Source organism: Amycolatopsis sp. NPDC089917 (assembly GCF_040684635.1).
Lineage (GTDB): Bacteria > Actinomycetota > Actinomycetes > Mycobacteriales > Pseudonocardiaceae > Amycolatopsis.
In genome coordinates this window covers 1-56,316 of sequence record NZ_JBFBGL010000054.1, presented here as the reverse complement: position 1 = coordinate 56,316, position 56,316 = coordinate 1, and the positions used below count along the sequence as shown (strand labels likewise).

At 70.9% G+C, this 56,316-nt stretch carries 51 protein-coding genes; 17 read left to right on the top strand and 34 right to left on the bottom strand.

All coding sequences use genetic code 11. The annotated features are described in order from the left end of the window. Positions 1-118: 118 nt before the first annotated feature. A complete protein-coding gene (locus AB0N89_RS31075) occupies positions 119-2,029 on the bottom strand; it encodes an Hsp70 family protein (RefSeq protein ID WP_364211767.1) in 1,911 nt (636 codons plus the stop codon). Between the two features lie 160 nt (positions 2,030-2,189). Between AB0N89_RS31075 and AB0N89_RS31070 the strand changes: the two genes are divergently transcribed. Further along, positions 2,190-6,812: an ATP-dependent helicase gene (locus AB0N89_RS31070; RefSeq protein WP_364211764.1), complete on the top strand. Its 4,623-nt coding sequence runs from the start codon at positions 2,190-2,192 to the stop codon at positions 6,810-6,812. A 37-nt stretch (positions 6,813-6,849) separates the two neighbouring features. Further along, positions 6,850-7,350, top strand: a complete 501-nt coding sequence (def, locus tag AB0N89_RS31065; RefSeq protein ID WP_364211761.1) for a peptide deformylase — start codon at positions 6,850-6,852, stop codon at positions 7,348-7,350. Between the two features lie 64 nt (positions 7,351-7,414). Here the strand turns inward: def and AB0N89_RS31060 are convergent, their stop codons facing one another. From AB0N89_RS31060 to AB0N89_RS31045, 4 genes are all read right to left on the bottom strand, one after another. Then, on the bottom strand, positions 7,415-8,500 hold the full coding sequence (locus AB0N89_RS31060; RefSeq protein WP_364211758.1) for a GNAT family N-acetyltransferase: 1,086 nt from the start codon (positions 8,498-8,500) through the stop codon (positions 7,415-7,417). 96 nt (positions 8,501-8,596) lie between these two features. Further along, complete coding sequence (locus AB0N89_RS31055) at positions 8,597-9,280, bottom strand: VOC family protein (protein WP_364211755.1); 684 nt, start codon at positions 9,278-9,280, stop codon at positions 8,597-8,599. Between the two features lie 61 nt (positions 9,281-9,341). Beyond that, a complete protein-coding gene (locus AB0N89_RS31050; protein ID WP_364211752.1) occupies positions 9,342-10,106 on the bottom strand; it encodes a maleylpyruvate isomerase family mycothiol-dependent enzyme in 765 nt (254 codons plus the stop codon). Positions 10,107-10,130: 24 nt separating this feature from the next. Beyond that, positions 10,131-10,613 carry an SAV_6107 family HEPN domain-containing protein gene (locus AB0N89_RS31045; RefSeq protein WP_364211749.1) on the bottom strand — a complete coding sequence of 161 codons (483 nt, stop codon included), beginning with the start codon at positions 10,611-10,613 and terminating at the stop codon, positions 10,131-10,133. A gap of 220 nt (positions 10,614-10,833) precedes the next feature. Between AB0N89_RS31045 and AB0N89_RS31040 the strand changes: the two genes are divergently transcribed. Both AB0N89_RS31040 and AB0N89_RS31035 read left to right on the top strand, forming a co-directional pair. Next, a complete protein-coding gene (locus AB0N89_RS31040) occupies positions 10,834-11,364 on the top strand; it encodes a YbaK/EbsC family protein (protein ID WP_364211746.1) in 531 nt (176 codons plus the stop codon). Next, positions 11,361-11,924 (top strand): GNAT family N-acetyltransferase, encoded by a 564-nt coding sequence (locus AB0N89_RS31035; protein WP_364211743.1) that lies wholly within the window; start codon positions 11,361-11,363, stop codon positions 11,922-11,924. The genes AB0N89_RS31040 and AB0N89_RS31035 overlap by 4 nt, the downstream gene beginning before the upstream one ends. On the opposite strand, the gene AB0N89_RS31030 is transcribed toward AB0N89_RS31035, so the two are convergent. From AB0N89_RS31030 to metF, 3 genes are all read right to left on the bottom strand, one after another. Further along, positions 11,921-12,802 carry an EamA family transporter gene (locus AB0N89_RS31030; protein ID WP_364211772.1) on the bottom strand — a complete coding sequence of 294 codons (882 nt, stop codon included), beginning with the start codon at positions 12,800-12,802 and terminating at the stop codon, positions 11,921-11,923. The genes AB0N89_RS31035 and AB0N89_RS31030 overlap by 4 nt on opposite strands. A gap of 312 nt (positions 12,803-13,114) precedes the next feature. After that, positions 13,115-14,800: a DUF885 domain-containing protein gene (locus tag AB0N89_RS31025; RefSeq protein WP_364211740.1), complete on the bottom strand. Its 1,686-nt coding sequence runs from the start codon at positions 14,798-14,800 to the stop codon at positions 13,115-13,117. Between the two features lie 42 nt (positions 14,801-14,842). Beyond that, positions 14,843-15,727 carry a methylenetetrahydrofolate reductase [NAD(P)H] gene (gene metF, locus AB0N89_RS31020; protein WP_364211737.1) on the bottom strand — a complete coding sequence of 295 codons (885 nt, stop codon included), beginning with the start codon at positions 15,725-15,727 and terminating at the stop codon, positions 14,843-14,845. A gap of 138 nt (positions 15,728-15,865) precedes the next feature. Between metF and merB the strand changes: the two genes are divergently transcribed. Further along, positions 15,866-16,543 carry an organomercurial lyase gene (gene merB / locus AB0N89_RS31015; RefSeq protein WP_364211734.1) on the top strand — a complete coding sequence of 226 codons (678 nt, stop codon included), beginning with the start codon at positions 15,866-15,868 and terminating at the stop codon, positions 16,541-16,543. Here the strand turns inward: merB and AB0N89_RS31010 are convergent. Together AB0N89_RS31010 and AB0N89_RS31005 are read right to left on the bottom strand one after the other, a co-directional pair. Further along, positions 16,540-16,845, bottom strand: a complete 306-nt coding sequence (locus AB0N89_RS31010; protein ID WP_364211731.1) for an AzlD domain-containing protein — start codon at positions 16,843-16,845, stop codon at positions 16,540-16,542. The genes merB and AB0N89_RS31010 overlap by 4 nt on opposite strands. Continuing rightward, positions 16,842-17,510 (bottom strand): AzlC family ABC transporter permease, encoded by a 669-nt coding sequence (locus AB0N89_RS31005; protein ID WP_364211728.1) that lies wholly within the window; start codon positions 17,508-17,510, stop codon positions 16,842-16,844. The genes AB0N89_RS31010 and AB0N89_RS31005 overlap by 4 nt, the downstream gene beginning before the upstream one ends. A gap of 48 nt (positions 17,511-17,558) precedes the next feature. Between AB0N89_RS31005 and AB0N89_RS31000 the strand changes: the two genes are divergently transcribed. The 5 genes from AB0N89_RS31000 to AB0N89_RS30980 all read left to right on the top strand — a co-directional run bounded on the left by AB0N89_RS31000 (position 17,559) and on the right by AB0N89_RS30980 (position 22,446). After that, the gene (locus AB0N89_RS31000; RefSeq protein ID WP_364211725.1) at positions 17,559-18,107 is read left to right on the top strand and encodes a CGNR zinc finger domain-containing protein; all 549 of its coding nucleotides are present in this window, start codon (positions 17,559-17,561) and stop codon (positions 18,105-18,107) included. A gap of 61 nt (positions 18,108-18,168) precedes the next feature. Further along, positions 18,169-19,260, top strand: coding sequence for a polyprenyl synthetase family protein (locus AB0N89_RS30995; protein WP_364211722.1), 1,092 nt, complete (start codon positions 18,169-18,171; stop codon positions 19,258-19,260). Next, positions 19,260-20,735 carry a phytoene desaturase family protein gene (gene crtI, locus AB0N89_RS30990; protein WP_364211719.1) on the top strand — a complete coding sequence of 492 codons (1,476 nt, stop codon included), beginning with the start codon at positions 19,260-19,262 and terminating at the stop codon, positions 20,733-20,735. The genes AB0N89_RS30995 and crtI overlap by 1 nt, the downstream gene beginning before the upstream one ends. Next, on the top strand, positions 20,732-21,661 hold the full coding sequence (locus tag AB0N89_RS30985) for a phytoene/squalene synthase family protein (RefSeq protein ID WP_364211716.1): 930 nt from the start codon (positions 20,732-20,734) through the stop codon (positions 21,659-21,661). The genes crtI and AB0N89_RS30985 overlap by 4 nt, the downstream gene beginning before the upstream one ends. Further along, positions 21,658-22,446: an LLM class F420-dependent oxidoreductase gene (locus tag AB0N89_RS30980; protein WP_364211713.1), complete on the top strand. Its 789-nt coding sequence runs from the start codon at positions 21,658-21,660 to the stop codon at positions 22,444-22,446. Before AB0N89_RS30985 ends, AB0N89_RS30980 begins: the two co-directional genes overlap by 4 nt. Before the next feature lie 334 nt (positions 22,447-22,780). Here AB0N89_RS30980 and AB0N89_RS30975 read toward each other — a convergent pair whose 3' ends face one another. Continuing rightward, the gene (locus AB0N89_RS30975) at positions 22,781-23,329 is read right to left on the bottom strand and encodes a CGNR zinc finger domain-containing protein (RefSeq protein ID WP_364211710.1); all 549 of its coding nucleotides are present in this window, start codon (positions 23,327-23,329) and stop codon (positions 22,781-22,783) included. Positions 23,330-23,351: 22 nt separating this feature from the next. On the opposite strand from AB0N89_RS30975, the gene AB0N89_RS30970 reads away from it, so the two are divergent. Continuing rightward, positions 23,352-24,530: an MFS transporter gene (locus tag AB0N89_RS30970; RefSeq protein ID WP_364211707.1), complete on the top strand. Its 1,179-nt coding sequence runs from the start codon at positions 23,352-23,354 to the stop codon at positions 24,528-24,530. On the opposite strand, the gene AB0N89_RS30965 is transcribed toward AB0N89_RS30970, so the two are convergent. Next, positions 24,499-24,867, bottom strand: coding sequence for an Rv2175c family DNA-binding protein (locus tag AB0N89_RS30965; protein ID WP_364211705.1), 369 nt, complete (start codon positions 24,865-24,867; stop codon positions 24,499-24,501). The genes AB0N89_RS30970 and AB0N89_RS30965 overlap by 32 nt on opposite strands. 184 nt (positions 24,868-25,051) lie before the next feature. On the opposite strand from AB0N89_RS30965, the gene AB0N89_RS30960 reads away from it, so the two are divergent. Next, positions 25,052-27,106 (top strand): PASTA domain-containing protein, encoded by a 2,055-nt coding sequence (locus AB0N89_RS30960; protein ID WP_364211702.1) that lies wholly within the window; start codon positions 25,052-25,054, stop codon positions 27,104-27,106. Positions 27,107-27,236: 130 nt separating this feature from the next. After that, positions 27,237-28,034, top strand: a complete 798-nt coding sequence (locus AB0N89_RS30955; RefSeq protein WP_364211699.1) for a hypothetical protein — start codon at positions 27,237-27,239, stop codon at positions 28,032-28,034. Positions 28,035-28,123: 89 nt separating this feature from the next. Here AB0N89_RS30955 and AB0N89_RS30950 read toward each other — a convergent pair whose 3' ends face one another. Then, complete coding sequence (locus tag AB0N89_RS30950) at positions 28,124-28,957, bottom strand: NAD(P)H-binding protein (RefSeq protein ID WP_364211696.1); 834 nt, start codon at positions 28,955-28,957, stop codon at positions 28,124-28,126. Positions 28,958-29,052: 95 nt separating this feature from the next. Here AB0N89_RS30950 and AB0N89_RS30945 point away from each other — a divergent pair, with 95 nt between their 5' ends. Beyond that, positions 29,053-29,802, top strand: a complete 750-nt coding sequence (locus AB0N89_RS30945) for a TetR/AcrR family transcriptional regulator (RefSeq protein WP_364211693.1) — start codon at positions 29,053-29,055, stop codon at positions 29,800-29,802. 82 nt (positions 29,803-29,884) lie between these two features. Here the strand turns inward: AB0N89_RS30945 and AB0N89_RS30940 are convergent, their stop codons facing one another. The 21 genes from AB0N89_RS30940 to AB0N89_RS30840 all read right to left on the bottom strand — a co-directional run bounded on the left by AB0N89_RS30940 (position 29,885) and on the right by AB0N89_RS30840 (position 50,935). Further along, positions 29,885-30,730, bottom strand: a complete 846-nt coding sequence (locus AB0N89_RS30940; protein WP_364211690.1) for an FtsQ-type POTRA domain-containing protein — start codon at positions 30,728-30,730, stop codon at positions 29,885-29,887. 2 nt (positions 30,731-30,732) lie between these two features. Then, positions 30,733-32,142: a UDP-N-acetylmuramate--L-alanine ligase gene (gene murC, locus AB0N89_RS30935; protein ID WP_364211687.1), complete on the bottom strand. Its 1,410-nt coding sequence runs from the start codon at positions 32,140-32,142 to the stop codon at positions 30,733-30,735. After that, complete coding sequence (murG, locus tag AB0N89_RS30930; RefSeq protein ID WP_364211684.1) at positions 32,135-33,262, bottom strand: undecaprenyldiphospho-muramoylpentapeptide beta-N-acetylglucosaminyltransferase; 1,128 nt, start codon at positions 33,260-33,262, stop codon at positions 32,135-32,137. The genes murC and murG overlap by 8 nt, the downstream gene beginning before the upstream one ends. Beyond that, positions 33,259-34,737, bottom strand: coding sequence for a putative lipid II flippase FtsW (gene ftsW, locus AB0N89_RS30925; protein WP_364211681.1), 1,479 nt, complete (start codon positions 34,735-34,737; stop codon positions 33,259-33,261). The genes murG and ftsW overlap by 4 nt, the downstream gene beginning before the upstream one ends. Then, entirely contained in the window at positions 34,724-36,127 is a 1,404-nt protein-coding gene (gene murD, locus AB0N89_RS30920; protein WP_364211678.1) for a UDP-N-acetylmuramoyl-L-alanine--D-glutamate ligase, read from the bottom strand. Before murD ends, ftsW begins: the two co-directional genes overlap by 14 nt. Before the next feature lie 3 nt (positions 36,128-36,130). Then, on the bottom strand, positions 36,131-37,216 hold the full coding sequence (gene mraY / locus AB0N89_RS30915; RefSeq protein ID WP_364211675.1) for a phospho-N-acetylmuramoyl-pentapeptide-transferase: 1,086 nt from the start codon (positions 37,214-37,216) through the stop codon (positions 36,131-36,133). Then, positions 37,213-38,745, bottom strand: coding sequence for a UDP-N-acetylmuramoyl-tripeptide--D-alanyl-D-alanine ligase (murF, locus tag AB0N89_RS30910; RefSeq protein WP_364211672.1), 1,533 nt, complete (start codon positions 38,743-38,745; stop codon positions 37,213-37,215). The genes mraY and murF overlap by 4 nt, the downstream gene beginning before the upstream one ends. After that, complete coding sequence (locus tag AB0N89_RS30905; RefSeq protein ID WP_364211769.1) at positions 38,742-40,247, bottom strand: UDP-N-acetylmuramoyl-L-alanyl-D-glutamate--2,6-diaminopimelate ligase; 1,506 nt, start codon at positions 40,245-40,247, stop codon at positions 38,742-38,744. Before AB0N89_RS30905 ends, murF begins: the two co-directional genes overlap by 4 nt. Before the next feature lie 526 nt (positions 40,248-40,773). Continuing rightward, on the bottom strand, positions 40,774-42,702 hold the full coding sequence (locus AB0N89_RS30900) for a penicillin-binding protein 2 (protein ID WP_364211669.1): 1,929 nt from the start codon (positions 42,700-42,702) through the stop codon (positions 40,774-40,776). Then, positions 42,702-43,409 carry a hypothetical protein gene (locus AB0N89_RS30895; protein WP_364211666.1) on the bottom strand — a complete coding sequence of 236 codons (708 nt, stop codon included), beginning with the start codon at positions 43,407-43,409 and terminating at the stop codon, positions 42,702-42,704. The genes AB0N89_RS30900 and AB0N89_RS30895 overlap by 1 nt, the downstream gene beginning before the upstream one ends. Beyond that, positions 43,406-44,365, bottom strand: coding sequence for a 16S rRNA (cytosine(1402)-N(4))-methyltransferase RsmH (gene rsmH / locus AB0N89_RS30890; protein ID WP_364211663.1), 960 nt, complete (start codon positions 44,363-44,365; stop codon positions 43,406-43,408). The genes AB0N89_RS30895 and rsmH overlap by 4 nt, the downstream gene beginning before the upstream one ends. 203 nt (positions 44,366-44,568) lie before the next feature. After that, entirely contained in the window at positions 44,569-45,000 is a 432-nt protein-coding gene (gene mraZ, locus AB0N89_RS30885) for a division/cell wall cluster transcriptional repressor MraZ (RefSeq protein WP_005156436.1), read from the bottom strand. 520 nt (positions 45,001-45,520) lie between these two features. Beyond that, entirely contained in the window at positions 45,521-46,003 is a 483-nt protein-coding gene (locus AB0N89_RS30880) for a hypothetical protein (protein WP_364211660.1), read from the bottom strand. 77 nt (positions 46,004-46,080) lie between these two features. Beyond that, positions 46,081-46,608: a hypothetical protein gene (locus AB0N89_RS30875; RefSeq protein ID WP_364211658.1), complete on the bottom strand. Its 528-nt coding sequence runs from the start codon at positions 46,606-46,608 to the stop codon at positions 46,081-46,083. 58 nt (positions 46,609-46,666) lie between these two features. Then, positions 46,667-47,803 carry a PPE domain-containing protein gene (locus tag AB0N89_RS30870; protein ID WP_364211655.1) on the bottom strand — a complete coding sequence of 379 codons (1,137 nt, stop codon included), beginning with the start codon at positions 47,801-47,803 and terminating at the stop codon, positions 46,667-46,669. Then, positions 47,800-48,123 carry a type VII secretion target gene (locus AB0N89_RS30865; protein WP_364211652.1) on the bottom strand — a complete coding sequence of 108 codons (324 nt, stop codon included), beginning with the start codon at positions 48,121-48,123 and terminating at the stop codon, positions 47,800-47,802. Before AB0N89_RS30865 ends, AB0N89_RS30870 begins: the two co-directional genes overlap by 4 nt. Further along, positions 48,120-48,647, bottom strand: a complete 528-nt coding sequence (locus AB0N89_RS30860) for a YbaB/EbfC family nucleoid-associated protein (protein ID WP_364211649.1) — start codon at positions 48,645-48,647, stop codon at positions 48,120-48,122. Before AB0N89_RS30860 ends, AB0N89_RS30865 begins: the two co-directional genes overlap by 4 nt. 44 nt (positions 48,648-48,691) lie before the next feature. Beyond that, entirely contained in the window at positions 48,692-49,444 is a 753-nt protein-coding gene (locus AB0N89_RS30855; protein ID WP_364211646.1) for an ESX secretion-associated protein EspG, read from the bottom strand. After that, positions 49,441-50,019, bottom strand: a complete 579-nt coding sequence (locus tag AB0N89_RS30850) for a PE-PGRS family protein (RefSeq protein WP_364211643.1) — start codon at positions 50,017-50,019, stop codon at positions 49,441-49,443. Before AB0N89_RS30850 ends, AB0N89_RS30855 begins: the two co-directional genes overlap by 4 nt. A gap of 12 nt (positions 50,020-50,031) precedes the next feature. Then, positions 50,032-50,589: a DUF3558 family protein gene (locus AB0N89_RS30845; protein WP_364211640.1), complete on the bottom strand. Its 558-nt coding sequence runs from the start codon at positions 50,587-50,589 to the stop codon at positions 50,032-50,034. Then, complete coding sequence (locus tag AB0N89_RS30840) at positions 50,582-50,935, bottom strand: hypothetical protein (protein WP_364211637.1); 354 nt, start codon at positions 50,933-50,935, stop codon at positions 50,582-50,584. The genes AB0N89_RS30845 and AB0N89_RS30840 overlap by 8 nt, the downstream gene beginning before the upstream one ends. Positions 50,936-51,209: 274 nt before the next feature. Here AB0N89_RS30840 and AB0N89_RS30835 point away from each other — a divergent pair, with 274 nt between their 5' ends. The 3 genes from AB0N89_RS30835 to AB0N89_RS30825 all read left to right on the top strand — a co-directional run bounded on the left by AB0N89_RS30835 (position 51,210) and on the right by AB0N89_RS30825 (position 56,153). Beyond that, entirely contained in the window at positions 51,210-52,298 is a 1,089-nt protein-coding gene (locus AB0N89_RS30835; RefSeq protein ID WP_364211634.1) for a MoxR family ATPase, read from the top strand. Between the two features lie 73 nt (positions 52,299-52,371). Then, entirely contained in the window at positions 52,372-53,646 is a 1,275-nt protein-coding gene (locus AB0N89_RS30830; RefSeq protein WP_364211631.1) for a DUF58 domain-containing protein, read from the top strand. Next, positions 53,643-56,153: a DUF3488 and transglutaminase-like domain-containing protein gene (locus AB0N89_RS30825; RefSeq protein ID WP_364211628.1), complete on the top strand. Its 2,511-nt coding sequence runs from the start codon at positions 53,643-53,645 to the stop codon at positions 56,151-56,153. Before AB0N89_RS30830 ends, AB0N89_RS30825 begins: the two co-directional genes overlap by 4 nt. The last annotated feature ends 163 nt before the right edge of the window (positions 56,154-56,316 follow it).

Below are 56,316 nucleotides of genomic sequence, written 5' to 3'. Positions count from 1 at the left end.
TGATACGCATCGAGCGGAGTCTAGCCCGCTCTCCGCTCAAGTCCGTGAAGGCCTCCTTGAGGGACTCTGGGTCCCTCAAGGAGGCCTTCACGGACTTGAGCAGTCGCGAATACCGGGGTCACTCGCCCGGCTGGACGCTCTTTTCGAAGTAGTCGGCCAGTTCGCCCGGCGTCGGGTTCTGTCCTTCGGCCGGGACCTGGTAGATGAAGCCGACCAGCGGCCGGTCGGTCACCGAGAACACCAGGACGGCCGCGTTCCGACCGGCGGCCGACGAGTACTGGCCTTCCAGGGCGTTGCCCGCCCACTTGGCCTCGGTGCGGTCCCCGCCCGCCGACTTGAGCAGCCCGTCTGTGTAGGCCTTGAGCTTCTCCGCCGAACCGCTCTGCAGGTAGGTCACCTGGGTCCCGGCGCGGCCCGGCGCGGAGCAGGTCGACGTCACGCCGAGGTCCTCCGCCGGTTTCGCCGGCCCGTTGCCCATCCCGGGCTTGCAGTCGCCGGTGTCGGCGATCTTCCCGGCGAGCTGGCGCAGGCAGCCGGTGAGGCCCTTGTCGTCGGCCGCGCTGGGCGTCTTGCAGTCGTCGGCCGTGTAGGTCGTCACCGACGAGGAGGTCAGGAAGTACGTGAGCCCGGCCGCGATCAGCACGACGACGGCCACGATGGCCCCGATGACGATCGGCTTCTTCTTGCTCGCGGGAGCCTTCTCGGCGGTGGTCTGACCGGCGAGGGAGTAGGTCGGGAAGTTCGTCGGCGCGGGCTGCTGCACCTGCTGCGGACCGCTGTTCGGATAACCCGACTGGGGGAAACCGCCGGACTGGCCGGGACCGCCTCCCTGGTAGCCAGGGATCGACGCGACCTGCTGCGGCGGCGCGTACGGACCCGAAGCGCCGGGGCCGACCTGGTGCCCGCCGGTTCCCGCCGCGACCTGCCCTTCGACACCCTGCGTCCGCGTGCTGATGCCGTCGGAGGCGACGTGCTGGGCACCGAGCGCCACCGCGGTCTCGGGCTGGTCGAGGCTGCCGGGGACGACGCCGAGCTTCTCCGCGATCAGGCTGCCGACCAGCGGAAGCCTGCTCGAACCGCCGACGAGGTAGATGCCGGCGAGCCGGTCCGGGGTCATCCCCGCGGAGCGGACCACGCGCGCCATCAGCTCGACACTGCGCAGCATCGACGGCCGCACGAGAGCTTCGAGTTCGCCTCGCGTGACGAGGACGTCCTCGAACGGCTCCGGCATCGGGACCTCGGTCTGCGGGTGCCGCGACAGGGCCTCCTTCGCCGCCTTCACGTCCTCTTGCAGCGCGCGTCGCGTACGACGGTCCGGAGTGGACTCGGGCCGCAGGACCCGCTGCCAGCGCTGAGGATCCTTGTGCGAGACCTCGCGGCCGACGTGCACCAGCAGCGCCTGGTCTACGTCGAGGCCGCCGAGGTCGGGAAGACCGTCTTCGGCGACGACGGTGAAGCCGCCGTTCGGGGTCGCGCCGACGATCGCGACGTCGAAGGTGCCGGCGCCGAGGTCGTACACGGCGAGCGCCTGACCAGGCGCGAGCGTCTTGCCCGGGAACGACGCGAAATGCGCCGCCGCGGCGACCGGCTCGGGCACGAGAACCAGGTTGCCGCCCATCCCGGCGAGCCGGGCAGCGGACAGCAGCACGTTGCGGCGGGTCGGACCCCACTGCGCGGGATGCGTGAGCCGGACCTCGTCGGGCAGGTCGCCGCCGAGCTGGCGGGTGGTCTCGTCGAGGACGCGGCGCAGGATCGCGGCCAGCACCTCGCTGACCGGGATCACGTCGGTGCCCAGCAGGAGCGTCTGCTCGTCGATGCGGCGCTTGGGGTTGGGCTCGAAGCGGGTCGGGTCGAGGCGGGCACGGCGTTCGGCGTCGCGGCCGACCATGATCGTGCCGTCCTCGGTGGCGAAGACCGCGGACGGCATGTTGGCCGAACCGTCGACCTCGACCACCCGCGGCGGCCTCCCGTGCGCCGAAAGGACGGCCACGGTGTTGGACGTCCCGAGGTCCACCGACAGGATCCGCACAGCTCATACCCCTTCAACAGACGAACGGCGGCCGCCCCAGTACCGATCCGGCCGCGCTGGCCGTGATGCTCCCACGAGCGAGGGTTCCGCACGTGCGGAACCCGCCGAACCGGTCCCGTGTCACAGGCCCGGAGCGAAACTGTCGGTGGTCCGGCGCAGTATGGAGGGCGTGGCAGACGTACTCGACCTCTTCTCCCCCGCGACCAGGGACTGGTTCACCGGGGCCTTCGCCGCGCCCACCCGCGCGCAGGAGGGGGCGTGGCGTGCCGCGCACGCGAAGGAACACGCGCTGGTCGTGGCCCCGACGGGCTCCGGCAAGACGCTCTCGGCGTTCCTCTGGGCGCTGGACAGGCTGTCGGTCGAGCCGCCGCCGTCCGAACCCCGGAAACGCTGCCGTGTCCTCTACGTCTCACCGCTGAAGGCGCTGGCGGTCGACGTCCAGCGCAACCTGCGCGCGCCGCTGGCCGGGATCTCGCAGGCGTCGCGGCGGCTGGGGCTCCCAGTACCCGACATCGGCGTCGGCATGCGCACCGGCGACACCACCGCCGCCGAGCGGCGCTCGTTCGGGAAGACACCGCCGGACGTGCTGGTCACCACGCCGGAGTCGCTGTTCCTCATCCTCACCTCGTCCGCGCGGGACTCCCTGCGCGGCGTGGAGACGGTGATCATCGACGAGGTGCACGCGGTCGCGGGCGGCAAACGCGGCGCGCATCTGGCGTTGTCGCTCGAACGGCTCGACGCGTTGCTGGAGAAACCCGCGCAACGCATCGGGCTGTCGGCCACGGTCCGGCCGATCGACGAGGTCGCCTCGTTCCTGGCAGGCGGCAGGCCGGTCACCATCGTCCAGCCGAAGCTCGCGAAGACGATCGAGGTCCGCGTCGAGGTCCCGGTCGAGGACATGTCCACTCTCGACGGTCCACAAGGGCCGAAGCAGAACGAAGACCTCGACGCCGGCCTCGCGCGGCTCCCCGGCTCGCTGGACGAGAGCGACGGCACCCCGCGGCGGCCGTCGATCTGGCCCGCGGTGGAGGAGCGGGTCCTCGAACTGATCCAGGCGCACCGGTCGACGATCGTGTTCGCCAACTCCCGGCGGCTCACCGAACGGATGACGGCCCGGCTCAACGAACTCGCCGCCGAACAGACCGAGCTGGAGCCGGATCAGCGGTATCCCGCCGAGGCGATCGGCCAGTCCGGGCTCACCACCGGCGTGGCACCGGTGATCGCGCGCGCCCACCACGGGTCGATGTCCCGTGAGCAGCGCACGCATGTGGAAGAAGAGCTCAAGTCCGGGCGGCTGGCGTGCGTGGTGGCGACGTCCTCCCTGGAATTGGGCATCGACATGGGCGCCGTCGATCTCGTCGTGCAGATCGAGGCGCCGCCGACGGTCGCTTCGGGTCTCCAGCGGGTCGGCCGGGCCGGGCACCAGGTCGGCGCGGTGTCGAGCGGGGTGATGTTCCCGAAGTTCCGGGGCGACCTCGTCTCCTGCGCGGTGGTCGCGGAACGGATGGCGGCCGGGGCGATCGAGGCCGTGCGCTATCCGAGGAACCCGCTCGACGTGCTCGCACAGCAGGTCGTGGCGATGGTGGCGCTCGAATCGTGGACGGTCGACGAGCTGGCCGCCCTCGCCCGGCGTGCCGCGCCGTTCGCGTCCCTGCCGGACGACGCCCTGCTGGCGGTGCTCGACATGCTCGCCGGCCGGTACCCCAGCGAGGAGTTCGGCGAACTGCGCGCCCGGATCACCTGGGACAGGGTCAGCGGCGAACTGCACGGCCGTCCGGGTTCGCAGCGGCTGGCGGTGACCTCCGGCGGCACGATCCCCGACCGCGGCCTGTTCACCGTGATGACGCCGGGCGCCGACGACAAACCCGGTTCACGCGTCGGCGAGCTCGACGAGGAGATGGTCTACGAGTCCCGCGTCGGGGACACGATCCTGCTCGGCACCTCCTCCTGGCGGGTCACCGACATCACCCACGACCGCGTGATCGTGGTGCCCGCGCCGGGTGAGCCGGCCCGGATGCCGTTCTGGAAGGGCGACGCCCCCGGCCGTCCGCTGGAACTGGGCCGGGCGCTGGGCGCGTTCGTCCGCGAACTGTCCACTTCGGAGCCTTCGGCGGCCAGGGAACGCGCCGCGGTCGCCGGGCTTGACGAGTACGCGTGCGACAACCTGCTGGCGTATCTGGAGGAGCAGAAGTCGGCCACGCGGCACGTGCCCAACGACAAGACCGTGCTGCTGGAAAGGTTCCGCGACGAACTCGGCGACTGGCGGGTCATCCTGCACTCGCCGTTCGGCGCGCAGGTCAACGCGCCGTGGGCGCTCGCGATCGCGGCCCGGCTGCGGGAGAACCGCGGGGTCGACGCCCAGGTGGCGCATTCCGACGACGGCATCGTGCTGCGGCTGCCCGAGGCGCTGGACATGGACGGGGCCGAGGTCACCATCGGCGTCGAGGACGTGCTGCTCGATCCGGAAGAGGTCGAGCAGCTGATCGTCGCCGAGGTCGGCGGTTCGGCGGTGTTCGCCGCGCGGTTCCGGGAATGCGCGGCGCGGGCGCTGCTGCTCCCCCGCCGGGATCCGCGCCGCCGCACGCCGCTGTGGCAGCAACGGCAGCGCGCGTCGCAGCTGCTTTCGGTCGCCGCCAAGTACGAGCGGTTCCCCGTGGTGCTGGAAGCGATGCGGGAAGTCCTGCAGGACGTGTACGACGTCGGCGGGCTGCGCGAGCTGATGGCCGACGTGCGGTCGCGGAAGGTCAAGCTGGTCGAGGTCGAGACGCCGTCGGCGTCGCCGTTCGCGCGCAGCCTGCTCTTCGGCTACGTCGGGATGTTCCTGTACGAGACCGACGCCCCGCTCGCGGAACGGCGCGCGGCGGCGCTGGCGCTGGATTCGACACTGCTGGCCGAACTGCTCGGCACCGAGGCGATCCGGGAGCTGCTGGACGCCGAGGTCGTCGCCGAGGTCGAACGCTCGTTGCAGCGCCTCGATCCGGACAGGCACGCCCGCAACGCCGAGGAGGCCGCGGATCTGTTGCGGTTCCTCGGGGATCTCTCGATCGAGGAAGCCGCCGCCAGGGGCATCCAGCGGGAATGGCTGGAAGAGCTGGAAGCCGCGCGGCGGGTGATCCTGGTGCGCATCGGCGGTGGCGAACGCTTCATCGCCATCGAGGACGCGGGGCGCGTGCGGGACGCGTTGGGCACCGCGCTGCCGGTCGGTGTGCCCGAGGCGTTCACCGAGCCGGTCGAGGATCCCGTGGGAGACCTGCTTTCCCGCTACTCGCGCAGCCGCGGCCCGTTCAGCGCCCGTCAGGCCGCCGAACGCTTCGGGCTCGGGACGGCCGTGGTCACCGGTGTCCTGGACAGGCTGACCGCCCAGGGCAGGCTGGTCCGGGGCGAACTGAGCCCGGTCGGGCATCCGGAGACCCACGGCGTCGGGATGGAGTTCTGCGACGCGTCGGTGCTGCGCAGGCTCCGGAGGGCGTCGCTGGCCCGGCTGCGGGCCGAGGTCGAGCCGGTCGAACCGGCGGCGCTGGGCCGGTTCCTGCCGTCGTGGCACGGCATCGGCGCGCGGGTGCGGTCGGCGCCGACGGCGGACGACGTGCTGTCCGTGGTCGAGCAACTGGCCGGGGCGCCGCTGCCGGCGAGCGCCGTCGAATCCCTGATCCTGCCGAGCAGGCTGCCCGGCTACACGCCGTCGCTGCTGGACGAACTCACCACGGCGGGCGAGGTCACCTGGTGCGGGTGCGGTTCCCTGTCCGGCGGGGACGGCTGGCTGGCGCTCGCGCCTGCCGACGTCGCCGATCTGCTGCTGCCGGACCTCGACGACGATCTGCCCTCCGGCCCGCTCCACCAGGCCATTCTGTCCACTTTGGAGGGTGGGGCGCAGTTCTTCCGCCAGCTCGTGGAGCGCGCGTCACCCTTGGTCGAAACACCGCCCAACGACGGCGAAGTCGTTGCCGCGCTGTGGGATCTCGTGTGGGCCGGGCTGGTCACCGGGGACACGCTGGGCCCGCTGCGGGCGCAGGTCTCCGGTTCCGGCGCGGCACACAAGCCTAGGCGGCAGGCTCCTCGCGGCCGGTACGCGCGGCTCCGGGCCGGACGTCCGGCGATGCCCTCGCGCACCGGGCCGCCGACGGTGGCGGGGCGCTGGGCGCTGACCCCGGACCGCGAACCGGATCCGACCAGGCGTGCGCACGCGCGGACCGAGGCGTTCCTGGAACGGCACGGCGTCCTCACCCGGGGAGCGCTCGACACCGAGCGGGTGACGGGCGGTTTTTCCGGGATCTACAAGGTTTTGCGTGGGATGGAGGATTCGGGCCAGGTCGTCCGGGGTTACGTGGTGGAAGGGCTCGGTGCCGCGCAGTTCGCGGCGAAGGGCGCCGTCGACAGGCTGCGCGCGCAGTCCGGGAACCAGCGCACCACCACCGAGGGCGCGGTCGTGCTCGCCGCCGCCGACCCGGCGCAACCTTACGGCGCGGCGTTGCCGTGGCCTGCCGCGACAGGCGACACGAAGCACCGTCCGGCAAGGAAAGCGGGGGCGCTGGCGGTGCTCGTGGACGGTGTCCCGGCGATGTACGTCGAACGCGGTGGCCGGTCGCTGCTGAGTTTCACGGACGATCAGGAGACGTTGCGGTCGGCCGCGCGAGCGCTGTCCACCGCGGTGCGGGAAGGCTGGCTGGGTCAGCTCGCGGTGCAGAAGGCCGACGGCGAGGTGGCGCTCACCTCGGAGCTTTCGACCGTCCTGCAGGAGGCGGGATTCCGGGCGACTCCCAAGGGCCTGCGGCTGCGGGCCTAGAATTGCCGCTCAGCCCTGCGGAAAAGGACGTTCGACCATGGTGATGCGCGACCTGCGCTACTTCGGGGATCCCGTGCTCAAGACCGTATGCGACCCGGTCACGACCTTCGACAAGAAGATCGAGTCGCTGGTGACCGACCTGATGGACGGGGTGAAACCGGCCGGGCGCGCGGGTCTCGCGGCGCCGCAGATCGGGGTCGGCCTGCGGGTGTTCAGCTACGACGTCGGCGGGCTGAGCGGGTACGTGATCAACCCGGAGATCGTCGAACTGTCCGAGGAGACGCACGAGATCGGCGAGGGCTGCCTGTCGGTGCCGGAGCTGTGGTTCCCGGTCGTCCGCGCGAAGCACGCCGTGGTGCGCGGGGTCGACCTGCGCAACGAACCCGTCGAGGTCGAGGGCATCGACGTGCTCGCCCAATGCCTGCAGCACGAGACCGATCATCTCGACGGCAAGCTGTACCTGGACCGGCTCACCCCCGAACGCAAGAAGCGCGCACTGGGTGAGGCCCGCGGCAAAGACTGGTTCTGGAACCGCTGACCCCCTCCCGCGTTTCGTCCTCTGAATGCGGTGGTCGGGAGCGCGAACCAGCGCGTCCAGAGGACTAAACGCGGGGGTTGGGGAGCGCGAAGCGCAGGGTCCCGGGGTCGCCGGGGATCCGTTCGGGACGGAGCCCGACGCGGGTGGCGGTGCGGTAGAGGGAGTCGTCTCCGGGCAGGCAGACAGCGGTGAGTTCACGCTCTCCCTTGGCCACGGCCAAGACCGCGAGCCGCGTCAGCAAAGCGGTACCGATTCCTTGGCGCTGCCAGGAATCCTCGACCAGGAGCGAGACTTCGGCCGCTCCCTCGTCGGCCGACGAGATCAGCTGACCGAGGCCGATCACCTCGCGGCCGCAGACCGCGAGCAGGCTGATTCCGCGTGGTGGCACGAGGAGCCGGTGCAGCCAGCGACGCGGCACTGTGCGCATCCCGGTGTGGTAGCGGTGGAACAGCGTGGTCATCGAACATCTCTGGTGCAGCGCGGAGACCGCCTCCGCGTCACCGGGGACGCCCTTCCGCAGGACGATCGCGGCGCCGTCGGGCCGGTCGAGCACGACCGGTCCGGTCACGTTGTCGCGGACGGCGGTCATCAGACCGGTCAGCGCGACGGCCCGGCTGAGTTCCAGCTCGACGAACGGCGACCACCGGCGGCGCGCGACGAACGCGGCGCCGTCTCCCGCCGGGAACACCGCCCGGTGCCCGCCTTCGGTCCGGGCCGGGTTCGCCTCGATCGACGGGACCTTTGTGACGACGTCGGCAGCGAGGACCCTGCGGAGCACCTCCGCGAGGCCACCAGGTTCCTCGACGGCTCTTTTGGCCGCGGTGAGCGTCGCGGTGGCCGGATCGACCAGTTCGGCCAGATCCGCGTCGACGACGGCGGAGCATTCGCAGCCTTCGTCGCGGATCGCGTCGACGAGCAGTTGTTTCGGCAGGCCGGTGGCCGGCCGCAGGACGATCTCGTCGAGCACGCCGCCGGGGACCGGGAGCACCGACAGCCCGAGGATGTTGCATTCGAGGTCGGCCAGCCGGATCGCGATCCTGGCCAGGGTGCCGGGCCGGTCGTCCACGCGGATCCGGACCCGCCAGGCCGACGCGGACGCCGTCTCTTCAGCGGAGTGGACCAGGGTGGGCCGGACTCGATAGGTCTCCATGACCTCCACGGTCCCGGCCGGTTGTTGCCTGCCAACGGCACGCGTGTTTCGCGCAGGTCAGCGATCGGGGCCGCCGCGCAACCCGGGCGAAACAACTCAGCGGGGCGTGAGCACGCTGAACTCGTTGCCCTCCGGATCCACCATGGCCACGGAACCGTGCCTCGCCGAGCCCTGCCCAGGGGCGCCCAGCGCCCGCAGGCGCCGGACCTCGGCCGCCCGGCTCCCGCCTCGCCGCGGCGCGATCTCGAACCGCAACCTGTTCCGGCGCAGTTTATCGTCCTGGGACGCCAGGAACTCCACCCACGGACCGCGGCCGTCCGGTGGCCGCAGGCCCACGATCGACTCCTCCCGGACGCCGATCTCCCAGCCCAGTGCGGCCGCCCAGAACCGCGCGAGCCGCTCCGGGTCGAGGGCGTCGACGACGACCGACGCGATCGCACCGGTGCCTTCGTACTGCTCGCGGGGCTCGAGGACACAGAATTCGTTGCCCTCGGGATCCGCGAGTACCACCCACGGCACCCGTTTCTCCTCCGGCGGGCCCTGGCCGACGTCGATGTGCCGTGCGCCGAGGGACAGCGCGCGGTCCACCAGTTCGGCCTGGTGTTCGAGCGAATTGCTCGCCAGATCCAGGTGCAGCCGGTTCTTGCCCTCTTTGGGGCCCGCCTCCGAGCGGAAGGCGAGCTCGAACGGGGCGTCCCAGCCGAACAGCCCTTCCCAGAAACCCGCCAGATCTCTGGGAAGGGCCGAGTCGAAGACCAGATTCACCAGATGTGATGCCACACCGTGAACCTAGCCGGGAACACCGACACTTTCTGACCGGTTTGGCTTCCCCACCGACCGGTCATCGGGTCGCGAGCCGCAAGAGGGCCCAGAGTTGTCCCGCCATGTCCTGGTCTCCGCTGACCGTCACCGCCGTCGGACCCGCCCGGCCCCAGAGCCAGCGGTAGATCTTGTCCGGCTGCCCGGTGATCAGATCGTCCGCCCGCTGGGCCTCCTCGGCCGAGCACCGCCAGACGATCGTCTCCGTGGGACCGGCTCTGGCGATCCAGGTGTGGCCCGCGGTGCGCACGCCGACCGATCCGGTCTTGGTACCGGACAGGCCCAGCAGCGGCAGCCGCTGGCCGAACCAGAGCACCAGCGCCTCGTCGATCCCGTCGAGTGCCACGTCTTCGGGGATCTCCGACACGTCCCGGCCTGCCGCGGTCTCCGCGTCGATCCGGTGGATCGTCGCCTCGTGCGCCATCCTCCGCCGCCAGAACCCGTAGCTGCGGTCCGCCGGCCACCAGGTCGGCGCCAGGTCGTCCGGTTCGTGCGCGGACAGTTCCGCGACGAGCTCGTCCCGGCCCTCGCGGAAGTATTCCTCCAGGGTCTGCTGCGGCCCCGGTTTGCGCTGCCAGTGCTCGGGACGCCGCCCGTCGGTGATCCAGCGGCGGGTGACCCGGTAGACGCTGCCGACGTGCCTGAGGATCTCGCCCAGCGTCCAGCCGGGGCAGGTGGGGACCGGCGCGTCGGCGGACGCGGTGTGCGCCACCTGAGCCATCAGCTCGGTTTCGGCGCCGATCACCTCCAGGAACCTGCCCTGATCGATCATGGCCTGCCCGGCCATCGGGCACCCCCTCTCCGCGGTGACTCAGGCGACATACGCCGAGTCACCCATCGGCAGCCCGTGCACCACCCGCCGGACCAGTTCCAAGAACACCGCGGCGGCCCGCGTCAGCTCGTCCGCCAGTTCGACGGTGACCTTGCCGGTGATCCCCGCCTGCGCGGCGGCCCGCGTCGCCGAGTTGGCCGCGAAGAACGCCGCCCACTCCTTCAGCTCGGGCGCGACGGAATCGAGCAGCACCCAGCCGCTCGCCGGCCGGGCCCGGCCCCGGTGCGGACGGCCGCGGGCCTCCAGGACCGCCGCCGCGCCCCGCAGCGCGGCGAGATAGGCCCCGATGAACCGCTCCGCGGGATCGGTTTCCCGCTCTGCCTCGGCGAGCCCCCGCCTCGCCTGTGCGTACAAGGAGACCGCCGCGGGTGGTGCCGGCGGGCGCAACGACATCGGCAGGGCGGGCTGCGCGGTGCCCCCCGGTCTCTCGGCTTCGTCGGGGGACACGACCGAAACGGACATGACGACCCTCCTCCTGTACGTGAGCGCCGGCCGGTGCCCGGCGCCGAGGCGCTTCCCCCGCCCCCGCGCCGGGCACCTACCGGTGCGCGCTCACCGAATGTCGAACGTCTGTTCGAACAAGTCCAATGTAACCCCGAAGTGCCCTTTCCTCAACCCCGTAGCCGGGTGATCGCCGCATGTGGCGCGGGACACGGGATCCGCCACGTGATCTCATAGGCTCATGAGCACCATCGACCAGTCCGGTCATCCCTCGGTGGCCAAGGTCGCGGCCGCGCTCGCCGAGGCGGGCCAGCACGACGCCGCGCTGCGGATCCGGATCCTCCCCGCCGAAGTCCGCACGGCCGCGCAGGCCGCCGAAGCGCTCGGTGTCGAGGTCGGCGCGATCGCGAACAGCCTCGTGTTCCGCAGCCGCACCGGCGACACCGACACGGCCCTACTCGCGCTGACCTCCGGCGCGCACCGTGCCGACACCGGGCTCCTGGCTTCCCTGACCGGCGCCGACGAGATCGGCAAGGCGGACGCGGATTTCGTGCGCGCGCACACCGGGCAGCCCATCGGCGGCGTCGCCCCGGTCGGTCACCCGAAGGCGTTGACCACTCTCGTCGACACCGCGTTACGCGCTTACGACGTCGTCTGGGCCGCCGCCGGGCATCCGAAATCGGTGTACCCCACGACGTTCGACGGCCTCGTCTCGCTGACCGGGGGCACTCCCGCGGACATCGCGGGCGACGGGCAGGATGGGCGCCCGTGACCGCGATGTCCTCGGAATGCACCCGTTACGTCCAGCTGTCCGCGGACGAGTTCCGCGCCCGGCTCCCCGAGGCGCTGACCATCTACGTCAACGCCATGCGTTACCCCGAAGGCACGGCGGAACAGCGCGCGCCGATGTGGCTCACGCACGCGCTGCGCGAAGGCTGGCGCTGCATGGCCGCGCTCGACGCGGACGGCGTCCTGCTCGGACTCGCCTACGGCTACAAGGGCCGCGGCGGCCAGTGGTGGCACGAACAGGTCCGCCACGGCCTGACCCGGCGTGAGGGCGTGGACGCCGCCGAGCGCTGGATGTCCGACTACTTCGAGCTCACCGAGATCCACGTCAGCCCCGACAGCCAGGGGAAGCGGATCGGCGAGGACCTCCTGCGGCGGCTGCTCGACGGCGTGCCCAGCGCCCACGTCCTCCTTTCCACGCCGGAAGGCACCAGCCGGGCCTGGAACCTGTACCGGCGCGTCGGGTTCGTCGATGTGCTGCGGGACTACCACTTCGCCGGGGATCCGCGGGCGTTCGCGATCCTCGGCCGCACGCTGCCCCTCTAAGGTTTCGAGTAGGCGACCGCGAGCGCGGCGATGAGCACCGCCGCGCCGCACCAGCCGACGGCGCCGAGCCGTTCTCCGAGCACAGCCATGGAGAGCAGCGCGGCGGTCAGCGGTTCGAGCAGAGCGGACAGCGCGGCCAGCACGGGATGGGCGCTTTCGAGGCCGCGAAAGTAGGCCGCGTAGGCCAGCGCCGTGGGCACGACGCCGAAGTAGACGACGAGCGCGAGCACGTCCGCCTGCAGCGGCACGCCCATCCCGAACCACAGTGCGGCGGGGGTGAGCGCGGCGCCGCCGATCAGGCAGCCGAAAGCCGTGGTGGGCAAGGGATCCAGCCCCTCGACGCGGGTCGCGGTCACCAGGGTCAGCGCGGCGAACCCGGCCGCGGCGAGAAGCGCGAAGAGCACTCCGGCGGCGGCGACCTTCTCCCCCGGTGTCCACTGCAGCAACGCGAGTCCGACGAGCGACCCGGCCAGGGACACCGCCGTCCACGCTCCGGGCAGACGGCGCGTTCTGACCACCGTCGCGACGGCCAGCAGGACGGGGGCGCTGCCGATGGTGGTCATGGTCGCGACGCTCACGGAACTCAGGGAGACCGCGGCGAAATAGCTGGTCTGGAACAGGGCGAACAGTCCGCCGACCGCCAGGAGGCGGCGACGGACCTCGGCGGTGCGCGGAAGGCCGCGAAGGCCTCCGGTGAGCCAGAGATAGCCGGTGGCGATCACGCCGCCGATGAGCAGCCGGTACGCGGCGACGCTCAGCGGATGGAGCCCCGCACGGGAGGCGAGCAGGGATCCGGCGAGGCCGCCGGTCCCCCAGAGGACGCCGGCGAGGACGAGCGCGGCCGACGACCGGGCACGCGTGGGTAGGGCAACGGACAGGGGGAAACGCTCCTGCGTCTGTGTCTGCCGGAAAGGACGTCGACGACGCGGGGTGCTTCAGCGCAGCACGGATCGGCCGGGCGGCGGGAACGCCGCGCGGCCGGAGACACCCCGCTCAGGAAGCGGGAGGTGGGGTGACGAGAAAGATCCGGTGCACGAGGGGAACGTATCAAGGCTCCGGCGGCCGGGGCACGTGAATTGCGGCACCCCTGTCCTGCGCGAACGGCCGGGCGGAAATGTCATGAAAGGGTCGTTCCTGACGTTTTTCGTCAGGAACGACCCTTTCATGACATCCGGGGTAGAGCGGCCGCCTCAGTCCAGGGCGGCCAGCATCTCCCGCAGGGTGTCCAGCCCCATCCCGCCGAGCGCCAGCGCCCGCGTGTGGAACTCCTTGATGTCGAACGCGTCGCCCTGCCGGGCACGGGCTTCGTCGCGCGCGGCGAGCCAGAGGCGTTCACCGAGCTTGTACGACGGCGCCTGCCCGGGCCAGCCCAGGTAGCGGTCGATCTCGTCGTGCACGTGGGCCGGGTCGGTGACGGTCCGGGTGAGCATGAACTCCAAGCCCAGTTCGGGCGTCCACCGCTCGCCCTCGTGGAAGCCGGTGCCCGCCGGGATCTCCAGCTCCAGGTGCATGCCGATGTCGATGATCACGCGCGCGGCGCGGAACAGCTGCTCGGACAGCATGCCGAGCAGCTCGCCGTCGTCGGAGAGGAAGCCGAGGTCCTCCATCAGCCGCTCGGAGTACAGCGCCCAGCCCTCGGCGTGCCCGGAGGTGAACGCCAGCAGCCGCTGGTACTTGTCGAGCGACTCCGACTGGTCGACCGCGGTCGCGATCTGCAGGTGGTGACCCGGTGCGCCCTCGTGATAGACGGTGCTGACCTCACGCCAGGTGGTGAACTCGTCCCGGCCCTGCGGCAGCGACCACCACATGCGGCCGGGGCGGGAGAAGTCCTCGCTCGGGCCGGTGTAGTAGGCGCCGACGGTGCCGCCGGGCGGGGCGATCTTGCACTCCAGCTCCATCACCCGGTCGGAGATGTCGAAATGCTTACCGCGCAACGACTTCAGCGCGTTGTCGGACAGGTTCTGCATCCAGGCCTGGAATTCCGCCCGGCCGCGCACGACGTACTTCGGGTCGGCGTCGAGGACGGCGGCCGCCTCGGCGAGGGTGGCGCCGGGCTTGATCCGGTCGGCGACCGCGCGCATCTCCGTTTCGAGGCGGGTGAATTCGGCCCAGCCCCAGGCGTAGGCCTCGTCCAGGTCGAGGGTGGCGCCGGTGAACACCCGGGACCACAGCTTGTAGACCTCGGCGCCGACGGCGTCCTTGACCGGTGCCAGCGGGGCGAGTTCCGCGCGGAGGAAACCGGCGAACTCCGCGTACGCCTCCTGAGCGGTCTGCGCGGCCTGGCCGAGTTCGGCGCGCAGCTTCTCGTCGACGTCCTTCGCGCCCGAGACCAGCGTCTCGAAGTACCCGGTGTCCTCTTTGAGCCCGGCCCAGGTCTCGGCCTGTCCGGCGACCTTGCTCACCTGCCGCAGCGCCGACACCCGGCCGGCGTCCGCGGCCGCGAGCAGCGAGACGCGGAGACCGTCGAGCGCTTCGGGCACCTTCGCCATCCGGGCGGCGATCGTCGCCCAGTTCTCCGCGGTGTCGGTGGGCATGAGGTCGAAGACCATGCGCATTTCCTGCACGGGGCTTTCGATCACGTTCAGCGCCGCGATGTCGAGACCGGCTTCGTGGATCTCGAGGTTCAGCGCGATCCGCTCGCTGAACACCGCTTTGGCCGCGCGTTCGCCGTCGTCGACCGGTTCGGCCGCTTCGATCGCGGCCAGCGCGCGGGCGGCGATCGAAGCCCTGGCCGCGTGCCCGGCGGGCGAGTAGTCGGTCAGTCGGTCGTCGTATCCGGGGATGCCGAACGTCGTCGCGGCGACCGGGTCCGCCGCGGCGATCTCGTCGACGTACCGGTCACAAATCTGGTGTACGCCCAGCGCAGTTGAAGCCATGCGGCGCACGCTACCCGGACCGCGGGCGCCGGCGGTACAGACTTACGCCCGGGCCGGGACCAGCCCGAGCCTGCTGACCACCTCACGCGTCGCCTTGGACCGGTTGAACGTGTAGAAGTGCAGGTCGGGCACACCTTCGGCGATGAGCCGCTCGCACAGTTCGGTGACCGCGTCGATCCCGGCCGCGCGGAAGGCCTTCGGCTTGTCGGCCAGCGGTTCGAGCCGGTCCAGCAGCCGCCGCGGCGCGGGCGCGCCGGACAGCTTGATCGACGTGTGCAGCGTCCGGAGCGTGGTCAGCGGCATGATGCCGGGGATGACCAGCGCTTCACAGCCCGTAGCCGCGACGCGGTCCCGCAGGCGGAGGAAGTCCTCCGGCTCGAAGAACAGCTGCGCGATCGCGAAATCCGCGCCGGCGCGCAGCTTGCGCACGAGGTATTCGGTGTCGGCTTCGAGGTTCGCCGACCTCGGGTGGCCGTAGGGGAAGGCCGAGACGCCGACGCAGAAGTCGCCGAGGGAACGGACCAGTTCGACGAGTTCTTCGGCGTAGTTGAGCCCGTCCGGATGCGGGACCCAGTCGCCGTAGACGTCGCCCGGCGGGTCGCCCCGCAGCGCGAGGATGTTGCGCACGCCGACGGCGGCGTACCAGCCGATGACGTTGCGCAGTTCCGCGACCGAGTGGTTCACGGCGGTGAGGTGCGCCATCGGCACCAGCGTGGTTTCGGTGGCGACGCGGGCGATGCTGCGGATGGTGCCGTCCCGGCTGGAGCCGCCGGCGCCGTAGGTGATCGACATGTACGCCGGGTCCAGTGGCTCGAGTTCCCGGATCGACTTCCACAGGACGGCCTCGTCGGCCGCGTCGCGGGGCGGGAAGAACTCGATGGAGAACACGGGGCCATCACCCTGCAACCGCTCGACCACGGACGTCATACCGCTCATGTTAAGGGGGAAAGTCCGCTGGCCGGGAGCCCCCTCTCAGGGCATGGGCGTGCGACTTCAGCCACTCACGAGCGGTTGCCGAGTGACGCCGACCTGGGGAGACTCGGGAACGACCCACAGGGAGCCGCCATGAGCGCCGAGAACGACACCAGCTGGGACGAAGACGTCCGCGTCGCGGTCTACCGCGCGTTCGCCGAGCACGGGAGGCCGCCGACGGCGCCGGAACTGGCCGACGCCGCCCACGGCTCGCTCGCGGTGGCGAAACAGGCGCTGCACCGGCTCGCGGAGCAACGGCACGTGGTGCTCGACGACTGCGAGCACGTCGTGATGGCTCACCCGTTCGCGGCGATCCCGCTGGGGTTCTCCGTGATGGGCGCCGGCACGCTGTGGTGGGGCGGTTGCGCGTGGGACGCGTTCGCGATCCCGCATCTGGTCAAGGCCGAACCCGAGGTGCTGGTGTCCACGCGCTGCCGCGGCTGTGGCGAACCGCAGGCACTGATGGTCGGCGACCAAGCGCCCCCGAAGGGTGATCTCGTCGCGCATTTCCTCGTCCCGGCGGCGCGGATGTGGGACGACGTCGTGCACACCTGCGGCAACCAGCGCCTGTTCTGCGATGAGTCCTGTGTGGACGGATGGCTCGCGGAAACGGGGCAGGACAAGGGTTACGTAATGGATCTGGCGACGCTGTGGCGGCTCGCGGCAGGCTGGTACGACGGCAGGCTCGACCATGGCTACAGCCGCCGCGACCCGGCGGCCGCCGCCGCGTACTTCGGCGAAGCCGGACTGAGCGGACCGTTCTGGGCCTAGATCAGGAACCGCAGCACGGCCGTGACGACGACGCCGCAGAGGATCGCGGCGAGCGCCGGCGCGCGCAGCACGTAGGTCACCGCGATCGCGGCCAGTCCCGCGCAGAGCGTCCAGTCGACTCCCGACCAGGCCGGACCGGTCACGTCGGTGAGCACGAGCCCGGCCAGCAACGCGGGCGCGAGCAGCGCGATCACCCCGGCCAGGCGCGGCGGCATCTCCCGGTCGCCGAGCAGGACCGGGCCCGCCGCCTTGAACCCGATGCTGATCAGCGCGACGAGGACGATCGCGAGCCAGAGCGTCATCGCCGCACCGCCAGACCGAGCAGCGCGGCGGCCGACGCGCCGATCAGCGCGAGGCCGACCGGCACGAACAGCACCAGGACACCCGCCAGGCAGGCGGCGAGCGCGGCGGTCCGGACCGCCTGGCGCGACCGGCGAAGCTCGTCGATGAGCAGGACCAGGAAGAAGCCGGGGAACACGACGTCGAGGCCGAACCGCGCGACGACGTCCGGCGGTGGCGCGGCCAGGACGCCGAGCACCGTGCCCAGCACCCACGCGGGCAGCTGGACGAGCGTGCAGCCGATGAGCTTTTCCCGGTCGAAGCGCCCTTCACCGAGATGGGCGGCGACCCACGAACCGTCGACGACGGCCTGGCCCTCCCACGCGCGGCGCAGGCGCCCGCCGCGCAGGTCCGCGGCGACGGCGGCGCCCATCGGCAGGAAACGGGCGTTGATCAGGGCCGCGGCGCCGACCGCGACGGCCAGGTTGCCGCCGCCCGCGAGCGCGGTGGCCATCGCGAACTGGGCCGAGCCCGAGAACACGATGATCGAGGCGACGATCGGGGCCGCTATCCCCCAGCCCAGAGTCTGACTGTAGGCGCCGAAGGTGACGCCGAGGACGAAGGTCGCGACACCCAGCCCGAGCCCGACGCGGGCGCCGGCCAGATAGTTCCGCCGGAGCGTTGTCATACCGGGGACTCTAACAAGCTAAACTGAGTTTGACCATTAGGAGGATCTGTGGACGGCCACTGGGACGGCTACGACAGCATCGGCGGGAGCGTGCCGTTGGACCTGGTCAACACCGTTTCCTGGCGGCGCGATCCGGCCAGGCGGGACGACCGGCTTTCGGCTCCGGAGCGGCTGTCCGAGTGGGTCGTCCTGGCCGGCGCGGGCACGGAACGGCTGGAGATCTCCGAGGCCGTCCTGGAGACCGTGAAGTCCTTCCGCGAGACGCTCTACCGGGTGCTCGTGTCGGATCCGCCGGACGTCATGGCGCTGCGGAAGCCCCTGCTCGCGGCGTACCGGTACGCCGAGCTCGCGCCCGCTCTCCCGCTGAAGTGGACGGTGCCGTTGCGGGACGACGCCGCGCTGCCGCATTTTCTCGCCCTGGAGGCCGAGGAACTGCTTCGCTCCGGCGATCTGGCACGGATCCGGGAGTGCGAAGGCCCGGGGTGCGGCTGGATCTTCACCGACCAGACCCGCAACCGATCGCGGCGCTGGTGCAGTTCGTCGGACTGCGGGAACCGGGCCCGGGCGAAGCGGCACTACGACAAGGGCCGCGTCTGATTCGCCACATTCGGAGGCACCCGACTGGGTCACGACGGCGTCCTTCCCGGAGGATGTGCTCATGGACACGTCCGCCTACGACGCCGATCTGCCCGCCCACGTCGAGCGGGCGCTGGCCGGGTTCCTCGAGCGCGCCGGTGCCGAAATCCGCAGCGCCGAACCGACCGTGGGCGTCGGGATCGACGCGCTGGCCGGGTTCGTGCTGGGCGGCGGCAAACGCCTGCGCCCGACGTTCGCCTGGTGGGGCTGGCGCGGCGCGGGCGGCGACCCGGACGGGCCGGACGTCGAAGGCGTGCTCCAGGCGGTGGCGAGCCTGGAGCTGATCCAGGCGTGCGCGCTGATCCACGACGACCTCATCGACTCCTCCGATTCGCGCCGCGGTTCCCCGACGGTGCACATCGCGGGCGCGAAGCTGCACGCCGACAGCGGCTGGCTGGGTTCGCCGAGCACGTTCGGGCTCGCGACCGCCGTCCTGGTCGGCGACCTGGCGCTGGCCTGGGCCGACGACATGTTCGGCGAGGCCCCGCTCCCGCCCGCGGCCCTCGCCGCGGCGCGGCCCGCGTGGCGCGCGATGCGCACCGAAGTCCTCGCCGGCCAGTACCTCGATGTCCGCACGCAGGCCACCGGCGACGCCTCTCCCGAGGCCGCGCTGCACATCTGCAAGCTCAAGACGGCCGCGTACACCGTCATGCGCCCGCTGCACCTCGGTGCCGCGCTCGGCGGCGCCGACGACACCCTGATCGCGACGCTGCGCGAGTTCGGCGACGAGGTCGGCGTGGCGTTCCAGCTGCGGGACGACCTGCTCGGCGTGTTCGGCGACCCGTCGGTCACCGGCAAGCCCGCGGGCGACGACCTGCGCGAGGGCAAGCGGACGCTGCTGGTCGCGCTGGGACTCCAGCGCGCGGCCGAACAGGGCAAGGAAGCCGCGTCGCAGGTCATTTCCGACGCCATCGGCGACGCGCACCTGTCCGAAGACGCCGTCGAGACCGTGCGCGAGGCCCTGCAGGACGTCGGCGCGGTCGACGCGGTGGAACGCCGTATCGACGAGCTCACCGAGTCCGCGATGGCGGCGCTGGACCGTGCTCACCTGGCCGAACCCGCCCCCGCCGCGCTGACCGGGCTGGTCGTCAAGGCGACCCAGCGGACGTACTGATGCGCACCGTCACCGGTCCGAGTGACCACGTCGTGGTGATCGGTGGCGGGCTAGCCGGGCTGTCGGCGACGCTGCATCTGCTCGGCGCCGGACGCCGCGTGACCCTGCTGGAGCAGGACAAGACCCCCGGCGGCCGCGCCGGGCAGGCGGATTTCGGCGGCAACACCGTCGACACCGGGGCCAGCGTGCTGACCATGCCGGAACTGCTCGACGAAGCGTTCTCCGCGGTCGGCGAATCCCTGGCGGACAACCTGACGCTGACGAGGCTCGACCCGGCGTACCGCGCGAGGTTCGCCGACGGCAGCACGATCGCCGTGCACACCGACGCGGCGGCGATGGAGGCCGAGATCCGCGCGGCCGCCGGTCCGGCCGAAGCCGAGGGCTACCGCCGTCTGCGGCGCTGGCTGACCGACCTGTACGCGGTCCAGAAGGACCGCTTCATCGGCGCGAACTTCGACTCCCCGCTCGATCTCGCGCGCCCGGAACTGGCGAAACTGGCCGCGCTGGGCGGATTCGGGCGGCTCGGCCCGAAGATCGACGGCTTTCTGCGCGACGACCGGGTGCGCCGCCTGTTCTCCTTCCAGGCGCTCTACGCGGGCCTCGATCCGGCCCGCGCGATCGGCGCGTACGGCGTCATCTCCTACATGGACACCGTCGGCGGGGTCTACTATCCCTCGGGCGGGATGGGCGAGATCGCGCGGGCGATGACGAACGCGGCCGAGCGCGCGGGCGCGGAAGTGCGATTCGGCACCGAAGCCGCTTGGCTGGAAAGGGTTTCCTCGCGGGTGCGCGCGGTGCGGACCCGCTCCGGCGAGCGGATCCCTTGCGACACCGTGGTTCTCGCGACCGAACTCGGCACCGCGTACCGGTTGCTCGGCGCCCGTCCCCGCCGTCCGCTGCCGCTGCGGTACTCGCCGTCGGCCGTCGTGCTGCACGGGCACGCGCCGAGATCGTGGCCGGATTTGGGCCACCACACCATTTTCTTCGGTCAGGCCTGGGAAAAGACGTTTTCGGAGATCATCCGCGAGGGCAGGCTGATGAGCGATCCGTCGCTGCTGGTGACCCGGCCGACCGCGACCGAACCGGGCCTCGCCCCCGGCGGCGACCAGGTGATCTCGGTGCTGGCCCCGGCACCGAACCTGCGCCGGGGCAAGATCGACTGGGGCCGGGTCGGGCCCGCCTATCGCACGGAACTCCTGCGCACCCTGGAAAACCGCGGCCTCACCGGGTTCACGGAGGACTTCACCGTCGACGAGACGATCACCCCGGCGGGCTGGGCGGAACGCGGCCTCGCCGCGGGCACCCCGTTCTCGCTCGCGCACACCTTCTCCCAGACCGGCCCGTTCCGGCCGGGGAACCTGCTGCGGGCCGCGGACAACGTCGTGCTGGCGGGCTGCGGGACGACGCCGGGCGTCGGCATCCCGCCGGTGGTGATCTCCGGCAGGCTCGCGGCGGGGAGGATCACCGGCCGATGAACGAACTCGACGCCGCGGGCATCACCGCGCCGGCGTTGCGGGCCGCGTACACCGAATGCCGTCGCATCAACGCGCACTACGGCCGCACCTTCTTCCTCGCGACCCGGCTGCTGCCGCCCCGGACGCGGCCGTTCGCGCACGCGCTGTACGGCTTCGCGCGGATGGCGGACGAAGTGGTCGACAATCCCGCGCCGGGCACCGATCCCGCCGTCGCGCTGGACGACGTCGCCGTCATGGTCGGGCGGGTCTTCGACGGCGGCACGCCCGCCGACCCGGTGCTGACCGCGCTCGCCGACACCGTGCGCCGTCACGATCTGGACCGCGAGCTGTTCGACGCGTTCCTGCGGTCCATGGCGATGGATCTCAAGATCACCGAGTACGCGACCTACGCCGAGCTCAAGGAGTACATCCACGGTTCGGCCGAGGTGATCGGGCTGCAGATGCTGCCGGTCTTCGGCACCGTCGTCCCGGTCGCCGACGCGGTACCCGGCGCGGCCGCACTGGGCGAGGCGTTCCAGCTGACCAACTTCCTGCGCGACGTCGGCGAGGACCTCGACCGGGGACGGCTGTACCTGCCCACCGGGGAACTGGCCGCGTTCGGCGTCGACCGCGAACTGCTCGCATGGTCACGCGCCCGCGGCCTGCCGGACCGGCGGGTGCGGCGCGCGCTCGCCGTGGCGGTCGCGCGCAACCGGGCGGTGTACCGCCGCGCCGAAGCCGGAATCCCGTTGCTGCGCGAGGAATCCCGCGACTGCGTGCGGACCGCGCTCGCGCTCTACGAAGGCATTCTCGACGAGATCGCGGCCCTCGGTTACGACGTGCTGAACACCCGCGCCGTCGTCCCCCGCCGACGCCGGCTGGCGGTCGCCCTTCCGAGGTTACTGGCGAGCACGTGGAGCAACTCCAGGCTTAGGCTGCGATCATGACGACTGCTGCGAACAGGAAGATCCGGATCGGCGTCCAGCTGCAGCCTCAGCACGCCGAATACAAGGCGATCCGCCGGGCGGCCTCGGAGGCCGAAGACCTCGGTGTGGACATCGTCTTCAACTGGGACCACTTCTACCCGCTCTACGGCGAGCCCGAGGGACTGCACTACGAGTGCTGGACCATGCTGGGCGCCTGGGCGGAGTCCACGTCGCGGGTCGAGATCGGCGCGCTGGTGACGTGCAACAGCTACCGCAACCCCGAACTGCTCGCCGACATGGCCCGCACCGTCGACAACATCTCCGACGGCCGGCTCATCCTCGGCATCGGCTCCGGCTGGTTCGAGAAGGACTACGACGAGTACGGCTACGAGTTCGGCACCGCCGGCGGGCGGCTCGACAACCTCGCCGAGGCACTGCCGCGGATCGAGAGCAGGCTCGGCAAGCTGAACCCGCAGCCGGTCCGCGACATCCCGGTGCTGATCGGCGGCGGCGGCGAGAAGAAGACGCTGCGCCTGGTCGCGAAGCACGCCGACATCTGGCACGGCTTCGGCGACCCGGAGGTCGTGGAGCGCAAGGTCAAGATCCTCGACCAGCACTGCGCCGACGTCGGCCGGGACCCGAAGGAGATCGAGCGTTCGGTCGCCGTCGAGGGCGAGCCGGAGGAGCTGGGGCCGAAGCTGCTGGAGCACGGTGTCTCGCTGTTCACCGTGGGGACCGGCGGGCCCGATTTCAATCTGGACAAGTTGCGGTCCTGGATCGCCTGGCGCGACAAGCAGCAGTCCTGACCCGCTTTCGGGCTCGTGAGTGGTGAGGACGGTCAGAGCCAACCTCACCACTCGCGAGCCCAATGCCGGGCTGGCCGTTTCGTGTGTCGGGATGGACGACATCCGTGTCCCGACGGACGACACCCGTGACTGGACGGACGACATGCGTGATCCGACGGACGACACACGCGGCGGGGAGGTCGGGCAGGGAGTCGTCCCTCTGGACACGGATGTCGTCCATCCCGTCACATGTGTCGTCCATCCAGGCACGCGAGTCGTCCATCCAGCCACGCGTTGATACCACCCGCGCACCGCGGTAGGCACCTGAGACACCCTTGGTCTTGATCGCCCTCGGTCAAGACCGTTTGCGGTGGGCCGCGACCCGCTCCCGGGTGGCGCACCGCGTCGAGCAGTACCGACGCGGACTCCCCCCACCCCAGTGCGCGAAGGGCTTCCCACAGCCCGAAGCGGCACACAACCCACCCGGCGGCGCCTGACGGTCCGCCAGCAGCACCGCCAGAGCCAACGCCGACGACGTCACCAGCCACGCACCCCACGGCCCGTCGTCGGCGGCGTCCACGTGCAGATGCCAGCCGAACCCGTCGGCATGGTCGGTCAGCCGCGGCGGATGCGCGTAGCGGGCCAGCAGCCGGTTGAGCACCCCGGCCGCCTCCGAAGCATCCCGCGCCGCGAAGACCTCACGCAGCTCCGAAGCCGCCTCACGCAACGACGTCAGGTCCGAAGGCGCCAGTTCGACAGAGGTCTCGCCGTGCGCCTCCAGCACGGAACGGACGTCCGAAACCGAAGGCTCCGGAACGAGCAGGACCTCCAGCAGATCCACCGCCCGCCGCGCCGCCGCCCGCGCCGAACGGCCGGGCAGGAAATCCTGCTGCGCTGAAGTCATACCCCACTGTAACGTCTCGCCAATGAGAAGCCGTTACAGACTCGCCGTCTATCTCACCGGCGCGACGGTCGCCAGGACCGGCGACGAGCTGTCCGGACCGGCGCTGCTCCTGCTGGGCCTCGGCGTCGACGGCTCGGCCGCCACCGGGTCCGCGCTGCTCGCGGGTCTCACGATCTCGGCGGCGGCGGGCGGGCCGTTGCTCGGTGCGCTGCTCGACCGCAGTACCCGTCCCGGACGGCTGCTGGCGTGGGCGCTGCTCGCTTACGCGGGCGGGCTCGGCGCGGTGCTCGCGCTCGTCGAACTCCCGGCGGCGATCGCGGTGGCCGTCGCGGCCGGGCTGCTCAATCCGGCCTTGGCGGGTGGCTGGACGGCGCAACTGCCCAACGTCCGGGGCAGGACGCCGCTGGCGAGGGCGAGCGCGCTGGACGCGATGACGTTCACCGCCGCGAGCCTCGCCGGACCGGGACTCGCCGGGCTTGTGGCCGCGTACGCCGGCGCCCCGGCCGCGGTGGCCGTCGCGATCACGCTGGTCGCGGCCGCTTTTCCCGCGGCCTGGTCGCTGCCCGCCGTCGAAGCGAAGCCCGCGAAACCGATCCCGCGAAGGCTCGCCGACGGGTTCTCCGCCCTCTTCCGCAATCGCGCGCTGCTGCGAGCCACCGCGACGTCCACGGTGTCCTTCATCGGGATCGGGATCGCCGTGGTCTGCTATCCGCTGCTCGGCGCCCAACGGCTGGGAAACCCGGGGTTCGGCGCGCTCCTGCTCGCCGTGCTGGCCACCGCGTCACTGGTCGCGAACGCCGTCCTGGCCCGCAAGCCGCCACCGCCGGATCGCACCGTCCTCGCGACCACCGTCCTGCTCGCCGCGAGCTTCGTGCTCGCGGCGACCGGGCACGACGCGGTGACCCTGGTGGCCGCCGCCGTACTCGCCGGTTTCGCCGAAGGGCCACAACTTTCGGCCCTTTTCGCCATCCGGCATCGTGAGGCGCCAGAGGAGGTCCGGGCTCAGGTTTTCACCACGGCGGCGAGCGTGAAGATCACCGGACTCGCGGCCGGAGCGGCGGCCGCCGGGCCGTTGAGCGCACTCTCCGTAACCGCCGCACTGTGCGCCGCGGCGGGCTGTCAGCTGCTCGCGGCTGCGACGTATGTACTGGTCAGGACATCCGGGCGGACTAGAACGCCATCGCCTGCGCGCGCCGCTTGACCTCGGTGCCGTGGCTGGTGCGGAGCGCGTTGACCGGGGTGATCCCCGGCAGCGTCTCGTCCTCGGCGAAGAGCCAGCGCAGCATCTCCGTCCGGCTGAAGCCCGAGTCCGCGAGCACGGTGATGGTGCCCGCCAGGCCCTTGACCACGCCGTCCTTCACCAGGAACCCGGCCGGGACGTACAGCTCACCCTTGCGCCGGACCGCGATCAGGTGGCCGTCACGCAGCATCTGGCGGACCTTGTTGGCCGAAACGTTCAGCGCGGTCGCGACCTCCGGAAGAGGGAGAACGGCCACATCTGCATCGAGAACGTCGTCGGCGACGGGAATACCACTCACAGGTGACACTGTGCCACATTCCGTCTCCCCCTCCGTTAGTACGCATGGGTGACTACTCGACTATGACGGAGAGTGCTCGCCCGATCACGTAAACCGCCGATTCGGCGAAATGCCGCGAATCGTGATCCGCGGCGAGCCAGGTCCCGTACACCAGAACATGGGCACTTCCGTACGATCCATAGCCGTGACACGCACGGACCCCACGCTGGTGGGCACTCTGCTCGAGGGCCGCTATCGGGTGGACAAGCTGCTCGCACGCGGTGGGATGTCGTCGGTGTACCGCGGCGTCGACACCCGCCTGGACCGCCAGGTCGCCATCAAGATCATGGATCCGCGGTTCGCCGACGACCGGTCGTTCGTCGAGCGTTTCGAGCGGGAGGCCCGGTCCGCGGCCCGGCTGCACCACCCGCACGTCGTGGCCGTGCACGACCAGGGCTTCGACACCCCCGGCGGTGAGGAATCCGGTCGCGCGTTCCTGGTCATGGAACTCGTCGACGGCGGAACCCTGCGCGAACTGCTCTCCGAACGCGGCCCGCTGGACGTCGCGCTCGCGCTGAGCATCGCCGAACCGGTGCTGTCCGCGCTGGCCGCGGCGCACGCCGCCGGGCTGGTGCACCGCGACGTCAAACCGGAGAACGTGCTCATCGGCCGCGGCGGCGCCGCGCTTTCGGGCGGCGTGGTCAAGGTGGGCGACTTCGGCCTGGTCCGCGCGATCGCGAGCGCGGGCACCACGAGTTCGAGCGTCATCCTCGGCACCGTCGCCTACGTCTCGCCCGAGCAGGTCGCCACCGGCGCGACCACGTCGAGCGGCGACGTCTACTCGGCCGGGATCCTGCTGTACGAAATGCTCACCGGCCGCGCGCCGTACACCGGCGACACCGCCCTCTCGGTGGCGTACCGGCACGTCAACGACGACGTCCCGCGCCCGAGCGAGCTGCGCCCGGGGATCCCGCCGATGCTGGACGAGCTGATCCTGCGCGCCACCCGGCGCGACCCCGGGCAGCGCCCGGCCGACGCCGCGGCGTTCCTCGCCGAGCTGAACCACCTGCGCACCGCCGTCGGCATCCCGGCGGTCCCGGTGCCCGTGCCGCTGCCCGCGGACGCCGGCCGGGAGACCGACGCCGAGCGCACCACCCCCGGCATCCCGGCCGTCCCGGCGGGCCCGAGCGCGGCGACGACCGTGCTGCCCCCGGTCGCCGAAGCGACCATGCCGGTCAGCGGGCCGCGGGGCACGCAGGCGATGCAGCGGGAGCAGCAGTTCCCCGCCGCTCAGCCCCCGCGAACGCCTCCCCCGCGTCCGAAGCCGCCCGCGGACGACGAAGACCAGCCTCAGTCGCGCAAACGCCTCTACGTGATGATCGCGGCCGCGGTGCTGGTCCTCGGCGGTCTGATCGGCGCGTTCGCCTTTATCCTCAACGACACCGGCCCGACCTCGTCGTCGGTGCCGAAGCTGGCCGGGATGAACCAGGCCGCCGCCGGCGACGCGCTCCGGACGGCGAAGCTGACCCCGGCCTACACCGAGGAGTACAGCGACACCGCCGCGCAGCACACGGTGATCCGGTCCGACCCCGCGGCGGGCACGTCGCTCGCGCCGGGCGCCACGGTCAACGTCGTGCTGTCGAAGGGCCGCCCGATCGTCCCGGACATCCAGGCGGGCACGAGCCAGCAGGACGCGGAGGCGGCGATCAAGGCCGCCCAGCTGACACCGGTGCAGGGCGAGCAGGAGTACAGCGACGTCGCCAAGAACAAGGTGATCCGCGTCGACCCGAGCCCCGGTTCGCAGCTGAACATCGGCGGGCAGGTCACGGTCATCCTGTCGAAGGGTCCCGAACCGCTGCCGCCGGTCCCGGACGTCACCGGCCAGACCAAGGACGCCGCCTTCCAGATCTTGCAACAGGCCGGTTTCCAGCCGTTCCAGGCGGGCGAGGAGTTCTCCGAGCAGTTCGGCGCCGGCCAGGTGATCCGCACCGACCCGAAGGGCGGCGGCAAGGCGAGCAACCGCCGGATCGGGGTGTTCGTTTCGAACTCCGTCGAAGTGCCGAACGTGACCTTCAAGCGGATGGAAGAGGCCATCCAGATCCTGCGCCAGGCGGGCCTGGACGCCGACCGTGAGGGTCGGGGGAACGGCAACGGCCACGGCGGCGGAAACGGTGGTTTCGACTTCGTCCTGCAGCAGGATCCGCAGCCGGGCACGAAGGTGCCGAAGGGCACGAAGGTGAAGCTCAGGGGCTTCGGGTGACGCGAAAGGTGAGGTGAAACCGTTCAGTACCGGCCTGGTCATCGGATACCGTGAACCGCATGGTGGTCGTTGACGGCGTGAGCGGCAGGTCGGACAGGTTCACCTCGCGTTCGGTCGCGCCCGGACGACGATGAGCTTCTTCACGGACGGTCCGCGCAGCCGTCCCCTCTTCCCGGTGCCGGAACAGGAGCTGTTCGGCTACAACGGCCGCCCCTGGGTGGATCCGCCGCACGAGTACATCGTCCCGGCGATCCTGCCCTGGTCGATGCCGCTCGGCCGCGCCGAACGGACCATCGTGGCGCTGCGCGGTATCGAGGTGTGGCCGGAGTCGGTGTCCTTCCAGCTGTCGGTGTACTCGCGGGATCTCCTGCTGGACGAACCCGGCGAGGGCCTGATCGACCACCGCCGGGTCCCGGACTACAACGCGCTGCTGGTCGGGGTGCTCTTCCCCGACGGCAGGCGGGCCAGCTCGGAGACCATCTCCGTGCCGTCCGCCGCCAAACCGGATCAGCCGGTGCTGCGCGCGCGAGGGCAGGGCGGTTCGGCGTTCCACGTCGACCACGAGATCTTCCTGTGGCCACTGCCGCCCGACGGTCCGCTGGAGTTCATCGTCCAGTGGCTCGACCGCGACATCGAGGAGACACACACCTCGCTCGACGGCACCGCGATCCGCGACGCCGCCAAGGAGGCGAGCGAGATCTGGCCCGGCCTGCCCGCGCGGGAAGCGCACGGGCTGCCGTTCCGCCGGGTCGGGGCGCAGGCGATGATCACTCCCGCGTGGCCCCGCGAGTCGCAGGCTCCGCCTCCGCTGCCTCAGCCGAAACGAGCGTCACCGCCGGCTGCGCCCGCACAGTCTGCGCAGGCGACGGCGGATCAGCCGCGGCGTGGTGCGCCGCTGCCGACCCGCCTCCCCCGCCGCGCGCGCTAGGTGGTCGTGAGTGGCCTTCATGTACTTGGGCGGCGCGTCTGTTGCGGCTGCAGGTGCGTCTGAGACGCACGTGGTGATCGCGTGGGGAGTCAGCGGAACGCTTCGACGTTCGCCACGGCCCATTCCGCGTACGTGACACCGGGCCGGCCGGTGAGCTCCTGGACGACGCCCGTCGGCTTGTCCGGGTTCTCGGTGAAGTACGCGAAGCCGTCGAGCAGCCACTCCGCGATCTCCGGCGGGATCCCGGCGTCGGCCCATTGCTTGTTCGCCTCCTCCCGGGTGAGTTCCCGGAAGGTCACCTCTTCGCCGAGCGCGGCCGAGAGGGCGGCGACCTGTTCGCGCTGGCTGATCGCCGTCGGCCCGCTCAGCGTGTGCTTCTTGCCGACGTGGCCCTCGGTCAGGATGACGTGCGCCGCGACGGCGGCGATGTCCCCGAGGTCGATCGGCGTCATGCGCGCTTCGGCGTAGGCCTCGCGGACCACTCGCTCGGCCTTGATCGTCTCCGCCCAGCCGAGCGTGTTGTTCATGAACGCGCCCGGCCGCAGGAACGTCCAGTCGAACTCCGCCTCCCGGATGGCCTTCTCGATGATCGCGTAGGCCACGCCGCTCGAATTCTCCACCGGGTCGTCGGCGTTGCTGCCCGACAGCGCCACCACCCGCCGCACTCCGGCCTCCTTCGCCAGCTTCACGAAGTCGTCCACCGTGTCCGCGAGCGGCGCCAGGTACACGGTCTCGATGCCTTCGAGGGCTTCCGGCAACGTCTCCGGCTTGCCCAGGTAGCCCTTGGCCACCTCCACCTGCTCCGGCAGCGCCGCTTTCGCCGGGTTGACGGTCAGCGCACGCACCGGCGCTCCGGCCCGCACCAGTTCGTCGACCAGCAGCCTGCCGACGCTTCCGGTCGCACCGGTCACCAGGATCGTCACGATTCCCCACTCCTTTTCGTACGTCCTACGGGAATGAGTTAACCGTACCGGATACGGGAATGTAGAATCCAGTTTCACGGCCGAGTGGAGTGTGGATGGACTTCGAGCGCAGCCTCGAACTGTTGTGGCGTGACCGCGGCGAGGCCCGGCAGCCGGCCAGGGGGCGGAAGCCGAAACTGACCCTCGGCCAGGTGATCGCGACCGCCGTCGCGCTCGCCGACGGCGCGGGCGAGGCGACCGTGTCGATGAGCCGGATCGCCGAGGAGCTCGGCGTCGGCACGATGACGCTGTACACCTACGTCCCCGGCAAGACGGAACTGCTCGACCTCATGGTGGACGCGGTGCTCGCCGAGCGGGACCTCCCCGGCCCCGGCGATCCCCGGCCGGACGGCTGGCGCGAGCAGGTGCGGCTCTACGCCGAACGCACCCTGGCCGCGTTCCGGGCGCATCCGTGGCTGCGCTCGACGTCGATGGTGCGGCCTGTTCTCGGGCCGGGGCTGATGGCGGGTCAGGAGTACCTGATCGCGGCGGTGTCGGACATCGGGCTGACGCCCCGCAAGGCGGCCGCGGCCGCGAACAGCATCGAGATCTACGTGCAGGCGAACGCGACGCTGTTCGCCGAGACCGTGCAGGTCGAGCAGCAGACCGGGCAGTCGACGGATGCCTGGTGGGGGCAGCGGTGGGTGTTCTGGGAGAAGTACTTCGACGTGGAGCGGCATCCGGCGATGACCCGGATGTGGGAAAGCGGCGGCTACGAGGTCGAGACCTGCGAAGCGGCCGACGAGACCTTCACGTTCGGGCTGGAGCGCATGCTGGACGGCATCGAAGGTCTACTCGCCCGCTGAACGGCTCCCGAAGTGTCATGAAAGGGTCTTTCAGGACGAAAATTGTCCTGAAAGACCCTTTCATGACATCCGCGGAAGCGCGTCAGGAGACGGTGGGCAGATCGGGTGCCGAGACGTCGAAGACCTTGCCCTCGCGGGTGAGCAGCGCGGCCAGGACCTTCGCCTTGCGTTCGGTGTCGGCCGAGGTCCCCCACCGCACGGTCTTCCCGTCGGCCAGCACGAACTCGACGCTGCCGGGCGTCTTCGCCGACGCCGTGGTGACCTGCTTGAGCAGCTGCTGCGGGATCACACCGAGGACGCCGGTCACCGCGCGGGTCACCGGGTCGTCGGCCGACACCGAGGGCAGCTTGAGCTCGGGCAGCCCCGCCGGCCGCTCCTTGACCGTCTTGAACACGACTCCCCCGCCGTCGACGAGGTGCACGCCGTCGCCGCCGGGCCCGCTGTCGAAGAACGCGATCGCGGCGCGTTCGGTCACGGTGATCTCGAGGGTGTTCGGCCAGGACCGCGAGACGTCGACGGTGGCGATGCCGGGCATCTGCGCCACCCGGTCCCGGATGTCGTCGGTGTCCACGCGCAGCATCGGCTTCTGGTCCGGCACCGCCGCCGTGCCGCGGATCTGGTCCGCGGGCACGGAACTCGCCCCGACGACGTCGACCTGCTGCACGCCCAGCATCGAGCTGAACCACAGCAGGTACACGAGGGCGGCGGCGGTCAGCACCGAAAGCAGCGCGACCCAGCGCCGCCGCATCTCCTTGTTCCTGGTGGGCCTCGCCGGACGGCGGCGGTCTTGGTCGGACCGCCTGCCGCGGCGGTCCTTCGCTCGCCGAGCCCGCTCGGCCCGGGGAATCCGCTTGCTGCGGTCGGGTCGTTCGGAGCGCGGACGCCGACCGGGTTCGGCCGGGCGGCGGCGTTCCCCGGTCTGCGTCATGACTAGCCCGCCCGCCGGTCCAGCTCGGCCAGGATCTCCGGGCCGAGCTGTGTGACGTCGCCGGCGCCCATGGTCACCAGCAGGTCGCCGGGCTTGACCAGGTCCGCCGCGAGCTTCGCCGCGACGTCGAACGCGGGCTGGTAGTGCACGGGCACACCGGAGATCTGGTCGGCGATGAGCGCGCCGCTCACCCCGGGTTCCGGTTTCTCGCGGGCCCCGAAGACGTCCAGCACGACGACCTCGTCGGCCAGCGACAGCGCGGCCGCGAACTCCTTCGAGAACGTCTTCGTGCGCGAGTACAGGTGCGGCTGGAAGACCACGACGACCCGGCCCGATCCGGCGGCCGTCCGCACCGCGCGCAGCTGCGCGTCGACCTCGGTCGGGTGATGCGCGTAGTCGTCGTACACCCGGACGTCGCCCGAGCGGCCCTTGAACTCGAACCGCCGCCGGACACCGCCGAACGCGGCGAGCCCGTCGGCCAGTCCTTCGACCGGCGCGCCGAGTTCGATCCCGGCCAGCAGCGCGGCGATCGCGTTCAGCGCCATGTGCTCGCCCGGCACGGCGACCTGGAGGGCGATTTCCTCGCCCCGCAAGGAGATCCGGACCACGCCGCCGTCCGGGGTCGGCACGAAGTCCAGGACCTTGGCATCGTCCGCGCCGGTGACCGAACGCCCGTAGCGGCGGACGCGGATGCCGCGCTCCTCCGCCTGCGTGCCCAGTTCGTCTGCGCCCTCGTCGTCACCGCAGACGACGAGCAGCCCGCCCGGCTCGATCCGGCCGAGGAAGTCGGTGAACACGGAGACGTACGCCTCGGCCGTGCCGTGGTGGTCCAGGTGGTCCGGCTCGACGTTGGTCACCACGGCGACCGACGGCGAGTAGGCCAGGAACGACCCGTCGCTTTCGTCGGCCTCGGCGACGAAGAGCCCGCCCTCGCCGTGGTGCGCGTTCGCGCCCGACTCGTTGAGGTCTCCGCCGATGGCGAACGACGGGTCGAGACGGCAGTTCTGCAGCGCGACGGTCAGCATCGAAGTCGTCGACGTCTTGCCGTGCGTCCCGGCGATGCAGGCGACGCGGTGGCCCTCCATCAGCCCGGCCAGCGCCTGCGCGCGGTGCAGCACGGTGATCCCGCGTTCCCGCGCGGCCGCCAGTTCCGGGTTGTCCTCCTTGATCGCGGTCGACACGATCACCGAGGACGGTCCCTCGGGAAAGGCGTCGAGGTTCTCGGCGCTCTGGCCGACGGCGATCTCGGCGCCCTGGGCGCGCAGCGAAAGGAACGCGCGCGACTCCTTGGCGTCGGACCCGGAGACCTGGGCCCCGCGGGCCAGCAAGATGCGGGCGATGCCGCTCATCCCGGCGCCGCCGATCCCGATCAGGTGGGCACGCGTCAGCGTGTCGGGGAGTTGATCAGGCACCTGCGGCCTCCAGCACGATCTTGGCAAGGGTCTCGTCGGCCTCCCGGTGGCCGAGGCCGACCGCGGCCGCGCTCATCTTCGCGATCCGGTCGGCGTCGGACACCAGCGGGATCACCAGTTCCGCGACCTTGGCGGCGGTGAGGTCGGCGTCGGCGACCATCAGCCCGGCGCCCGCGTCGACCGCGGGCCGGGCGTTGACCGCCTGTTCGCCGTTGCCGTAGGGCAGCGGGACGAACACGGCGGGCAGGCCGACGGCGGACACCTCGGCGACGGTCATCGCGCCGGAGCGGCACAGCACCGCGTCGGCGGCGGCGTAGGCCAGGTCCATCCGCTCCAGGTACGGCACCGGGACGTACGGCGGCTTTCCGGGGAACTCCTGGACGGCCAGCGTGTTCTTCGGACCGTGGGCGTGCAGGACACCGACTCCGGCGTCCGCGAACTCCTTGGCCGCGCCGGAGACCGCGCCGTTGATCGACACCGCCCCCTGCGAGCCGCCGAAGACCAGCAGCGTCGGGGCGTCGGGGTCGAGCCCGAAGTGCTCGCGGGCCTCGGCGCGCAGCGCCGCCCTGTCGAGCGCGGTGATGGAGCGGCGCAGCGGGATGCCGACGACCTCGGCCTTCGCCAGCGGCGTGCCCGGGACGGCGACGGCGACGCGGGCGGCGAACCGCGCGCCGACCTTGTTCGCCAGGCCGGGCTTCTCGTTGGCCTCGTGCACCACGATCGGCGTGCGGCCGCGCGCGGCGAGGTACGCCGGAAGCGCGACGTAACCGCCGAAGCCGACGACGACGTCCGCCCCGACGCGCTCCAGGATCTCCCGGGTGCGCTTGACCGAGTCACGGACCTTCAGCGGCATCTTCAGCAGCTCGGGTGTCGGCTTGCGCGGCATCGGCACCGGCGGGATCAGCTCAAGCGGGTAGCCGCGCGCCGGGACGAGCTTGTTCTCCAGCCCGCGCTGCGTGCCCAGCGCGACGACCTTCGCGTCGGGACGCAGGCGCATCACCGCGTCGGCGAGGGCGAGTGCCGGTTCGATGTGCCCTGCGGTACCACCGCCGGCGACCACGACCACCGGCGCCTTGCCGTCGACCTCGGCTCCTGCGCCACCTCTGACGGGGTTGTTCACCTATGACCTCTCCGGTTTGCGGTACCCCGTTTCGCGGTACCGCGGTTCACCGCGGTTCGCGCGGCCGTCCTTCTGCCGGGCTCCCGTACCGACCGGCGCCGTTCCTGGGCGGGCGAAGGCCTCGCCGTCCTCGGCGCGGGCCTCGCCGCCTTGGTGGCGCCGCCGCGGGCCGCGGTGCCCTTCCGCTTGGCGGGCGGGCGGTACGGCTCGGGCGCGGGAAGCCTCAGCAGGCGTCCGAATTTACCTGGCCCCTGCGAGCGCAGTGCGGCCACCGCCTCCGGTTCGTGCCGGGCGGCGTTGGCGAGGATCCCCATGATGAGCATGGTGATCACCAGCGACGTCCCGCCGTAGGAGATCAGCGGCAGCGTGACCCCGGTGACCGGCAGCAGGCCGACGACGTAGCCGATGTTGATACCCGCCTGCGCGACCAGGAAGACGGTCAGCGTGCCGGACACGATGCGGATCCACGGGTCGAGGTTCCGGGTGGCGATCCGCAGGCCCACGACGGCGACCCCGGCGAACAGCCCCAGCACGACGGCGCAGCCGATGAAGCCGAGTTCCTCGCCGATCAAGGCGAAGATGAAGTCGTTCTGCACGTTCGGCAGGTAGCCCCAGTTGGACTGGCCCTGGCCGAGGCCCTTGCCGAACAGGCCGCCGTCGGCGAGCGCGAGTTTCGCCTGGTTGGCCTGGAAGCCGTCCGCGCTGGTGTCCGGGTCGCCGGAGACGAACGACATGACCCGCCGGAGCCGGTACGGGGCGATGATGGCCAGCACCAGCACCCCGGCCAGACCACCCGCGAGGATGACGCCGAACAGCCGTTTCGGCGCGCCCGCGAACCACAGCAGGGCCAGCAGCACCACCGCGAGGGTGACCGTGCCGCCGAGGTCGGGCTGCATCATGACCAGCGCGAACATCAGCAGCGCGATCGGCACGACCGGGACGAGCAGGTGCCGCCACTGGTTGATGATGTTGTACTTGATCACCAGGATGTGGGCGCCCCAGAAGGCCAGCGCGACCTTGGCCGCCTCGACCGGCTGGAAGGCGAAACCGCCGAGCCGGAACCAGCCCTGCGATCCGTTGACCGTGGACCCGAGCGGGGTCAGCACCAGCACCAGCAGTCCGAGACAGACCACGGTCGCCGTCGCCGACAGCCGCCGGACGCGTTCCAGCGGGACCCGCAGCCCCACCCAGAACACCACCGCGCCGATCGCGACGAACATGATGTGCTTGCTGAACTGGGCGTACACCCCGGTGCCGGTCTTGGGGTCGTACGAAGCGACCGACGAAGCGGACAGCACCATCACGATGCCGATCACGGTCAGGACGCCGGTGAGCGCGAGCACCAGGTGGAACGAGGCGAGTGGCCGCGAAAGCCACGCCGTCAGCGCGGTACGGAAGGCGACGAACGGGCTTTCCTTGCGCTCACGCCGTTTACGAGGAGCGGCCTCGCGCTTCTTTTCCTCAACCGCCGTCACTGGTCTCCCCCGCACCGTCGCGCAGGACACGGACCGCACTCGCGAACGCGTCACCGCGTTCGCCGTAGGAGCGGTACATGTCCAACGACGCCGCGGCGGGGGCCAGCAGCACCACATCTCCAGGGCGCGCCAGGGCGCGGGCCGCCTTCACCGCCGCAGTCATGGTGTCATCGTCACCCGAAGGGAGGCTGTTGACCGGGACATCCGGCGCGTGTCGCGCAACAGCGGCGGCGATCACGGGTGAATCCACGCCGAAGAGGACGACTCCGCGCAGCCTTCCGGCGATCGAACCGACGAGCTCGTCCACCGATGCGCCCTTGAGCTGGCCGCCGGCGATCCAGACGACGTTCAGATGCGCGCGCAGCGAACCGCTCGCCGCGTGCGGGTTGGTCGCCTTGGAGTCGTTGATGTACCGGACACCGTCGATCTCGCCGATCTCCTCGGCCCGGTGCGGGGCCGGCCGGTACTCGCGCAGGCCCTTGGCGACGTCCTCGCCGGTGACACCGTACGCGCGGGCCAGCGAGGCCGCGGCGAGCGCGTTGGACACGTTGTGCGGACCGGCGGGACGGACGTCGGCCAGCGTGCCGAGTTCGTCGGCGGTGGTCGCCGGGTCGGCGACGAAGGCGCGGTCGACCAGCAGATCCTCCACGATCCCGAGTTCGCCGGGGCGCGGGGTGTCCATGCCGAAGGCGACGTGGCGGGCGTCGGCGGGCGCGTGCTCGTCGGCGAGCCGGATCGACCAGTCCTCGTGCAGGTTGCGGACCACGTTCCGGGAGTGGGTGTGGACCTTCCCCTTCGCGGCCGCGTACTCCTCCATCGAGCCGTGCCAGTCGAGGTGGTCTTCGGCGAGGTTCAGCACCACCGACGCGTGCGGGGCCAGCGTGGACGACCAGTGCAGTTGGAAGCTCGACAGCTCCACGGCGAGCACCTCGTGCCCGGCCCGCACCGCGTCGAGGACGGCGAAGCCGACGTTCCCGCAGGCCACGGCGTCGACCCCGGCGGAACGCAGGATCGACTCCAGCATCCCGACCGTGGTGGTCTTGCCGTTGGTGCCGGTGATCGCGAGCCACACGGGCGGCTTGTCGCGCAGCTGCCCGACCCGCCACGCCAGCTCGACGTCGCCGATCACCTCGATGCCCGCCTCGGCCGACGCCACCAGCAGCGGCGACGTCGGCTTCCAGCCGGGGCTGGTCACGACCAGCTCGACACCCTCGGGCGGCTCCGTCAGGCCCGGCACCAGTTCGGCGCCGAGCCCGTCGAGCTCCGCCAGCCGTTCGGCGTTGCCGTCGGTGACGGTGATCCGCGCGCCCAGGTCGGCCAGGACGGGGACGATGGACTTGCCGGTGACCCCGGCTCCGGCGACGAGGACGTGACGCCCGGCGAGCTCCATGTGCTAACCCCCGAAGCTGAGCTGTTCGCTGTAGAACAGGCCCAGGCCGAACATGCAGCAGATGGCCGAGAGCAGCCAGAACCGGATGATGACCGTGGTCTCCGCCCAGCCGGCGAGCTCGAAGTGGTGATGGAACGGCGCCATCCGGAACAGCCGCCGCCTGGTCGTGCGGAACACGGCGATCTGCGCGACCACCGAGATCATCTCGACCATGAACAGGCCGCCGATGACGATGGCGAGCAGTTCGGTGCGGGTGGTCATCGACAGACCGGCGACGAGACCACCGAGGGCCAGCGAGCCGGTGTCACCCATGAAGATCTTCGCCGGCGCCGCGTTCCACCAGAGGAACCCGACGCAGGCGCCGGTCGCCGCGGCGGCCACCACGGCCAGGTCCAGCGGGTCGCGGACGTCGTAGCAGGCGGTCTGCGGGGTGACCGCGCACGAGAGGCGGGTCTGCCAGAAGGCGATGACGACGTAGGTCGCCAGCACCATCGCCGCGGTGCCGCCGGCGAGACCGTCGAGGCCGTCGGTGAAGTTCACCGCGTTCGACCAGCCCGAGATGACGATGTAGCAGAAGATCACGAAGAACACCGACGGGAAGGTGATCAGCGCGAGGTCCCGCACGTAGGACAGGCTCTCCGACGCCGGGGTCAGCCCGCGTTCGTCGGCGAACTGCAGCGCCAGGATCGCGAAGGCGATCGTGACCACCAGCTGGCCGACCAGTTTCGCGGTCTTGTTCAGCCCGAGGTTGCGCTGCTTGCGGATCTTGATGAAGTCGTCGAGGAACCCGACGACGCCGAGGCCCACGGCCAGGAGCAGGACGAGCAGGCCCGAGGCGGACGGGCCGCCGGTGCCGTTGCCGCCGCTGAGCGCGCTGATCAGATGAGCCACGAAATACCCGACGACCATCGCGACGATGATCGCGACACCACCCATCGTCGGGGTACCGCGTTTGGATTTGTGTCCCTGCGGTCCTTCCTCCCGGATCTCCTGGCCGAAGCCCTGCCGGGAGAAGACCCGGATCAGATAGGGAGTGAGGAGGATGGAGACCAGCAGGCCCGCCGCGGCCGCGATCAGGATGCTGATCACGCGTCACCACCGTTCGAGCGTTCTTGAGAGGGGGAAGGGGGTACTACAGGGGAATCAGCGTCGATCGCGGGAGAGGCGAGCACGGCGTCGGCCACGCGCCACAACGCGGCGGCCTTGGACGCCTTCACCAGCACCACGTCTCCCGCGCGGAGCTGATCATGCAGCAGGGCGATGGCGGCCTCGACGTCGGGTACCAGAACCGACTCCTCGCCCCAGGAACCCTCCTGCTGCGCGCCCTGATGGGTGGCCGCGGCCGCCTCGCCGATGACCACGAGCTTGTCGATGTTGAGCCGGACGACGAGCCTGCCGATGCCGTCGTGCGCCGTGACCGAGTCGGCGCCGAGGTCGCCCATCACGCCGAGCACGGCCCAGGAACGCCGCGTCGCGCTCATCGACGCGAGCGCCTTGAGGGCGGCCCGCATCGACTCGGGGCTGGCGTTGAACGAGTCGTTGAGCACCGTGACGCCGTCGGCGCGGGTGGTGACCTCCATGCGCCGGTCGGAGCGCCGTTCGAGGCTCGACAGGCGGGCCGCGACCTCCTCGACCGTCGAGCCCATCTCCAGGGCGACGGCGGCGGCGCTGAGCGCGTTGCCGACTTGGTGCTCGCCGTAGAGCGGCAGCTTCACCGGCGCCTCGCCGTCCGGCGTGACCAGGCGGAACGACGCGCGCGCTTCGTCGTCGAGGGTGATGTCCACGGCGCGGACCTGCGCGGACGCGCTCTCGCCGACGAACACCACCCGCGCGGTGGTCCGGCTCGCCATCGCCGCGACGTACGGGTCGTCGAGGTTGAGGACCGCGACACCGCCGTCCTCCGCGCTCGGGAGCGCCTCGACGAGCTCGCCCTTGCCCTTGGCGATGCCCTCGCGCGAGCCGAACTCGCCGACGTGCGCGGTGCCGACGTTGAGCACGACCCCGATCCGCGGCGGCGCGATGGCCGCCAGCTCGGCGATGTGGCCCGGCCCGCGGGCGGACATCTCCAGCACCAGCTGCCGGGTCGAAGAATCGGCCCGCAGCGCCGTCCAGGGATGGCCCAGCTCGTTGTTGAACGATCCCGGCGGCGCCACCGTCGGGCCGAGCGGCTCCAGGAGCTGGGCGACGATGTCCTTGGTCGAGGTCTTGCCCGCCGAACCGGTGACTCCGACGACGGTCAGGTGGTCCCCGGAAAGCTTCCGGACCACGTGCCGGGCGAGCTTCGCCAGCGCGGCCAGCACCGCGGCGCCCGCCCCGTCCTTGTCCGAGACCAGCGCGAACGCCCGGTCGTGGGCGACACCGGCGTCGAGCGGCGGCACGATCACGGCCGGGGCGTCGACCTCGCGGGCCGCGAGCACCGCGACGGCGCCGGACTCGACCGCCCGCGCGGCGAAGTCGTGGCCGTCGACCTTCGCGCCGGGCAGCGCGATGAACAGGCCGCCGGGCGTGATCTCGCGGGTGTCGAATTCGACGCTCCCGGTGACCTCGGCGGTCCCGTCGGTCCGATGCAGCCGTCCGCCGACGATGGCGGCGATCTCGGCCAGGCTGAGCACGATCACACTGTCTCCAGACGTCTGCGGATGGCGGAGGCCAGCTCTTCCCGGTCGGAGAACGGGTGCACGACACCCTGGATCTCCTGGCCGGTCTCATGGCCCTTGCCCGCGATGAGCACGATGTCGCCGGGCCGGGCGAGTTCGACCGCGTGGACGATGGCGTCCCGGCGGTCGGCGATCTCGAGGATCTCGCCGCCCAGGGCGGGTCCGGCGTTGCGGGCACCGGCCAGCATGGCCGCCCGGATCGCGGCCGGATCCTCCGACCGCGGGTTGTCGTCGGTCACGATCAGCACCTCGCTGCGCCGGACCGCCGCCTCGCCCATCACCGGGCGTTTGGCGGTGTCGCGGTCGCCGCCGCAGCCGAGGACGGTGATGATCCGGCCCTCGGTGCGGGCGCGCAGCGCGTCGAGCCCCTGCGCGACGGCGGCGGGCTTGTGCGCGTAGTCGACCACCGCGGTGAACGGCTGGCCGAGGTAGACCCGCTCCATCCGGCCCGGCACCTCGACCGAGGCGAGCCCGGCGACGACGGCTTCGAGCGGGACACCGGCGGTGTTGAGGATCGCGGCCGCGAGCACGGCGTTCGCCACATTGAACTCACCCGGCAGCGGGATCTTCGCCGGCGCGCTGAGACCGTCGGGGCCGTGGAGGACGAAGGTCTGCTCCCCCGCCGGCGTCGGCGTCAGGTCGGTGGCGCGCCACAGCGCGTCCGTGCCCGGCTCGGTGGAGACGGTCACCGTGTGCGGGGTGAGGAGGGCCTGGCCCCAGGCGCTGTCGACGACGACCACCTCGGCGGTGGAGCGGCCGTCGAACAGCAGCGACTTGGCGGCGAAGTACTCCTCCATGTCCTTGTGGAAGTCCAGGTGGTCCTGGGAGAGGTTGGTGAAGGCCCCGACCGCGAACCGTGTGCCGTTGACCCGGCCCAGCGACAGCGCGTGGCTGGAGACCTCCATCGGGACGTGCGTGACGCCGCGTTCCACCATGACCGCCAGGAGCGCCTGGAGATCCGGCGCCTCGGGGGTGGTGAACCCGCTGGCCAGCCGCTCGCCCGCGATCCGGGTCTCGACCGTGCCGATCAGCCCGGTGGTGAGCCCGGCGGCCTTGAGGCCCGCGTCGACCAGGTACGACGTCGTGGTCTTGCCGGACGTCCCGGTGATACCCAGGACGGACAGCTCCAGCGACGGCTCGCCGTAGATCCACGCGGCGATCTCGCCGAGGGCGGCACGCGGGTCCTGGTGGACCAGGATCGGCACGCCGGCGTCACGGAGCACCGGGCGCTCGGCCCCGGCCTCGTCGGTGAGCACGGCGGCCGCGCCCGCGGCGATGGCCTGATCGCTGAAGTCCGCTCCATGGGCGCGGGCGCCGGGTAGCGCGGCGAAGAGGTCACCGGGGAGGACGTGCTGCGCGCGCAGCGTGCTGCCCGTGACCGTCAGCTCGGCCGCGGCCGTGTAGTCGTCGTCACCGACCACGAGCCGCGCGCCCGCCCTGGCGAGCAGCGTGCCCAGCGGCATCGGCTCGATGCGGGCCGGACGAGGAGGTGCGGCGACGGCCTTGACCGGGCTGTCCGGGACCTGGGCAGCCGTCGCGCCGGACCCGCTTTCGACGGCGGGACCGCTGCGGGGATCTGAAGTAGGCACCGACACAGCAAAGGAGGTTACCGGCGTGGCATTCGGGTGACCGAAGCGGTGCGGGGTGTGAGCGCGGCGATCACGCTCGTGGTAATGGGTTTCGTGAGCTCTCCTTGGCACGCAAGGGCTTCCGACTGTCGCTTGAGGACTGCCGGGTCAAGCGGAGCCGGTTTTCGGGCGCTGCCCGGCGCGCGGAACCGTTCACGCACAGCGACGACGGCGTTCGACGACACCGTGCCGGACGTGGATGACGCGAAAGCCACTTTCGCGACGCGGGCGCCGAGCCGCTCAGCCCGGGTGACCGAAGCCGGATCTCACGTGTTCGGAGCCGGATCTCGCGTGCTTGAAGGCGGATCTCACGTGTCTCCGGCCGGATGAGCGAGTTCCGGCTCCAAGCACGCGAGTTCCGTCAGGAAAGGATCAGCGGCACCTGGGGTGACGGGCCGTTCGAGAGCGGGATCTGGAACCGCTGCGCCAGGTACGCGGCCACCGAGTGGAACAGCGGCGCGGACGACCCGCCGCCCGGCAGCGAGGTGTCCGGCGCGTCGAGGCGGATGCCGACCACGAAACGCGGGTTGTCGGCGGGCAGGATCCCGGCGAAGGTGATGTTGTACAGCTGGTTGCTGTACTTCTTCGTCTGCGGGTCGACCTGCTGGCCGGTGCCCGTCTTGCCCGAGATCTGGTAGCCCTCCAGCGCCGCCTTCGGCCCGGTGCCGCTCTGCTGCCCGCGGCCGCTCTGCGTCACCGCGCGCATCATGTCGCGGACGGTCTTCGCCGCCTCGGGACTGATGACCTGGACGGTCTTCGGCGCCGGTTCGGGGACGACCGTCCCGTCCGGGTTGACCTTCGACTTGACCACCCGCGGTTCCACGCGCAGCCCGTCGTTCGCGATGGCCTGGTACATCCCGGCCATCTGCACGACGGTCATCGAAAGCCCCTGTCCGATCGGCAGGTTTCCGAAAGTCGTGGCGTACCACTGGTTCCGGGGCGGAACGACGCCCGGGCTCTCACCGGGCAGGCCGAGTCCGGTGCGCTGGCCGAGACCGAACTTCTTGAGCAGGTCCGCGTACTTGTCCTCGCCGATCTTCTGCGCCAGCAGCAGGGTCCCGACGTTCGACGACTTCGCGAAGATACCGGTGGTGGTGAACTGCTGCGTGCCGTGGTGCCAGGCGTCCTTGACGACCTTGTCCGCGACCTGCAGCGAACCCGGCACCGCCAGTGACGACTCCGGCGTGGTGATGCCTTCGTCGATCGCGCCCGCGGCGGTGACGATCTTGTTCACCGAACCGGGTTCGAACGGCGTGGTCACCGCGCGGTTGTTGAGGTTCTCCGTCTCACTGCGCGAGGCCGGGTCGTTGAGGTTGACCGTCTTGTCGTTGGCCAGCGCGTAGATCTCGCCGGTCTTCGAGTCCATGATGACCGCTTGGCCGCCCTTGGCCTTCGACTTGACGACGTACTCGCTCAGCTGCCGCTGCAGTTCGTACTGGAGATCGGTGTCGATCGTCAGCTGCAGATCCGAACCCGGGACGGCGTTCTGGATGTCCCGTTCGGTACCGGGGATGACGAGGTTGTCGTTGCCGTTCCGGGTGTTGACGATCTTGCGGCCCGGCGTTCCGGCCAGGTCGTTGTCCCGGGAGGCTTCGAGCCCGTAGCCACCGTGCAGGTTGTGCTTGGAAAGGTCCTTATCGTCGGTGCGCCAGTTCGCGTAGCCGATGATGTTCGCGCCCACCGAGTCGCCGGGGTACTCCCGCTTGGAGCGCTTCTCGACGGTGATCCACGGGTACTGCTTGACGATCGCGTCGGCGACCGACGGTTCGACGTCGTGGACCAGGTAGGTGAACCCGTCCGGCTTGTGGAACTTCTCCAGCAGCTCCTGCTCGGTGATCACCCCGGGCAGTTTGGCCGCGATCAGTTTCGCCGCGCCCGCCACCTCGGACTCGAAGTTCTTGCCCTTGGCCGGGTTCTTGGCGGCGAAGTCGTCCATCGTCTTGTGCAGCCAGTTCAGGCTCACCGCGAGAGTCCGCACCTCGATGCTGAACGCGATCTTGGTGCCGTTGCGGTCCATGATGGACCCGCGCTGCGCGGGACTTTCGATCACCGACGTCCGCTGCCGTTCCGCGGCCTCGGACAGCGCACCGGCCTCGAACCACTGCACCTGCACCAGTTTGAGGCCGGCGAGCACCATCACGACGATCAGCAGGATCCGGACGCCGGTGAACCGGCTCCGGTTGCCGCCGTTGCCCCGCCGGGCGGTGGCACGACGGGTCCCGGCGGCGTAGGTCCGCCGCGCGCTCCCCGCCGACCGGGCCCGGGCCTGTGCCGGACGGCCGGGTGACATCACTGACCTCCCTGCGCCGGGGGCGGGGTGTTCTCCTGCGGGACCGCGGGCTGGTCACCCTCGATCGGCGCGCCCTGCTGCGTGCCTTCGGCGGGCGGCACCGTCGCGGCCTGGGTGGGCGGCGCTTCGCCGGTGGCCTTCTTCGGCTCACCGACCACAGTGGACTGTCCTTCCGGGCCGACCACGATGTGCGCGGGGTCGCCGCCGGGCACCATGCCCTGTTCCCGGGCCTTGGGCGCGAGGGAAGCGGGCGACTCGGCCTTCGCGACCTCGCGCTGCAGCCGTTCCTTCGACTCGGCGAGCCCGGCGTTGGTCGTGCGGAGCTGTTCGAGCCGATACGAGTCGGCGATGGCCTGCGTGGTCAGCCACAGCGTGCACGCCACGCCGACCGCCAGCATGCCCATCATCATCAGCACGAACGACGCCCGCGAGCGGGGCCAGCGCAGCTTGAACCTTTTCTTCGGTTCTTCCTTGCCCGTACTGCCTTCGGCGTCGGGACGGTTGCGCTGCTGGTCACGCTGGAGCAGGTCGGCACGCTGGGCACGGCGGGCGTAGGCGCGTTCCGCCGCCGAAGTCCGGCCGCGGGAGGCGCGGGTGGACTTCGTGGTCTCGGTGGTGTCCGGCGTTTCCTCGACCGTGCCGGTCGCGCGGGCACGCCGTCCGGGCGCCGGTGTCCGGCGGCCGCGGGACTTCGCGGGAGCGGTCATCGTGCTCGGTCTCCGATCCGTTCGGCGGCTCGCAGCCGCACGGAGGCGGCCCGTGTGTTCTGTTCGGTCTCCGCCTCACCGGCCTTCTCGGCCCCTCTGGTGAGCAGTTTCAGTTCCGGGCCGTGGCCCGGCAGTTCGACGGGAAGCCCTTCCGGTGTCCGGGATTTCGCCAGTTCCGCGAAGGCCTGCTTGACCAGCCTGTCTTCGAGGGACTGATAGGACTCGACGACGATGCGGCCGCCGACGGCGAGTGAGGACAGCGCCCGCGGCATCGCCCGCCGCAGCACCTCGAGTTCGCCGTTGACCTCGATCCGCAGCGCCTGGAAGGTGCGCTTCGCCGGATGCCCGCCGGTGCGCCTACTGGCCGCGGGGACCGCGTCGTACAGCAGTTCCACCAGCCGCCCGCTGCGGGTGAAGGGTTCCTTCTCTCGTTCCGCCACAACGGCTTTGACGATCCGCTGGGCGAAACGTTCCTCGCCGTAGTCACGCAGGATCCGGATCAGCTCGCCCGGCGCGTAGGTGTTGAGCACGTCGGCCGCGGTGATCCCGGTGGTCGGGTCCATCCGCATGTCGAGCGGGGAGTCCTTGGAGTAGGCGAAACCACGCTCGGCGCGGTCCAGCTGCATCGAGGAAACGCCGAGGTCGAACAGGATCCCGTCCACTCTGGACAGTCCGAGCCCCTGGAGCGCGGACGGCATCTCGTCGTAGACGGCGTGCACGAAGTCGACGCGATCACCGTGCGGCGCAAGACATTTCGCGGAGAGTTCCAGCGCGTTGTGGTCGCGGTCGAGCGCGACCAGGCGCAACGAAGGGAACGCGGTGAGCAGCGCGTCGGAGTGCCCGCCGAGTCCGACGGTCGCGTCGACCAGCACGGCCTCGCGGTCGGAGAAGACCGGCGCGAACAGCTCGACGATGCGGTCGAGCAGCACCGGTACGTGCTCGTGTTCGTCTGCCATGTCTTCCCCCCTTCCTGTAGTGCCGGGGAAGATGCCGGATGCCGTCAGGTCCCTGTCCGCCCGCCTGCTGACCTGGTACCGGGGAAGGTGTACCAGGGCCACTGAGCGGACAGAGGCCTCACGGCATCCGTGTGGGCGGCTCCCGGCGTGCCCGAAGCGTGAACCCGCGCCCCCCGACGGCGTGGGTGCTTCCTCGGTCACGTCTAGAAGACGCCCGGCAGAACTTCCTCTCGAGCCTTCGCGTAGCTGTCCTCGTGTTCGTCCAGGTAGCCCTGCCACGCTTGGGCGTCCCAGATCTCCAGCCTGGTGATCGCCCCGATCACCACGCACTCCTTGTTCAGCCCGGCGTAGCGTCGGAGCTCGGACGCGATCGCGATACGTCCTTGCCCGTCCGGGCGTTGTTCGTCCGTCCCGGCGAAGAGATAACGCTGGTAGGCCCGGACCGCCTCGTTCGTGAACGGGGCGTCGGCGACCTTCCTCGCCATCTGCTCGAACTCGGCCCGGGGAAAGACGAAGAGACAGTGATCCTGTCCCTTGGTGACCATCAGCCCACCGGCGAGCGCGTCGCGGAACTTCGCGGGCAGCGTGAGCCGCCCCTTGTCATCCAGTTTCGGGGTGTGGGTGCCGAGGAACACCGGCTCCACCTCCCTACCGATCCTGGCTGCGAACAACCAAGGTCGGCCACGGGGCTCCCTTCTGCCCCACTGCGCACCACCGTACCCCACTTTTCACCACAGTCAACGCGGCAAAAGCCGCGACCACTCCGTCGTGTCAGGCGTTTTCGCTGGTCAGCCAGGTGGGGCCAGGTGGGGGCACGGTGGGGGACGGTGGCCAAGATCCCCCTCTGCGGGTATCGAAGCAACCTCATCCATGCCTGACGCGTCCGGATATCGGCAGCCGGAACCCTGTCGTGGGGCGGAGTGGGGGTGAAAGTGGGGAATCCGGTGGGGTGCGGTGGGGGCCGCAGTGGGGGCATTGTGGAGCGTCGCCCGCGACGGATTCCGTACCTGGCGGGACTTCCACGCCGTTCGAAACCGGCGGGTCGGCAAAGGACGATCATTGCCAAGGAGCGCCATGAATGGTATTAAACGCGTCCGGACGCCCCTCGGTCTCGTCGGTTCATCCCAGGAATCCTGGCCGTCCTAATCGGACACTTCAGCGTTTGCGCTTGCGGCGCCCGTTCGCACCGGGTGCGGCGCGACGGCTGACTCCGCGCCAGTCCTTGGGTCTCTCCTTCGGTTCGGGCAGCAACCGGCCGAGACGACCGCCCACCCAGAACCCGGCGAGCCAGCCGGGGATCACGCTCACGAAGAGGAGAAGGATCCACCAGCCGCCAGCTACCGGCCACGACGGCCGGTCGACCGGGACCACCGAAGATCCGCCCCGCGAGCTGTTCTTCTTCCGGTACTGGAACTCTTCGACCGCCACGCTGCCTGCCAGCTCGGAGACCGAGGTGACCGTCGTGGCCGAGACCTGGTCATCACCGGGGGAAACGGAGTTCCACCGGACTTCCGCCTCGCACGAGTACGCCATCCAGGTGTGGACCGCGCTCCTCTGGCACTGCGCGACCTGAGCGGTCCCGGTCCGGGTGAGCGTGCCCCACGGCTCGAAACCGACCACCCACTGCAAGGAGAACATCAGCCACAGTGTGAGAAGAACGCCGAGAGCGCCCATCACACCCGGCGGCCACCATCGGGTGCGGCGGCCTTGTCCGGTCATCGACGACGGCCACGCTTACGGCGTCCGTTCATCCCGGACGCGGCGCGACGGCTGACGCCGCGCCAGTCCTTGGGCTTCTCCTGTCGCTCAGGCAGCAACCGGTCGATGCCCTTGCCCGCGAACCACCCGACGGCATAGCTCGGGATCAAGCTCACGAGAGTGAAGAAGAACCACCACCCGAACGAGAACAACGGCCGCGGGCGGTCGACGGGAACGATGCTGTACTGGAGTGCCCCGTAGCGTCCCGACGACTGATAGGACACCACGTCCACCTCGCCTGACAGGTCCGAAGCCGAGCCGATCACCGAGGAGGTCACGAGCGGGCCGTTCATCGACTTCCGATCCCATCGCACTTCGGCTTGGCAAACGTGGATCATCCAGAACCGGAGCGGACTGCGGTGGCATTCCTGAATGCGGGCCACCCCGAATCGATCCGTTTTCCCCTGGTCGCTGATCCCCAGCGAAACTCCCAGCGACAACATGAACCAGGCGCCCACCACGACGAAGACGACGCCCGTGATCATTTTCAAACCGGATCGGCCCCTACGCTTCCGGACCGGATGCTCACCTCGTTCGGGCAGATCAGTCATCGTCGTCGAGCGAGCCGCTGATCCGGCCGCTGGTGGGCGGCGTGACGCGGCCGCGTTCGGACGAGCCTCCCTCGTACTGGCTGCGGTCTCCGGCAACCGCCTTGCCGGTTTCCTTCCCGATCTTCAGCGCGCTGTTGTCGGCGATCTTCCCCGCGACGGTGTTCTCCATCCGGTCCATCCCGCCGCGCGCGTGTTTGAGCAAGCGCTCAGCGCCGGTGGCGTCGGAATCCAGCGCCTTCTTCGCGAGTTTGAGGTTGTCTGCCTTGAAAGAGTCCAAGGTCTTGTCACTCGCCTTGATCGCCTTGTTCGCCTCGCGCCCCAGCTCGGAAGACTTCCGCCCCAGCGCCCGTGCGGCTTCCCGAGCGCGCTCGCTCGATCCTTCGAACCGTTTCACGAACTTTTGGATCGCGCTGAGCAGTTTGCCGAGCTTCTTCTGGATCTTCGCCATGACCTTGACCGCGTCGGCGAAGATGCTCGCCGTGAACGCGGCGACCGAGCCACCGAGGGTGAACCACGACGAAGCGAGGGCCAGGAGAGCACGGGTGATCACGTCGCTGATGAAGCTCGCGATGATGTCGAAGATCAGCGCCCGCGCGGTGGCCACCACCATTCCGCCGGTGGTGATCCACTGCGCCGAGTCTTTCGCTTCGGCGGCGACGTCACGCAGAGACTGCGTGTACTGAAGCGCGACGCGGCGATAGGCGATCGCCGCGTCGCCGTCCCAACCGGATGTCGTGCTCAGGGAACTTTCGTAGTCACCGGCCACGGCTTCGAGTTCGGCCGCGATGTTGTTCCAGGTCTGCGCCGCCTGCTGGACCAGATCCGGATCGCCGGTGAGGATCTCCAGTGGTTCGCGGATGAAGTCGAGGTTCTCCATCAGCCAGCCGACCCCTGCCTTCACCAGCTCACCGAGCGGGTTCAGGACCATCGACAGAGCGTCCAGTCCGACGGAAACACCGTCCATCGCGAGCGCGAACCCGTCGATGTCTTCGCCGGGCTTGGGCTTCAGGGTGCCGGCGAGACCTTCGAGGCTGTCCGCGAGGCCGGCTCCCTTGAAGTTCTTGCCCTCGTCCGTCTTCTGTGCGACCAGGTTCTGTTCGCCCGGCCGCGCGACCGGTCCTTCGCTCACAGCTTCTTCCCCAGGTCCCGGCTGAGCTGCGCCGCGTCGTCGTCGATCTTCGTGTAGTCCGTCGCCGCCTTCTTCAGCGCGTCGGACAACGCGTCGCCGAGGTTCGCCGCATTGGTCATCAGCTCGTCCGCGTCGCCCTGGGCGATCTGCAGGACACCGCCGACGGGCACCGCGCACAGCAGGCCGTAGCCCGCGAAGCCGCCCATGCCGACCTGGTTCGCCGCCGAGGCCGCGCCGCGGATGCGTTCGGCGAGATCGGCGACCTGGTCAGCGTGCGCTTTCAGCTGTTCCGGCGAGACGCCGTAGCCCGGCCCGCTCACGAGCGGCCCGTCCAGTCGACGTTCTGGAAGTCCTCACCGTCGTCCTCATCGGACGCGGGACGGGAAGGACGGCGCTTCGGCGGTTCGGGGGTCTGCTCCGTCTCCTGGACGACGAAGCGCGCGGAGTCGTTCTGTTCCGGAGTGGCCTGGGGCTCTTCCCTCGGCGGCAGCGTGCTCTTGATGAAGTCGACCGCGTCGGAGTCTTCGCCGGTCAGCCCGGCCATGATCTCCAGGGTCCGGTCCGCGGCCCTGGTCGTCGCCTTGCGGTAGGTGCTCATGATCAGCGACGCGAGCTGGGCGGGCGGCCGTTCCTGCGCCTGCGGGGACAGAGCGAGCGACATCAGGCCGCCGCCGGGGTTGACCGTCACGGTGACCAGCCGGTCCGGGCTGCTCAGGGTGACGACGTTGTTCTCCAGCTCGGTCTTCGCCTGTTCCGCCTTGGCGAGCAGCGCGGCGCTTCGCTGTTCCTGTTCGCGCATCCACTCCCGCGGATCACGCACCTGGCCCCCGAACGGCACGGACATTCCGGACCCCCTCCTCCCCGAAGCTCCTCGGGCTTCTCGACAACCTAGCGGTCCGGGTCCAGCAGCGCGGCCAATCTCGCGGCGAGGCGGGGACCGTCCACAGGCGACACGTTCACCCACGCCTGCCCGCCGCGGCCCTCGGTCCGCGCCGCGCAGTACGCGCCGACGTCGGTGTCGAACCAGGTCAGACCGCCCGCCCGGTGCGCCCGGCCGTCGCGGTCGCGGGTCCGCACGGTGAACTGGCCCGCGCTGTAGACCGGCCGCGCCTGGATCGCGAGCACCTCGCGCAGCTGGCTGTCCGAAGCCGACGACCGTCCGCTGTCGCCGAACACCGGATCCTCCAGATCCCCGCCGAACCGCGCCGCGGGCAGGCTGATCCCGTAGCCCGGGCCGGGGCGCAGCTCCGGGAGGACGTCGACGATCGCGGCGAACACCTCGCCGTCGCCGATTCCGGACAACGAGATGGTCTGTTCCGGCTGGGTGGCCAGGACGCCGTGCCGCCCGCGCGCGGCCGCGACCGCGCGGAACGGGGCGTCGGCCGTCATGTCGGCCAGCGCCTCGCATTCGACGTAGACCTCGGCGCGCGCGAGCAGGTCCAGCCGGGCTTCCAGGGCGGCGTCGAGCCTGTCCCCGTCGTAGAGGCCTCGTTCGGCGAGGTTGCCGTAGACCGCTCCGCGGATCTCGGCACGTTCGGCTTCCGTGCTGCCGACGCTGCGGACGGACAGCGGCCACGGCGGGGCCTCGTGGCCCAGGTCGGACCAGAGGACGTCGAACGCCGACGCGGAAACGCGGATCAAGACCGCCCCAGCTCGGGCGGCTTCCCGAAGGAGACCTGCGGAGTCAGCGAGTGCAGTGAAGCGTCGCGGGTGTTCATCACGTCGACGGCCTTGCGGCGGGCGGCCTCGGCCTCGGCGTGCTTGGCCTCCATCTCGTCGGCGAGCGCGGCGAGCAGCGCGAGGTTCCCGCCGGCGGCGGCGCCGCGGATCATCGCGCCGGGGTCGTAGTCCACCGGCGGCGGCATGTCGGCACGGGCCCGCGCGGCGGCCTCGGCCTGCCCGGAGACCGCCTGCCCGAGCGCGGACGAGAGATCGGCGGACCAGGCCAGCCAGCCGGACGCCGTGGACAGCACGCCGCGGAGCGCGTCACCCGCTTCCCCGCGCCAGTTCTCCTCACTGCTGCCGACCAGCCCGGCCAGGTCCGACGTCGCGTCGTGCATGCGCCGCGCGAGCGCGTCCCAGGCGGCGCCGATGCCACCGGCGGCCTCGGGGTCGTTGCCCGCTTCGACTTCGGCGGCCAGCGCCTCGTGGCTGTAGGCCTCGTACCGCGTCGCCGCGACCGGGACCTCGCGGCCCGGCGTCTCTCCTTCAGGCACGGCACCTTCTCCTCAGGGCAGTTTGGGTTCGGCCAGTCCCGCCACCTTCACCGCGCGCTCGCAGGCGAGCGGGGTGTCGGTGAAGTTCGTGTTGCTCACGTCGATCTGGACGCTCGCCTTCTCCCCCATGCCGAGCAGGACCGCGCAGGTCCCGTCGGCGGCCTTCTTGTCGGCGACCTTGAGCGCTTCGCGGTCGCCGACCTTCGTCTTCGTGGCGGTCTTGCGCGCGACTTCGAGGTCCTTCAGCCCGTTCCGCTCGTCCACGGTGATGGTGACGCCGAAGGTCGCGGGCACCGTCCAGTCGCAGGCGCGGGCGCCGTTGATCTCCTTGGGCACGCCGAGCACGTTCACCCCGGCCGTCGACCGGTCCCGCGGATCGAGCAGCGTGCACGGGTCCACCCCGGCGTCCGGCGCGGGCGCCGAAGACGAGGGAGCCGGGGCCCCGCCGTCGTCAGCGGCCGGAATTCGCGCCTGGCCTGCGGCCCCTTGCCCGCAAGCGGACACTGTAAGGACGGCGAGCGCGCCGAAGAGGGCGAGAAGAGGGAGACGTGAGCGCATGGGGTCAGCCACCGACACAGTCCACGTCCGCCGCCGCTTGTTCATCCTGCCGGGTGTACCGGGCCAGCGCCTTCTCGATCCGGTTCTTGAGCGCTTCGAGCTCACGGCCGAACGCGGTGAGCGCCTCGACCGCGGAACCTTCGGCGCCGATCCCGTACTGCGCCATGAACTTGCCGACCTCGTCGGCGTATCCCCCGCCGAGGGGAACCGTGCGGCCGAGCACCTTGGCCTCACGGACCATCTGGCCGACCACGTCCTGCAGGGCGGAGATCTTCACGTGGGCGTCGGCCGCCAGCTCCGGGGCGACCGCGAACCCGCTCAAGTCGAACCTGGGTTTGGCGGTTCTCACGTCGCTCATATGCGATTACGCCTCTCCGTAGTCGGCCGATCTCGCAACGGAGCATACGACAAAACCCGGTGTCAGCGGGAGCACCTGAAAATGCGCTCAACTCACCCGATCGAGGTAAGGTCTCCGGTTGCACAGAGTCATCGACTGGGGTTGGCGGGGTTCCCCCCACGAGTTCGCCCGAGTTTGACACACTTCGTGGGAGGCTGACCGCTGCCCGGGGGACCTGAATCAGGTCCGGCAGCAGACCCAGCGGACATCCAGCCACGCGGCATCAGGAGGTCGAGTGACGTCGAGAATCCAGTCTGCGACGCCCGGCGAACAGCAGGGCGAGCAGGCAACCGGGCAAGCGCCGTATCCCACGGCCGCGGGCTCGGTCAGCGGACCGCAGAACGGCCGAGCCGGCCGTGCTTCGCTGGACGAACTGCACGAGACGGCGCGGCGGATCGCGGCCAACGTCGAGCGGGTGCTGGTCGGCAAACCCGACGTCATCCGCATCGCTCTCGTGACCCTCCTCGCCGAAGGCCACCTCCTCGTCGAAGACGTCCCCGGCGTCGGCAAGACCTCGCTGGCCAAGGCGCTCGCCCGCTCGATCGACTGCACCGTCAGCCGGATCCAGTTCACCCCCGACCTGTTGCCCAGCGACGTCACCGGGGTGTCCATCTACAACCGGCAGAGCGGCGAGTTCGAGTTCCGGCCCGGCCCGGTGTTCGCGAACATCGTGGTCGGCGACGAGATCAACCGCGCCTCGCCGAAGACGCAGTCCGCGCTGCTCGAATGCATGGAAGAGCACCAGGTCACCGTCGACACCTCGACGTACCACCTCGAAGAGCCGTTCATGGTGATCGCCACCCAGAACCCGATCGAGATGGAGGGCACCTACGCGCTGCCCGAGGCCCAGCGGGACCGGTTCACCGCGCGGGTGTCCATCGGCTACCCCGACCAGCAGGCCGAACTGGCCATGGTCGACGAGCACGCCGGGCACAACCCGCTGGCCGACCTCGAACCCGTCTCCGACCGCGAGTCGGTGCAGCGGCTGATCGAGACGGTCCGGTCGGTGCACATCTCGCCGGAGGTCCGCCGGTACGCCGTCGACCTGGTCTCCGCGACCCGTCAGGCCCCGGAGATCCGGCTCGGGGCCTCGCCTCGTGCGACCTTGCAGCTGGTCCGCGCCGCCCGCGCGCAGGCCGCGCTGTCCGGCCGCGAATTCGTCGTCCCGGACGATCTGCACACGGTCGCGATCCCGGTGCTGGCGCACCGCATGGTGCTCACCACCGAGGCGCACGCGGCGCGCCGTTCGGCCACCGACGTGGTCCGCGCGATCCTGCACCGCGTTCCCGTTCCGCAGGGCTCCCCGGGCACGAACCACCGCTGAGTAAAGGTCCGTCCATGCCCCCGCCACCACCCTCGACGGGCGAGCTTCGCTCGGCTGATTGGATTCCAGGGCCATGCTGCGTGCTCTGTCCGGCCTGACCACACGCGGCCGCTGCCTCCTCGCCGCCGGCGTCGCCGCGGCGGTGTGCTCGTTCGTGCTCAACGAACGGGACCTGCTGCGCGTCGCGGTGTTCGTCGTGGCCCTGCCGCTGCTGGTCGCCTTCTTCATCTCCGCGACCCGGCTGAAGCTGGGCGCGGCCCGCGCGCTGCGCCCGGACCGGGTCTCGGTCGGCTCGCCCGGCGAGGTCCAGCTGGAACTCTGGCGGAACGGCAGGCTCCCGGCGGGCGAGGTGCTGCTCGAAGACGGCGTGCCGTACGCGCTGGGTTCGCGGCCCCGGTTCGTCGTCGAACGGCTGCCGCACGACCGGCGCGTCGCGCTGCGGTACCCGCTCCAGCCGGTGCTGCGCGGGATCCAGCAGGTCGGACCGCTGCGGGCGACGATCACCGATCCGTTCGGGCTGTGCGAGTTCGAACGCGAGCTGATCGGGCACTCCCGGCTGGTCGTCGTGCCGAAGGTGGCCGGTCTGTGGGGGCTGCCCAGCGGCGCCGGGATCGGCGCCGGTGACGACGGCAGCATCCGCCTGCACGCCGGGCAGGGCGAGTCGGACGTGATCGTCCGGCAGTACCGCCAGGGCGACGACCTGCGGAAGGTCCACTGGCGCTCGACCGCCCGCCGCGACGAGATCATGGTCCGCGTCGAGGAGAAGCCCTGGCGGGGCGGCACCACGGTGCTGCTGGACCACCGCGCGGCCGCGCATCACGGCACCGGCCCCGCCGCGAGCCTCGAATGGGCGGTCTCGTTCGCCGCTTCCGTCTCGCTGCACCTGCGCCGCTCCGGGCACCGCGTCCGGCTGATCACCGAGCACGGCCAGGCCCTGGCCGACACCCCCGGCGAGGGTGGCGAGCACTACGACAACGTCGTGCTCGACGTCCTCGCCGCGCTCCAGCCCGCGCACCAGCGCGACATCACCCTCGGCCACGACCCGGCCGAGGGACAGGAACTCATCGCGGTGCTCGGCACCGTCAGCAACGAATCCGTGCACGAGCTGTCCCGGTACCGCCCGCGCGGGATCCGGAGCCTCGCCGTGCTGCTCGACACCCCCGGCTGGTCCTCCGGCGTCAACCGGCCCGAAACCCGTGCCGCCGCCACCGAAGAGTCGGTGGCGCTGCTGCGCGCCGCGGGCTGGGGCGTCGTCGTCGCCGGCCCCGGTTCGCCGATGCCACAGGTCTGGGCCGAGCTCTGTCAGACCGCCACCCGCCGGGGCACCCTGATCGGAGGCGGCCTGTGACCGCGACCGCGCCACCCCGGCCGCACACCCCCCGGCCGCGTCCCGCCGCGCAGCCGCCGGCCTGGACGAGCAGCGTGCTCGCGCCGGTCGCCGCCGGGCTCGCCACGCTGTTCGCCTCCACCTCGCTCACCGGCGTCGTCTCCGGCTGGGCGTGGTTCGGCTACCTGCTGGTCGCCGTCGTGCTGATCGCCTCCACCGGGCTCGCCCTGCGCTCGCTGCGCGCGCCGACCATCGTCGTCGGCCTCGCACAGCTGCTGGTGCTGCTGTTCTTGATCACCGGGGCGTTCACCACCAGCGGCATCCTGAAGATCATTCCCGGCCCGGACGCGCTCGAAGAGCTGCGCGGCGTGCTCGCCGCCGCGGCCGAGCAGATCCGCGTCGGGCTGCCGCCGGTCGAGGGCACGCCGCCGATCCTCTGCCTGATCACCATCGCGATCGGCCTGGTCGCGGTGCTGGTCGACACCCTGGCCGTGGCCGCCGCCGCGCCCGCCGCGACCGGCCTGGTGCTGCTGTGCGTCTACGCCGTTCCCGCCGCGCTGGCCGAAGACATGCTGCCGTGGTGGACGTTCCTGCTCGGCGCGGCCGCGTTCGCCGGGCTGCTCGCCGTCGACGGCAACCACCGGCATCGCCGCTGGCGCAACCGGGACGCGCCGGGACTGGGCAATTCCGCGAGCACGCTGTCCGCCCCGGTCGGGGTGGTGGCCGCCGCGATCGCGATGGGCCTGGTCATCGGCACGGCCGTCACCGGCGTCGGCACGGTCGGCAGGCTTCCCGGCGCCGACGGATCCGGCCGCGGTGGCGCGGGCGGCTTCGGTGTCGAGCCGTTCACGCAGCTGCGCGGCCTGCTCGACCAGGGCGAGAACGTCGAGCTGTTCAAGGTCTACGGGATGGGCGCGGACAAGAAGCTGCTGCGCGCGTTCACCCTCGACACGTACACGCCGAACAAGGGCTGGGGCCTGGCGCAGAACGGCCGCGCCCAGCAGGGCGTGCAGGCCAACCTGCCGCTCCCGCAGGTCAAGGGCGACGACGGCGCCGGACCCGGCCGTGAGATCCGGATCGAGCCGACGAACTGGGTCGACAACTGGCTGCCGATCTACGGCGTGCCGCGGACGATCGCCGGGCTGGCCGACAACTGGCTGTACGACCCTGTCGGCGGTGCCGTGTTCACCACGACCAAGCAGAGCGCGCCCGCCTACACCGAGACCGCGGCGATCAAGGAGCCGTCGAAGGACGAGCTCCGCGGGGACGACGCCAGCCCGGCCGAGGTACCGCAGCAGTTCCTGCAGATCGACCGCGTCGACCCCCGGGTGGCCGCGAAGGCCAAGCAGCTGACGGAGAACGAGTCCAACAACTTCGACAAGGCCCAGGCGCTCTGGTCGTTCTTCACCGCGCAGAACGGCTTCGTCTACGACACCAAGACCGCCGAGGCGACCGACTCCGACGCGCTCGCCGACTTCGTGCTCAACGGCAAACGCGGCTTCTGCGAGCAGTTCGCGTCCGCGATGGCCGTGATGCTGCGGTCGGTCGGCATCCCGGCCCGGGTCGCCATCGGTTTCACGTCCGGGACGCCGAAGGGCGACCACCTCTCGATCAGCTCCGAGGACGCGCACGCCTGGGTCGAGGTCTACTTCCAGACGAAGGGCTGGGTCAGCTTCGACCCGACCCCGCTGGTCGACGGCCGCGCGGTCGTCCCGCCGTATCTGCAGACCGATCCCAGCAGCACGTCGGCCAACGACACGCAGGAAGTGCCGAGTGCGCCCAAGTCGAGCGCCCCCGCGACCGGCACGCCCCGCGACCCGGGTGCGGACCTCGGCGCGGACGGCAACGGGGACCAGCAGGACGACGAGCCGCTGTGGCCCGCGATCCTCGCCGGGATCCTCGGCGGGCTGGCGGCCGCGGTGACCGTGATCGCGGTCGTGCGGTCGCGGTTGAGATACCGGGCGCTGATGCGGTCGACGCCGTCCTCGGATTCATCCGATCAGGACCACGGGTTCCTGGACAACCAGAACGTGACGAACTGGCTGCCGCTGATCGCGATCGGGCTGTGGGTGGCGGCGTTCGCGTTCCTGGCGGCGTGGGTGTCGTGGTGGTTCGCGCTGGCCCTGGTGCTCGTCCTGGGCGGGCTCGGCACGCCGACGGCGATCCGGGAGATCAAGCGGCGGCTGCGGCTGCAGAAGATCGCGTCCCACTCCCCCGCCGCGGCCGACGCGGCGTGGCGTGAGCTGATGGACGAGTGCGCGGACCGCGGCCTGCCGCTCTCCGACGGCGACACGGTGCGCGCGGCGGGCCGGAAGGTCGTCGAGAAGCACCGCCTCGACGAAGAGGGCCGCTCCGGGCTGCGGACGGTCATCGGTGTCGTGGAGACGTCCTGGTACTCGGACAAGCCGGGGGACGATCAGGCACTGGGCCCGGCGTTCGACGAGGTGCGCAAGAGCCTGAAGCGGAACGCGCCCCTGTCGTGGAAGGGCCGCCTGTTCCCGCGGTCGCTGAGGCGCCGGGACAAGTAGCCGACCACTTACCGGGCCTCGCGGGACTCCCAGGAACTCCCGGGGACTCCCGGAAGTCCGTGAAGGCCTCCTTGAGGGACTCTGGGTCCCTCACCGGCTCGCCGGCGACGTCCTCGATCGGTCCACAGTGGACGTCGCGCCGCGCGAAGCCGCCGAGATCGTC

Bases quoted from the DNA above. Each gene is read 5' to 3' on its own strand.
- AB0N89_RS30895 (WP_364211666.1), bottom strand. From the start codon at position 43,409: ATGACCGCTCCCGCGAAGTCCCGCGGCCGCCGGACACCGGCGCCCGGA.
- AB0N89_RS30880 (WP_364211660.1), bottom strand. From the start codon at position 46,003: ATGTTCTCCTTGCAGTGGGTGGTCGGTTTCGAGCCGTGGGGCACGCTC.
- AB0N89_RS30860 (WP_364211649.1), bottom strand. From the start codon at position 48,647: ATGTCCGTGCCGTTCGGGGGCCAGGTGCGTGATCCGCGGGAGTGGATG.
- AB0N89_RS31060 (WP_364211758.1), bottom strand. From the start codon at position 8,500: ATGGAGACCTATCGAGTCCGGCCCACCCTGGTCCACTCCGCTGAAGAG.
- AB0N89_RS30840 (WP_364211637.1), bottom strand. From the start codon at position 50,935: ATGAGCGACGTGAGAACCGCCAAACCCAGGTTCGACTTGAGCGGGTTC.
- AB0N89_RS30995 (WP_364211722.1), top strand. From the start codon at position 18,169: ATGGACACGTCCGCCTACGACGCCGATCTGCCCGCCCACGTCGAGCGG.
- AB0N89_RS30980 (WP_364211713.1), top strand. From the start codon at position 21,658: ATGACGACTGCTGCGAACAGGAAGATCCGGATCGGCGTCCAGCTGCAG.
- AB0N89_RS30985 (WP_364211716.1), top strand. From the start codon at position 20,732: ATGAACGAACTCGACGCCGCGGGCATCACCGCGCCGGCGTTGCGGGCC.
- metF (WP_364211737.1), bottom strand. From the start codon at position 15,727: ATGACGTCCGTGGTCGAGCGGTTGCAGGGTGATGGCCCCGTGTTCTCC.
- AB0N89_RS31070 (WP_364211764.1), top strand. From the start codon at position 2,190: ATGGAGGGCGTGGCAGACGTACTCGACCTCTTCTCCCCCGCGACCAGG.
- AB0N89_RS31045 (WP_364211749.1), bottom strand. From the start codon at position 10,613: ATGTCCGTTTCGGTCGTGTCCCCCGACGAAGCCGAGAGACCGGGGGGC.
- AB0N89_RS31050 (WP_364211752.1), bottom strand. From the start codon at position 10,106: ATGGCCGGGCAGGCCATGATCGATCAGGGCAGGTTCCTGGAGGTGATC.
- AB0N89_RS30940 (WP_364211690.1), bottom strand. From the start codon at position 30,730: ATGACGCAGACCGGGGAACGCCGCCGCCCGGCCGAACCCGGTCGGCGT.
- AB0N89_RS30975 (WP_364211710.1), bottom strand. From the start codon at position 23,329: ATGACTTCAGCGCAGCAGGATTTCCTGCCCGGCCGTTCGGCGCGGGCG.
- AB0N89_RS30970 (WP_364211707.1), top strand. From the start codon at position 23,352: ATGAGAAGCCGTTACAGACTCGCCGTCTATCTCACCGGCGCGACGGTC.
- crtI (WP_364211719.1), top strand. From the start codon at position 19,260: ATGCGCACCGTCACCGGTCCGAGTGACCACGTCGTGGTGATCGGTGGC.
- AB0N89_RS30875 (WP_364211658.1), bottom strand. From the start codon at position 46,608: ATGATCACGGGCGTCGTCTTCGTCGTGGTGGGCGCCTGGTTCATGTTG.
- AB0N89_RS31005 (WP_364211728.1), bottom strand. From the start codon at position 17,510: ATGACAACGCTCCGGCGGAACTATCTGGCCGGCGCCCGCGTCGGGCTC.
- def (WP_364211761.1), top strand. From the start codon at position 6,850: ATGGTGATGCGCGACCTGCGCTACTTCGGGGATCCCGTGCTCAAGACC.
- merB (WP_364211734.1), top strand. From the start codon at position 15,866: ATGAGCGCCGAGAACGACACCAGCTGGGACGAAGACGTCCGCGTCGCG.
- AB0N89_RS30905 (WP_364211769.1), bottom strand. From the start codon at position 40,247: ATGCCGCTGGGCACGCTGCTCGCCAGGGCGGGCGCGCGGCTCGTGGTC.
- AB0N89_RS31010 (WP_364211731.1), bottom strand. From the start codon at position 16,845: ATGACGCTCTGGCTCGCGATCGTCCTCGTCGCGCTGATCAGCATCGGG.
- AB0N89_RS30945 (WP_364211693.1), top strand. From the start codon at position 29,053: ATGGACTTCGAGCGCAGCCTCGAACTGTTGTGGCGTGACCGCGGCGAG.
- murD (WP_364211678.1), bottom strand. From the start codon at position 36,127: ATGGAGCTCGCCGGGCGTCACGTCCTCGTCGCCGGAGCCGGGGTCACC.
- AB0N89_RS31025 (WP_364211740.1), bottom strand. From the start codon at position 14,800: ATGGCTTCAACTGCGCTGGGCGTACACCAGATTTGTGACCGGTACGTC.
- AB0N89_RS30955 (WP_364211699.1), top strand. From the start codon at position 27,237: ATGAGCTTCTTCACGGACGGTCCGCGCAGCCGTCCCCTCTTCCCGGTG.
- AB0N89_RS30830 (WP_364211631.1), top strand. From the start codon at position 52,372: ATGCTGCGTGCTCTGTCCGGCCTGACCACACGCGGCCGCTGCCTCCTC.
- AB0N89_RS31040 (WP_364211746.1), top strand. From the start codon at position 10,834: ATGAGCACCATCGACCAGTCCGGTCATCCCTCGGTGGCCAAGGTCGCG.
- AB0N89_RS30900 (WP_364211669.1), bottom strand. From the start codon at position 42,702: ATGTCACCCGGCCGTCCGGCACAGGCCCGGGCCCGGTCGGCGGGGAGC.
- rsmH (WP_364211663.1), bottom strand. From the start codon at position 44,365: ATGGCAGACGAACACGAGCACGTACCGGTGCTGCTCGACCGCATCGTC.